The organism is Leucobacter sp. wl10 (assembly GCF_003569785.1).
Taxonomy (GTDB): domain Bacteria; phylum Actinomycetota; class Actinomycetes; order Actinomycetales; family Microbacteriaceae; genus Leucobacter.
On the sequence record NZ_KZ984006.1, the window covers coordinates 1 to 56,459 of the forward strand.

The following is a 56,459-nucleotide window of genomic DNA, read 5'->3' on the forward strand; positions in this document are numbered from 1 at the left end:
GAACCCTCACACACCGTTATTCAGACAGTCCCACGGGCGATGAGTTCTTCGGGAGAGGTCATGTGGTCATGCCGTCCAGCCGGTAGCCCATGCCGGGTTCGGTGAGCAGGTGGACGGGGTTCGCGGGGTCCGCTTCGAGCTTGCGGCGCAGTTGGGAGACGTAGAGGCGGAGGTATCCGGTGTCTTCGGCGTGTTCGGTGCCCCAGATGGCGGTGAGGACGGTCTGTCGGGTGACGAGTTTTCCGGCGTTGCGGATGAGGATCTCGATGAACTGCCATTCGGTGGGGGTGAGCCGAATCTGCTTCTGCCCGTCAGGGGTGTCGCGGACGACGCTGTGGGCGGCGAGGTCGATGGTGACGGTGCCGAGGTGCACAACGGGGGCGGCGTCTTCTTGGGGAACACGGCGGGTGAGGGCGCGGATGCGGGCGAGGAGCTCTTCGACGGCGAAGGGCTTCGTGATGTAGTCGTCAGCGCCGGCGTCGAGCGCTTCGACTTTGTCGGCGGCCCCGGGGCGGCCGGAGACGACGAGGATGGGGGCCCGCGACCAGCCGCGAATGCCTTGGATGACCTCGATGCCGTCGAGCTTGGGCATGCCGAGGTCGATGAGGAAGATATCGGGGTGGTGGTCGATAGCGGCGGTGATCGCTTCGGCGCCGTCGGCGGCGGTGAAGATCTGGTAGCCCTTGGCGGTGAGGGTGATGCGCAGGGCGCGGAGGATCTGCGGGTCGTCGTCGGCGATCAGGATTCTCATGATTGCTCCTGGCTGGTGCGTGCGGTGGGAAGAGAGATGACCATGGTGAGCCCGCCGCCGGGGGTCTCCTCGGGAGTGAGGGTGCCGCGCATCGCTTCGACGAACCCTCGGGAGAGGGCGAGACCGAGGCCTAGGCCAGTGGTGTTGTCGGTGTCGCCGAGACGTTGGAAAGGCAGGAAGATGTCGTCCAGCTTCTCGGGCGGGATGCCGGGGCCGCGGTCGACGATGCGGATCTCGAGCCGTTCACCGAACGTGCTGGTGCTGACATGGATCGGGGCGCCCGGAGGGCTGTAGCGGTGGGCGTTGGCGAGGAGGTTCACGAGGACGCGTTGGAGGAGCACCGGGTCGGCGTGCACGAGGGTGTCACCGTGATCGAGAGCGAGGGCGACATCGGTGGGCCCGAAGTGGAGTTCATCGAGGGCGGGGGCGATGGTCTCTGCTGGGTCGGTGGGGATATCGGCGATGGTGAGGACACCGGCCTGCAGTCGGCTGACGTCCAGGAGGTCGGTGACGAGGGTTGCGAGCGCGGTGAGGCTCTCATCAGCGGTGTCGAGCAGCTCCTTCTTGTCGGCCAGCACGAGTTCGGGCCCTGCTGCTTTCAGACCGCCGACGGCCGCGGCGGCGGCGGCGAGTGGACGGCGCAGGTCGTGGCTGAGAGCGGACAGGAGCGCGCCGCGCACACGGTCGGAGGCGGCAATCGGTTCGATCTGTCTCGCAGCCTCGGTGAGGTGCTCGTGTTCGAGGGCAGCGGTGAGCTGGGCGGTGACGACGCTGAGGAGGCGTTGTTCGGAGGCGGCGAGGTCGGGGCCGTGCAGTTCCAGGGTGGTGTCGTCGGTGACGCGGATACTGGTGTGGTGGTCATCGGGCACCGGTTCCCCCGACCGGGCGAGCACCTCGTCGCCCTTCATCAGGCGGACGCCGGGGATCTGGAAGGCTTCCCGGGTGCGGTCGACGAGAGCCTGGATCGCGTTGTCTCCGCGGAGCACGCTGCCGGCGATGGTTTGAATGAGTTCGGATTCGGCTGCGGAGCGGCGGGCAGCACGGGTGTAGCGGGCGGCACGGTCGACGACGAAGCTCACCAGGCCGGCAATGACGACATACAGAATGAGGGAGAGGAGATAGCGGGACTGGTGGATATGGATCGTGTAGAGCGGTTCGATGAACAGGAAGTTGAGGGTGACCCCGGACAGCACTGCGGCGAACAAGGCGGGCCAGATTCCGCCGACGAGCGCCACGATGACGACGAGGAGCTGGTAGCTGAGGACATTGGTGGTGATCGAGTCCTCGCTTCGGAACAGCGTCAGGAGCCAGGTGAGGGCGGGGCCGCCGACGAGCGCCACGACGAAGCCGAGGATTCGACGCTTGCGGGTGAGCGCCCCGGTGAGCGGGGGGAGAGTGAAGCGGCGGCCCGCGGCGGCATGGTTGACCATGTGCACGTCGATGTCTCCGGATTCGCGGACGACGGTCGCGCCGATTCCAGGTCCGGTGAACGCCGCCGTGATGCGGTCTCGCCGGCTGACGCCGAGGACGAGCTGGGTGGCGTTCACCGAGCGGGCGAACTCCACGAGCGCGGTGGGGATGTCCTCGCCGATGACCTGATGGTAGGTGCCGTTGAGCTTTTCGACGAGTGCGCGATGTTCTGCGAGGGTGGCGGGGTTTCCTGAGCGGAGCCCGTCTTGGCTCGCGATGTGGACGGCGAGCAGTTCGCCGCCGGCGGAGCGGGCGGCGATCCGCGCGCCGCGCCGCAGCAGCGTCTCGCCTTCGGGGCCGCCGGTGAGCGCGACGACGACGCGTTCGCGGGCTTCCCAGGTGCGGTCGATGCCGTGATCCTTGCGGTACCCCTTCAGTGCTTGGTCGACTTCGTCCGCCAGCCAGATCAGGGCGAGTTCGCGGAGCGCGGTGAGATTGCCGAGCCGGAAGTAGTTCGAGAGGGCTGCGTCGATGCGTTCGGCGGGGTAGACGAAACCGCCGGAGAGGCGGTCGCGGAGGGCTTGCGGGGCGAGGTCGACGACTTCGATCTGTTCGGCGCCGCGCAGGAAGCTGTCCGGGACGGTCTCGCGTTGGGGGACGCCGGTGATCTGCTCGACGACGTCGTTGAGGGATTCGATGTGCTGGATATTGAGGGTCGAGATCACGTCGATTCCCGCCGCGAGCAGCTCCTCGACGTCCTGCCAGCGTTTCTCATTGACCGATCCGGGCGCGTTGGTGTGTGCGAGTTCGTCGACGAGCGCGATCTCGGGCTTGCGGGTCAGCACCGCGGCGAGGCCCATTTCTTCGAGGGCGACCCCGCGATGCTCGACCAGCGTTCGCGGGACCGCCGGGAGCCCTTCGGTCATCGCGACGGTCGCTTCGCGGCCGTGGGTTTCCACGATCCCGATGACGACATCTTTTCCTTCGGCGAGCAGGCGTCGCCCTTCCTCCAGCATCGTGAAGGTTTTCCCGACGCCGGGGGCAGCGCCGAGCAACACCCGAAGCCGCCCCCGTTTCGGCATGATCAGCCCCCCAACTCGTCCAAGGCGATGTTCAGTTCCAGAACGTTCACCCTTGATTCTCCCAAATACCCCAGGTCCGGGCCTTGGGTGTGCGCCGCGACCAGTTGCCGCACTTGTTCTGCGGGAAGGCCGCGCGCTTCGGCAACCCGGCCGACCTGGATCGCCGCGTACGCCGGGCTGATGTGCGGGTCCAGACCCGAGGAGGACGCGGTGACCGCGTCGGCGGGCACTTCGGCCTCTCTGACGCCGTTGAACTCGGCCACCCGGGTCTTGCGCTCAGCGATCGCGGCGATGAGATCCTCGTTCTCCGGGCCGTAGTTCGACCCAGACGATGCGCCGCCGTCGTACCCGTCGCCGGCGGCGGAGGGCCGCGGCTGGAAGTACTCCGGCAGCGGGTTGCCCCCGTCGTCGATGAACGACTGGCCGATCAGCGACGAACCGACGGGGGCGCCGTCCCGGTCGGTGATGATCGAGCCGTTGGCCTGGGCGGGAAGGGCGAGCTGCCCGATCCCGGTGATGGCCAGCGTGTACCCGATTCCGAGTACCAGTGTGAGGAGCGCCATGGCGCGGGTCGCGACCCAGATGGTGCGCCCAACTCCGCGAGCTCGCGTGTTCATCATGCTCTTCCCTCCAGAGGTGTCAGAAGCCGGGGACGAGGCGGACAACGATGTCGATCAGCCAGATGCCGAGGAACGGGGTGATCACGCCGCCCAGCCCGTAGATGGTGAGGTTGCGGCCGAGCAGGCTGGAGGCGTTCCCGGGCCGGTACTTCACGCCGCGCAGGGCGAGGGGGATGAGGAAGACGATCACGATCGCGTTGAAGACGATCGCCGACAGAACCGCGGAGGCGGGCGAGTGCAGCCCCATGATGTTCAGTGCTGCGAGTTGCGGGAACACGCCCATGAACATTGCGGGGATGATCGCGAAGTACTTCGCGACGTCGTTCGCGATCGAGAACGTCGTCAGCGCGCCGCGGGTGATCAGCAACTGCTTTCCGATCCGCACGATGTCGATGAGTTTCGATGGGTCGGAATCGAGGTCGACCATGTTCCCGGCCTCCTTCGCCGCCGAGGTACCGGAGTTCATCGCCACCCCGACGTCCGCCTGCGCGAGCGCGGGGGCGTCGTTGGTTCCATCACCGGTCATCGCGACGAGGTTGCCGCCCTCCTGCTCCTTGCGGATGTAGGCGAGCTTGTCCTCGGGCGTGGCTTCGGCGAGGAAGTCGTCGACGCCGGCCTCCTTCGCGATCGCCGCGGCGGTGAGCGGGTTGTCGCCGGTGATCATGACGGTGCGGATGCCCATGGCCCGCATTTCTGCGAACTTCGCAGGCAGCCCGTCCTTGACGACATCCTTCAGATGCACCACCCCGAGGAGGCGCCCCGCGCCGGCGGCGTCCCTGGTCGCCACGATGAGAGGGGTGCCACCGGACTGGGAGATGTGTTCGACGTGCTCGTCGAGCTCGGCGACCAGCGACGACGGCAACCGTTCCCCGCCCTCTTCCAGCCAGCTCATGATGGCCGCGCCGGCACCCTTGCGGATCTGGGTGCCGTCGGGCAGGTCCAGCCCCGACATGCGGGTCTGCGCGGTGAATGGGACGATCTCACCCGCGGTGTTCCGATCGAACTCGCCGTGTTCCTGCTCGGCGAGTTCGACGATGGAGACTCCCTCCGGGGTCGGGTCCGCGAGCGAGGAGAAGGCGGCAGCACGGACGAGTTCCTGCTCGCCCACGTCGCCCAGCCGGACGAACGCGCCGGCGCGCCGGTTGCCGTAGGTGATGGTGCCGGTCTTGTCCAGCAGCAGCGTTGTGACATCGCCGGCGGCCTCGACCGCGCGCCCGGACATCGCAAGGACGTTGCGCTGCACGAGCCGGTCCATGCCGGCGATCCCGATCGCCGACAAGAGCGCGCCGATCGTGGTCGGAATCAGACACACCAGCAGGGCGACCAGCACGGTGACGCTCACCGGAGCGGCCGCGTAGGACGCGATCGGGTTCAGCGTGAGCGCGACGACGACGAAGACGATCGAGAGCGATGCGAGCAGGATGTTCAGCGCGATCTCATTCGGCGTCTTCTGTCGTGCGGCGCCCTCGACGAGGGAGATCATCCGGTCCACGAACGTCTCACCCGGTTTGGAGGCGATGCGCACCACGATCCGGTCCGACAGCACCCGGGTGCCGCCGGTGACCGCGGACCGGTCGCCTCCGGATTCGCGGACCACGGGCGCAGACTCGCCGGTGATGGCGGACTCGTCCACCGACGCGATACCCCACACGATGTCCCCGTCGCCGGGGATCAGACCGCCCGCGGTCACGACCACGACATCGCCGAGGACGAGATCCGAGGACGAGATCCGCGTGATCACGGCCCGCTCGGCGGCAGCATCCGCGGCGGGGTCGTAGCCGGTGACGCGGTTGGCCATCGTGCTGGTGCGGGTCTTGCGGAGGGTCTCCGCCTGCGCCTTGCCGCGGCCTTCCGCGACGGCCTCGGCGAGATTCGCGAACAGCACGGTCAGCCACAGCCACACCGCGATCGCCCAGGTGAACGACCACGGCACGACGGTGCCGCCGGAATCGGCGGGGCCGCCGATGAAGGGCTCGGCGATCGCGAGAATCGAGGTGAGGGCCGCGCCGACCCAGACGAGGAACATGACGGGATTGCGCCGCTGCTCCTTCGGGTTGAGTTTGCGGAACGCGCCCGGGAGCGCTGCCCGGACCTGTTCCGAGGTGAACCCGCCATTCCGTGCGGGGGTGCCCGCCGTTTTCGGGCGGGGCTCAGTGATGGTGGGCATGGTTTACATCAGCCCTTCCGCTAGCGGACCTAGCGCGAGAACGGGGAAGAAGGTCAGTGCGGTCACGAGGATCGTGACCGCGGTGAGCAGTCCGATGAACATCGGACGGTGCGTGGGGAGGGTGCCGGAGGTGGGCGGGACCTTGTCCTGCGCGGCGAGAGAGCCGGCCAGGGCGAGGACGAACACGATCGGCACGAACCGGCCCAACAGGATCGCGAGCCCCAGCGCGGTGTTCAGCCACGGGGTGTTCGCGGTGAGCCCGGCGAACGCGGAACCGTTGTTGTTCGCAGCGGATGTGAACGCGTACAGCACCTCGGACATGCCGTGGATACCGGGGTTCCAGATGGACGTGCGCTCCACCCCCTCCCGGACACCGGGGATCGCGAAGCTCAGCGCGGTGCCGGTGAGCACGAGCGTCGGCATCAGCAGGATGTAGAGCGCGGCGAGCTTGATCTCGCGCGGGCCGATCTTCTTCCCCAGGTATTCCGGAGTGCGTCCGATCAGCAGGCCCGAGATGAACACGGCGATGACCGCGAGGATCAGGATCGCGTAGATACCGGAGCCGACACCACCGGGTGTGACCTCACCGAGCATCATGTTCAGCATCGGCATCATGCCGCCCAGCGCCGTGTAGGAGTCGTGCATGGAGTTCACGGCCCCGGTGGAGGTGCCGGTGCTGGTGGTGGCGAACAGGGTCGAGCCGATGATGCCGAACCGCTGCTCCTTGCCTTCCATGGCCCCACCCGCGAGCTCCGGGGCGGTGCCCATTCCCGTGCTCTCCAGCGCGGTCAGGATGCTGAATGACGCCGCGAAGAGGATCGCCATGACCGAGAGGATCGCGTAGCCCTGACGGTTGTCGCCGACGATCCGACCGAAGACACGGGGCAGGGAGAACGGGATGACCAGCATCAGAAGGATCTCGAAGATGTTTGTCCACGCGGTCGGGTTCTCGAACGGGTGCGAGGAGTTGGCGTTGAAGAATCCGCCGCCGTTGGTGCCCAGCAGCTTGATGGCCTCCTGCGACGCGACCGGTCCGCCGGGGATGGTCTGCGTGGCGCCGGTGAGGGTGGTGACGGGAGTGAAGCCGTTGAAGTTCTGGATCACCCCGCCGATCATCAGCACGATCGCGCCGACCACGGCGATCGGCAGCAGAATGCGCAGCGTGCCACGGATCAAGTCGACCCAGAAGTTCCCGATCGTGCCGGACCGCCGGTACGCGAAACCTCGCACCAGTGCGATCGCGACCGCGATACCCACCGCGGCGGACACGAAGTTCTGCACCGCGAGACCCGCGAACTGCACGGTGTAGCCGACGGTGAGCTCCGGCGAATAGGACTGCCAGTTCGTATTGCCCACGAACGACGCCGCGGTGTTGAACGATAGGTGCTCCGAGGGGGCTCCGAGGCCGAAGGAATAGGGAAGCCACTGCTGTAGGCGTTGAAGACCGTAGACGAGCAGCAGCCCGATCGCGGAGAGCGCGAGGACGCTGCGCAGGTACGCCTGCCAGGTCTGCCCCGTCTTCGGATCGACGCCGATGACCTTGTAGATCCCGCGCTCGACCTTCCAGTCCTTGCGGGACGTGTACACCCACGCCATGTAGTCGCCGAGCGGACGGTAGAGGATGACCAGGACCGCGGCGACGGTCCCGAGCGCGAGGAGCGCATACATCCAGGCCATCAGAAGCGCTCCGGTTTCACGAGGGCGAACACGAGATACACGATCGCCGCTCCCCCGAGACCGGCGGCGAGAAGCTCGAATACGATCACAGCTTCTCCACCGCCTTCCCCAGCAGCCCGACGACGACGAACAAGGCGATCCCGCCGAACACGTAGACGATGTCAAGCACAACAAGCTCCTCACAGACATCAGCCGCAGCAGGACGACTGGCCGCACGTCCGAACCGGACGCAACTCCCGATCCAACACCCGAGTTCCGCCTCGAGACAGGCGTCCTTACGGAATCCATACGGGGAAGACGTGAATCTTGACGTCATGCCTACATCTGAGAATGAATTCGATCGACGAAGGGGCGTGAGCGAGGCGCTGGCGCTCAGGTGGTCGGACATCAACGCCGAAACCACCAAGACGGGACGCGGCGCTCACCCGACGACGAGCATCTTTCTATCGCACTTCACACGAAAACGACCCCGGCCTGGTATCTCTGCCCCAAGCCCTGAGCCATTATCATTCGCGTGCGCGAGGGGGACTTGAACTGACCCCGACCCCTCGCGCCGCGAATCCCGACCGAGCGTTCTGCCGCGTGAAATGCAACGATCAGGAAGATCGGGAGCGTGCGGCGGGAGAGGGACTCGTCGGTCATGCGCCGATTGTCGCAATGTCGCCGACGAGTTCCGGACGCGAGGTGCCTCGCTGGGAAATGAGCTCGGAAAGACGTGGAGGCGACGAGGAGGCGACGTGGACAATAGGACATCGTTTGATGTATAGTCGTCGCATTCTGACTATTGCTTCCCGAGTCGACGTCATGAACCGTCTGGGTCGTGCGATGGCCGATCCGACGCGCTCCAGAATCCTGCTGGAGCTGCTGTCGGGTCCAGGCTACCCCGCGCGACTGTCCGAATCGCTCGAGCTGAGCCGCACCAACGTGTCCAACCAGCTCGCCTGCCTGCGCGGATGCGGTGTCGTGGTCGCCACACCGGAGGGGCGTCAGACGCGCTATGAGATCGCCGACCCCCACCTGACGCGGGCGATCACGCTGTTGGTCGATGCGGTCGTCGCATACGACGACGGCGTGCCCTGCACCGACCCCGACTGCGACGTGCCGTTCTGCTGCGCCGAGGAGACCGCGGCGGAGGTGGCACGATGAGCGAGGAGTGCTGCGGCCCCGAAGAGCCCCGCAAGACCGTCACGCCGGTCAAGCGCCAACCGCTGAGCCGTCCGCTCGCCCCGAGCGACGACGCCTGCTGCGGCCCCGAACCGGTCGTCGGGGCGAGCACCCGCAGTGCCGACTCGCCCCGCCACGACGACGGCGACGCGTGCTGCGGCCCCGACGAGGCCACCCACGGCCACGACGAGGAGAAGGTGCGGCCGCCGCTGTGGCGCGACCCGGCCATGCTCCCGTCGGCGATCTCGGGCGTCGCGCTCGCGCTCGGATACCTTTTCGATTGGACCGGGCTGGGGGTCCCCGCACTCATCGTGCAGTGGATCGCCCTCCTGGTCGGCGCGTACACCTTCGTCCCCAGCGCGATCCGCCGCTTGCTGCGCGGCCGGCTCGGCGTCGGCCTGCTCATGACGATCGGAGCGGTCGGCGGTGTGGCCCTCGGCTACGTCGGCGAAGCCGCGGCCCTCGCGTTCCTGTTCTCGCTGGCGGAGTCGCTCGAGCACCGGGCAATGGACCGGGCGAAGGAGGGCCTGCGGGCCCTCCTGTCGCTGATCCCTGAGACGGTGCGAGTGTCGCGTCTCAGCGGAGACGTCACGATCCCCGCCGCCGACGTGCGAGAGCTCGACATTCTCGTAGTCGGTGCCGGCGAACGCATCGCCACCGACGGCGTCGTCGTCGAGGGACGGTCGAGCATCGATACCTCCGCGGTCACCGGGGAGTCCATCCCTGTCGAGGTGGCCCCCGGCGACGAGGTGATCGCCGGTTCGGTCAACGGCTCGGCGACGCTCCGGATCGAGGCGACCGCCGACGGCCGCGACAACTCGCTCACGCAGATCGTCGCGCTGGTCGAGCAGGCCCATGCCCGCAAGGGCGAGCGGGCTCGCATGGCCGACCGGATCGCGCGTCCGCTCGTGCCCACCGTCCTTATCCTCGCCGGGCTGGTCGTGGTGTTCGGCTTCATCGTGGGCGATCCGGGCCTGTGGCTCGAGCGCGCGCTCGTGGTGCTGGTCGCCGCGTCGCCGTGCGCCCTGGCCATCGCGGTGCCCGTCACCGTGATCAGCGCCATCGGGGCCGCGTCGAAGTTCGGCGTCATCATCAAGTCGGGCGAGGCATTCGAACAGTTCGGGACCATCCGCACGGTCGTGTTCGACAAGACCGGCACCCTGACGCGCAACGAGCCGCAGGTCGTCGACGTCGAGACGGCACCGGGACACTCCCGCGACGATGTGCTCGCCCTCGCGGCCTCACTGGAGGCGACCAGCGTGCACCCCCTCGCGGCGGCGATCACTGCTGCGGCGCCGCGCGCCGAGGCTGCGACCGACGTCGTCGAAGAGGCCGGTCACGGGCTCCACGGGCGCGTCGGCGCGGTGCGCGTGCGCGTCGGCAACGCGCGCTGGCTCGATCCCGAGATGCTGCGCGAACGCGCCGAGGCGATGGCCGGGCAGGGCATGACGGTCGTCGTCGTCGAGACGGACGGGCGGGTCGCCGGCCTCATCGGCGTGCGCGACGAGCTGCGCCCCGAGGCCGCGGAGACCATCGCCATGCTGCACGAGCGGGGCATCCGCACGGTCATGCTGACGGGCGACAACGAGCTCACCGCCCGCGCCATCGCCGCCCAGGCCGGGATCACCGATGTGCGCGCAGAGCAGCTCCCGAAGGATAAGGCCGACGCCATCGCGGCCCTGGTCGCCGAGGGTCCGACCGCCATGGTCGGCGACGGCATCAACGATGCGCCCGCGCTGGCCACCGCCACCGTCGGCATCGCGATGGGGCTCACGGGCTCCGCCGCCGCCATCGAGTCGGCCGACATCGCCTTCACCGGTCACGACCTCCGGCTGATCCCCGGTGCACTGGCCCACGCGCGCCGTGGTCGCCGCATCATGACCGTGAACATCGGGCTCGCCCTCGCGCTCATCATCGTGCTGTTCCCCATCGCGCTGTTGGGCGTGCTGGGCCTGGCCGGCGTGGTGCTGGTGCACGAGATCGCCGAGGTGATCGTCATCCTCAACGGTGTGCGGGCCGCGCGTCGGCCGGCCTCCACGCGGCTGCCCGCGACGGCCGCGACTCCCGCCCCCGCGCTGGAGCGCGTCTGACCCACGCCATCGCGCACCCGGTGTGCCGAGCCGGAACGGCCCGCCCTCAAGGGGGCGGGCCGTTCCGCGTATGGTAGAACGCCGCTGCGACGGTACTCGAACTCGACCCGCCATCCGGGCCGGTGCCGGCGGCTGGCCCGGATGGCGGCGGTGGTGTGCTTGAACCGCGTCCAGCATTTCGAGGGCGCGTTGAAGCACGGCAGCCCCAGCCAGGCCAGCCACGACGACTACACGCAGCGCCTCACGGCACTGAAAGAGCGCCAGCGGCTCATCCAAGAGCGCGGCGTGCAGATCGATCCGACCGGGCGCGTGTTCGACGCCGCCGACTATGCGGGCCGGTTCGGCTCTGCCGAGTAGCCGACAGTGCCAAGGGCAAGGGAACCGGAGCCGCGATCGAGGACGGCTTCCTCACCACCAACCCCGCGAAGCGGAAGGCGGCGAAAGCGGCGACCGCAAGCCGGATGCGGGCGGAGAAGGCGGAGCTGGTGACCTGGACGGCCGATCAGCTCGCCGCGTTCCTCGCGTGGGAACGTGACGAGAAGCAGGACGAGCTGTTCGCCCTGTGATGGCTGATCGCCAACACGGGAATGCGGCGCAGCGAAGCCCTCGCGCTCAGATGGAACGACCTCAACACCAAAACCGGCAGGATCAGCATCCGGCGAGCGGTGAACACCGAGGACTGGACGACCACCAAGACCACCAAGACGGGCAACGCCCGCGTCAGCGACGTCGACGCCGCGACCCTCAAAGCGCTCACCGCCTACAAGGTGACCCGCGCCGAACTGTCGTTCGAGCTGGCGAGGGCCGACGCCTACATCTTCGGCGACGATGACGGCGAGCTCCGTTCGCCCGACGCGATGACGAGTCGCTGGGATCGCCGCCTCAAATGGGCCGTCAAGGTCAAGAGGTTCGAGCACCTGCCCCGCGTCACCCTCAAAGGACTCCGGCACACGCACGCGACGATCCTCATGGAACTCGGCGTGCCGCCCAAAGTCGTGCAGGAACGCCTCGGGCATTCCACCATCACCACGACCATGAACATCTACAGCCACGTCACCCCGACAATGCAGAAGAACGCCGTCAGCCAGTTCGCAGGCCGCCTCGCCGGAACCTGAACCCCGCGATGGGGCGAACAAGGGTGTTTGCTCCATATCCCACCCCATGACAACGAAACAGCCCCTCACCTGGATCATGAAATCCCTGGTGATAGGCTACTTTCGTTCTGTGCGCGAGGGGGGACTTGAACTGACCTCGACCCCCTCGCGTCGCGAATCTCGGTGGAGCGTTCTGCCGCATAAAATCAGCGGTCTACGACGCATGGCCTGTGGATAACTCCACTGCGATACCCTGACCTACAAGTTGCTTAGCACTTCTGCTAGCACTTTCGACACGTCGCTAGGACAGGCAAGCGGGCAACAGCAATCGGCACACTCGTTACGTCGAATCGAGCTGATCCGCAATTCTTAGAAGGGGGCCGACGAGCCGGTCAAGATCCTCTTGCTGGATGGATCGCGTCGGCAAGCACAAGGTGACCGCCGCTATCGCGATGCCGCTTCGGTCGCGGATCGGGGCGGCGATGCACGAGAGGTTGCGCGCTGACTCCTGGGACTCGGTTGCGAACCCCTGCTGGCGCACAAGCTCGAGCTGCGTCAGCAGAACCTCCGGATCCGTGATCGTCGAACCGGTCATAGGGAAGAGCTCCCCCTCCTCGAGGAAAGCTCTCACCGTTTCGGCCTCGGAATGGGCGAGCAGAGCTTTGCCTGAAGCGGTTGCGTGCGCAGCCCGCTGACGTCCGATCTCACAGCTCAGGCGCACGGGCTGCGTCGACTCCACGAAAGCGATGAACGTGACCACGCCCTGCGAGTAGGTGCAGAGCTGAATCGTCTCGTCGTACTGGGCGACGAAGTCGGTCGCCAGTTCCATGAAGTCCGTTACGAGCTGGCTGCTGCCGAGCTGGGGCGCGTACTTGCTCACCCTCGATCCCAGCGAATAGCGCCGGGTCACGGGGTGGCGTTGCACCGCATCCTCGAGCTCGAGGGAGTTGAGGATGCGGTGCAGCGTCGATTTGGGAAGGGCCAGGGCAGAGTTGATCTCGGTCGCCGAGAGGTCGCGGTGCGCTTCGGCGAGGGCGTCGAGAACGCTCAGCGCCATCCCCACGCTCGGGGAGACCGTTCCCACTCGCGCGGATTTCACGTTCGCATCGGCTCTCACCATTCGTCCGCCTCCTCGAGTCGTGCACACGCCGCATCCCGGACCCTCTGTGTTTCTCAGATCTACTCAGGCGAGTCACCTGTTGAGGGCAACGTACTTCGTCTCAAGATACTCTTCGATCCCGAACGCTCCGCCCTCACGACCGAGGCCGGACGCTTTGATTCCGCCGAAGGGGGCTGCGGCATCGGAGACGAGGCCCCGGTTGACTCCGATCATGCCGGCTTCGAGCTCGCCGGCGGCCCAGAACGCCCGGTCGAGGCCCTGGGAGAACACGAATGCGACGAGTCCGAATGGAGTGTCGTTCGCCATCTCGATCGCCTGCTCATCGCTGTCGGCCACCGCGATGGTGGCGACCGGCCCGAAAATCTCCTCGCGCGAGATCTCGCTCCCCGGATCGACGCCGGTGAGCACGGTGGGCGGGTAGAAGCTGCCCGCACCAGCGGGCACGAAGCCCCCGACGCGCACGGTCGCGCCTCCTGCGACGGCATCGTCGACCAGTGTCGCGATACGATCCCGCTGTTTACCGTCGATGACCGGACCCACGTCCGTGCCGTCACCGCGGCCGTCACCCATACGAAGCGCTTCGACCCGCTGCACGAACGCCTCGGTGAACCGCTCGGCGACATCGCGATGCACGATGATGCGGTTCGCCGCGACGCAGGACTGGCCTCCGTTGCGGAACTTCGCGGTGATCGCCCCCTCCACGGCCGCTTCCACGTCGGCGTCGCTCAGCACGACGAAGGGTCCGTTTCCGCCCAGCTCCATCGAGCTGTTCTGCACGTGCTCGGCCGCCTGGGCGAGCAGCGTGGAGCCCACGCCCGTGGAGCCGGTGAAGGACACCTTGCGCAGCCGGGCATCAGACATCAAGCTCGACGAGATGACACTGGCACGATCGCTCGGGATCAGGTTCACGACACCGGCGGGTACTCCGGCCTCCTCGAGCGCCTCGACGAACAGCGCCATCGTGAGCGGGGTGAGCGCGGCCGGCTTGATGATGACCGGGCACCCCGCGGCGAGCGCGGCGCCGACCTTGCGGGTGCCCATCGCAAGAGGGAAGTTCCACGGGGTGATCATGAGGCTCGGACCGACCGGCTCCCGCGTGACGATGATGTTGGTCTGCCCGGCCGGGTTCTGGCCGAAGGTGCCCTCGACGTGCGCCGCCTGCTCGGAGAACCAGCGCATGAACTCGTTGCCGTAGGCGACCTCACCGAGGCTCTCGCCGAGCGGCTTGCCCATTTCGGCGGTGAGCACCGCGGCGAACTCGTCGCTGCGCGACTGGATGATCTCGAAGGTGCGGCGTAGCAGCTCTGCGCGCTCTCGGGGCGAAGTCTTGCGCCAGCTCTTCTGCGCGCGATGGGCGGCGTCCAGCGCTCGCCGCGCGTCATCGGCGTTCGCAGCGGCAACCTCGGCGATCAGGCGCTCTGTCGCCGGATCGTAGACCGGGAATGTCGCGCCGGAAGCCGAGGGCTGCCACTCGCCGTCGATGAAGAGTCCGGTGCGCACCGCTGTTCCGTCCACTGCGACGGATGAAAGATCGTTCACGGTTATGCTTCTCCTTCTGCTGTGCCGCGAGGGTCGAAGAACGGATTGTGGATCCCGTCGATGGCGGAGACGTTCTCGTGGGCGCGGTGCAAACCCTTGATGGCGCGCTCCAGTGCCTGGTAGACGGCCTCGTCGTTGCGCTCGAAGATGAGGCGCTCGTCATCCGCGGCAGGGTTCACCCACACCGCGCATACGAGCACCGATTCCTCGGCCTCCTCCCTCGAGAGCAGCCCGTCGGCGATCGCACGGGTCGCACCGCGGGCGACACCCGCCTGCACCGCGCCCCAGAGCAGATTGCCGTGGAAATCGTTCACGACCGCGGCCTTGTTGACGATGACCGTCGGGGGCACGATCGGGCGGTTCGGTTCGAGCACCGCCATGAACGGCGCGTGGCCGGCGCGGGGAGAGCCGAGGATCGAGGCCCAGATAGCCCCGAGCGCTTCGTTGGATCCGAGCATGACGTTGGTGTGCGCCGCGTTCGGGCCTAGGCTCACGAACGACTCGCCGATCCGGATCTTGCCGTCGAGTAGATTGATCACGGTTATTCCCCTCCATTCTCGGCGTCGAGCATGACGACGCCTCGGTTGAGCTTTCCGGCCTCGAGATCTTCGAAAGCCTCGTTGATCTGGGCCAGTTCGTAGTGCTTCGTGATCAGCCGATCGAGCGGGAGCCTGCCCTGTCGATAGAGCTCGGCGATGATCGGGATATCGCGGTGCGGGAGCGTCGAGCCGTAGAGGCTGCCCGTGATGACCTTCTCGTGCCGCACGAGGTCGGGGCCAGACACGGACGGACGGGCATCGGGGGCGGGCACGCCGACGCAGACGATCGTGCCGCCCTTGACCGTCGCCCGGAAGGCTGTATCGAGGATTCCCGGGGCGCCGACGCCGTCGATCGCGAAGTCCGCCCCGAAGCCGTCGGTCAGCTCGAGCACACGGGCGACCACGTCGTCCTCGCTCGAGAGCGTGTGAGTGGCTCCGAAGCCGAGAGCCTCTTCGCGCTTGTGCGCAATGGGATCGACCACGATGATCTGCGCGGCACCCGACACAACGGCGCCCATGACCGCGCTGAGTCCCACGCCACCGGCGCCGAAGATGAGCGCGGTGCTGCCCGGGGTGATCCGGGCCCGGTTCACCGCGGCGCCGTAGCCGGTGAGCACGGCGCAGCCGATGAGGGCGGCGACGTCGAACGGCACGCTCTCATCGATCCTGATCGCGCTGTTCTTCGGCACGACCGCGGCGTTCGCGAACGTCGAGATGAACGAGTACTGGTACACCTCCCGCCCGTTATGACTGAGCCGGGTGGTCCCGTCGAGCAGTGTGCCCGCGAGCAGATATGGCGACGCGGCGGAGCAGAGCACCGGGCGCCCCGCCCGGCAGTGGCGGCAGACATCGCAGCTCGGCATCCACGACAGTGCGACGTGGTCGCCCGGGGAGACGTGCGTCACGTTCTCACCCACCGAGAGCACGATACCCGCGCCTTCGTGTCCCAGCACCGCGGGCAACGGCGACGGGATGCGGCCGGTCCGGGTATGCGCGTCGGAGGCGCACACCCCCGTTGCACGGATATCGACCAGAACCTCGTCGGGTCCCGGATCCGCCAGTTCGAGTTCGGCGATCTCGAACGGGGCATTCTGTTCCTGCAGGAGGGCACCAGTAGTCTTCATCGATCCTCTTTCACATTCGTTTTTGTCGTCGGAGCCCGATCCCGGCCCGAGCCTAGGAGATCAGGCCCTTCTCCTGCAGGAACTCCTTCGCGACCTTCTCGGGATCCTGCTTGTCGCCGTCGACCTGCCAGTTCAGCTCGCGCATGGTCTCCTCATCGAGCGCGTCCTCGAGGGGCGCGAGAAGGTCTGCGATGTCGGGGTGCGCGTCGAGCACCTCGCCGCGCACGATCGGGGCGACGTAGTAGGGGGGCCAGTAGCTCTTGTCGTCGTCGAGCACCACGAGATCCTGCGCGGCGATCTGGCCGTCGGTGCGGAAGCAGACCCCGCCGTCGGCGTCACCGTTCGCGATCGCCTGGTAGCCCAGGCCGATCGCGAACGCCTGCTCCGAGGCGAACTTGAGCCCGCCGTACTTGGCGCTCAAGCCGGGCAGCCCGTCCTCGCGGGCGATGAACTCCTGAGTGAGCGCCATGCGGAGCTTGCCGTTGTTAGCCGCGAGGTCGGAGATCGACTCGATGCCGTACTCCTCCGATGCCTCCTGAGTCACAGCGAGACACCAGGTGTTGTTGATCTTGTAGGGCTCGAGCCAGCGGATGTCCCACTTCTCGGCGAAGCCCTCCTTCACCGCCGCGTAGACCTCGTCCGCGTCGAAGAGCGGCTCCTCCGCGAGCTGAGTAGTGAGGCCGGTACCGGTGTACTCCGGGTAGATGTCGACCTTGCCCGACTCCATCGCGGCGAAGACCACCTGGGTGCCGCCGAGGTTCAGCGACTCCCTGACGTCATAGCCTCCCTCTTCGAGCAGAGCCGAGAACATTTCGGCGAGCACGATGTTCTCGCTGAAGTCTTTCGAGCCGACGGTGATGGTGTCTCCGCCGGAGGATCCGCCGGAGCAGGAGGTCAGACCGGTGAGTGCCACGCCGGCCACGGCGGCGACGCTGAGGACGGCACGCAGTTTCTTACGCATATTCGTTTCCTTTTCTTGTTCGGGATACCAACGTCGTTGGCGGTATTCAGGTGGTGCGCACTCCCCTGGGTGTGACACCGCGCTCCAGCCGCGCGAGCAGTAAGTCGGCCAGGATCGCGATGATCGTCACGGGGATCGCGCCCACGAGCAGCATCGAGTCATTCATAAGGGCGACGCCCTGCAGGATCGGGTCGCCGAGCCCGCCGGAGCCGATGAAGGCTGCGAGCGTGGCGCTCGAGATGACGTAGACGGCGGCGGTGCGCAGGCCGTTGACGAACACCGGCATGGCGAGCGGCAGCTGCACCCGCGTGAAGATCTGCGAGGTGCGCAGCCCGATGCCCTTCGCCGCGTCGATCGCGGCGGGGCTCACCTCGAGGATCCCGATGCGCACATTCACCAGGATCGGCAGCACGGCGAGCGCGACCAGCGCGATCAGTGCCGTGGTGTCGCCGACCCCGAAGAAAGGGAGGCAGATCGCCAGCACGGCGAGGCTCGGCACGATGCGTCCGAGGTTCGCGAGCAGCATCACGGGGATCGAGAGCCACCGCACGTACACGGAGAGAACGCCGAGCGGCACCGCGATGACTATGGCGATGACTATGGCAACCGCCGAAATGCGCAGGTGCGCGAGCACCGTCGCCCAGAACGCGCCCGGGTTCGCCGCGACGGCCTCGAACGCTCCGATGATTGCGTCGATCATCCGTTTACCCCCATCCGCTTCTTGAGCATTCGTTCGATCAGCGCGAGGGCGAGATCGAAGACGACGCCGATGACGAACACGAGGATTGTGCCCGCAAAGATCTGCGCAAAGTCGATCTGCGCGATCCCGCGGAAGATCGGTGTGCCGAGACCGCCCGCTCCCACCCAGGCCGCGAGAGTCGCCATGCCGATGATGGAAACGCCCGCGACGCGGATGCCGCCCGCGAAGTACGGCAGTGCCAGCGGCAGCCGGACTCGCCAGAGGATCTGGCTGCCGTTCAGCCCGATCCCCCTCGCCGCGTCGAGCAGCTCGGGCGGCGTCGAGGCGAGCCCCATCAGCACGTTGCGCATGATGACGAGCAGCGAGTAGAGCACCAGCGCGATCACTACGGTCTCGATCCCGAGGCCCGTGACGGGAATGAGCACCGCGAGTAACGCGAGGCTGGGAATGGTGTAGAGGATCCCGGCGGTGGTCAGCGCGAAGTTTTCGAGCTTCGGGCGGCCGAGCAGAAGGAAGCCGAGGGGAAAGCCGATAAGGATCGAGGCGATGAGCGCGATCAGGCTCATCCAGGCGTGCTCGGCGGTGAGCTCGAGCAAAGTGTCCCAGTTGTACTCGAAGTAGTCAAGGATGTCAGCGAACGACATTGACGACCTCTGTGTTCTTATTGGTGTTCTGCGCCACATAGCGCAGGAACTCGCGTGTGGTGATCCGCCCGAGTACCCGGCCGCCCTCCTCGATCGCGATGGTCGAGTCGGTCGAGTTCGCCGCGACCTTGACCAGGCCCTTGCGCAGGCTGAGCGAGCCGTCGAGCCGCATCTCGTCGTCGGCGGGATCGGTCGTCGGGGCGAGATCCAGCGCGTCTGCGACGGTAAGTAGGTCCAGGCGACGCAGACGGACCTCGTCGTCGAGGAAGTCGGCGACGACCTTGTGCGCGGGTGCGTTAATGAGCTCGTGCGGCGTGCCGACCTGCAGCAGCTCGCCCCGGTCCATCACGGCAACGCGGTCGCCGAGCAGGAAGGCCTCGGAGATATCGTGCGTGACGATGACGACGGTCTTCTGCAGGCGCTTCTGCAGTTCGCGCACCTCGAGCTGCAGCTGCTTCCGCAACAGCGCGTCGATGGCTCCGAAGGGCTCGTCCATGAGGATGACCGGGGGATCGAGCATGAGCGAACGCGCCACACCAGCACGCTGCTGCTGCCCTCCCGACAACTGCCGGGGGAAGCGATCGCGATACAGAGCCGGCTCCAGGCCGACCGTGTCGAGCAGTTCTTCGACGCGCGACTCGATTTGCTGCTTGGGCTGCTTCATCAACTTCGCCACGAAACCGATGTTCTCGCCGATGGTGAGGTGCGGCATGAGCCCGACGCTCTGGATCACGTAGCCGATCTTGCGTCGCAACTCCACGGGATCCACGCCCTTGACGGACTCGCCGTCCATGAGGATGTCACCCGATGTCGGCTCGATGAGCCTGTTGATCATACGCAGCGTCGTCGACTTGCCGCACCCGCTGCCCCCGATGAGAGCGATAAACTCCCCGGTCGCCACAGTGAGGTTCACGTCTCGAACCGAGAAGTGGTCCACCCCCGGATACTGCTTCGAAACACTCTTCAGTTCGATTGACACAAAGATTCCTCCATTGGAACTTGGTTCTATATGCGGCCTTAGAAAGAATCTCACGGAGTGCGGAATATTTCAAGACTGTTTCGAGATATGCACTTTTGGATCAGGAACGCATGGCATCTCTGCGCTGAAGTTCTCACGTCATTCAACAACTGACACCCCCTGCCTTGTGTCCATGGACTCCAAGACGTCGCGACCCAATCAGGATTGACGCAACCGCTCTCCGAAAGCGACATCTTGCGTTCTTCCACAAGCGCGCAGAACCCCTGGCGACTCTTTGTCTCGAGAGGATCAGCACCGTGCATCTACTTAAAGCGAATACACGGGATGTGCTGAGTTCCCTTCTGGATGTTCTTCTGAATGTGTTCTTCTGAATGAACGTATGCTACCCTGGTAGATACTTCAGTTTCCGTGTTAGAAACAGCGGGTGGTGAGTGTCATGCATGGCGGCGTGATCCTGTTCCGGGGCTCCGGGGCTGACGCGCGCCGCTATGTCGAGGCTGACCGTGCCCGCGCGGATGACTACTACCTCGGTGCGGATGCCTCCGTGGCCGAGTTCACGGCTCTCGATGGTGAGGGGAACGTGACCGCGGCGCTGGGCCTTGATCCTGCGGCGTATGCGGCGTGGGTGGACTGGGTGAACCCGGTCACGGGCGAGTCGATGGGCACGCCCCGTCTGCCAGGCGAGGCACGGCAGGGGTCGCCCCGGTTCGCGGAGATGGTCGTGAACGCTCCGAAGTCGCTCTCGATCGCCGCAGCCCTGCACCCGGAGGTCTCCGACGTGCTCGACCGGGCGCAGCAGGACGCGGTGGCGGAGATTCAGCGGTGGCTCGCCGAGCACTCCGTGACCCGGGTCGGGCCGCGCGGCAAACAAGAGGTCGTGCCCGTCCAGCAGTTGCAGACCGTGGCGGTGTCGCATCGCACGTCACGAGCGGGTGATCCGCACCGGCATATCCATTTCCAGATCGGCACCCGCGTATGGGCCGCCGGGAAGTGGCGTGCCTTGGATACCGCGGCGTTGTTCCGGCAGCAGGGTGCGATCCGTGCTCTCGGCACCGCCGTGATCGCCGCGCACCCGGAGCTTGCTTCGGTGTTGGATCGGCACGGCCTGACCCTCGACCCGGTGACGGGCGAGGTGGTCGAGCTCGAGCGGTTCAACAGTGTGATGAGCAAACGCGGTGAGCAAGTCCGCAAGCATCTTGAACGCTTCGAAGCGGAGTGGGAGGCCGCGCATCCGGGCGAGACGATGGGGCCGGTCGTCTCCGCCCGTCTCGCCGCGAAAGCGTGGGCGCACGAGCGGCCCGCGAAGAAGCCCACCACCCTGCACGAAGAACACGCCTGGGAGGCGGAGCTACGGGAGGCCGGCTACGACCCGGACACCTTGCGCCGGCCTACGGTTCGTGCGCCGGCGTCGCTCGATGACCTGTCGGTGCAGACTGTGGCGAGTCGGGCGCTGGATCGGTGCGCCGCGGGCGGGTCGGCGTGGACGCGGCACACGGTGCAGGAGCACGCGACCCGGATCATGACCGAGCACGGCGTGCGAGCCACGCCTGCCGAGATTCGCGAGTTCGTGCACGTCGCGACCGCGTTGGCGAAGGAGGATTGCTTCTCGATCCTCCCGCCCGGCGCACCGACCCCGGAGCATGTCGCGCATCTGACGAGCCTGCGCGTCGTGCAGGCTGAGACACAGTTGCGCGGCCTTCTCACCGCGCGGGTGCCGAGGCGGGAGCCGGAGCATCCGGACGTGCGCGAGGCAACGCAGGCACGAGGCCTCGATGCCGGGCAGGAGCGTGCCGCCGCCGCGGTCGCCTCCCCTGATCCGCTCGTGATTGTGGAGGGCGCCGCGGGTGCGGGGAAGACCACAATGCTCGGCGCCGCCATCCATGTCGCCGCGCAGCACGGGCAGGCGTCGCGGGTGGTTGCGCCGACGTTGCGCGCCGCGCAGGTCGCGCAACACGAACTCGGTATCCCCGCAACGAGCGCCCAAGCGCTCGTGCACGCGCACGGGTGGCGCTGGAACGAGGACGGCGTATGGACGCGCCTGACCCCCGGCGATACCGACCCCGAGACGGGCCGCACCTACCACGGCCCCAGCCAGGCGACACGGCTGTCGCGGGGCGAGCGGGTGATCGTGGACGAGGCCGGGATGCTCGACCAAGACACCGCCCTCGCCCTCCTGACCGTCTGCGATGAGGCGGGGGCGACCGTCGCGCTGGTCGGGGATCGTGCGCAGCTCGCGGCGGTCGGGCGCGGCGGCGTACTCGACCTCGCCGCACACATCAGGGGGCGCGTCTTCGATATGGCTGAAGTGCACCGCTTCACCAACCCCGAATACGCCGACCTCACCCTGCGCATGCGCGACGGCCGCGACCCCGGCACCGTGTTCGACCAGCTCACCGCGTTCGGCTTGATCCGCCTGCACGAAAGCGGCGAGGATGCGCGCGAGCACATCGCCCAGCAGCGGCAGGACGGCGAAGCCGTCACCGTGAGCACGAATGACGAAGCCCGCACCCTCAATGCCTACATCCGGGCCGAACGAGTCACACGCGGGGAGGTCGACGACGCGCGAACCGTGTACGGGAACGACGGCCTCCCCATCGGCGCAGGCGACCTGATCCAGACCCGGAAGAACAACGCCGCGGTAGGAGTGGCGAACCGGCAGCAGTGGATCGTGCAGCACGTCGAACCGGGCGGGGCGCTCTCCGTGCGCGAGGCGGGCGGCGGGCGGAAGCGGCAGCGCACCGTGCATCTCCCGGCCGAGTACGTGGCCGAGCACGCGCACCTGTCCTATGCCGCGACCGCCTACGGCGTGCAGGGCGCGACCGTGACGGCCTCGCACACGCTCCTCACCGACGCGACCAGCGCCGCGGGCGTCTATGTCGGCATGACCCGTGGACGAGAGACCAACACGCTGCACGTCGTCGCGGAGAGCGCTGCGGATGCGCGGGCGCAGTTCGTGGCGGCGATGGAACGCGACCGCGCTGACCGCGGCCTGGCCGATGCCACCCAGCGCGCCACCGAAGCCGTCACCGGCCTCACTGCAGAGGGGCCGGTGAAGTTCGTTGCCGATGAGGTGGCTGCGCTCCTCCAGCGGGCGGAGAAGGCGGAGGCGCAGGCCGCACGCTGGGAGCAGGCCCGCACCGCCCTCGCCGACCTGCACGAGCAGGAGACGGCCGTGCGCGAGCAGGCTCGCGCGGCCGAGGCGGCAGCGAAGCAGCGCGCCGAGCAGGTGCGGGCCGAGGTTGCCGCCCCGATTGTTGCGGCGGCGGGCGCGGCGCTGAGCCACTGGCAGGATGCCGATGCCGCCGAACACGTCGCCGGTGAGCAGGTGCGGGCGGCATCGTGGTTCGGGAAGCGCCGCGCCCGCACCGACCACGAAACCGCGCAGGCGCGCGCCCGGCAGGCGCGGCAGCGACTCACGGACGGCTGGGGCGGCCCGCCGAGATGGAACGAGCGCGCCCAGGCGTGGGTGGATCGCGTCACGAGGCCGGTGATCGACGCCGATCCGCGCGTGACCGAAGCCGAGCAGGAGCACCGGGCCGCGCGTGATGCGCTGGTCACGAGGCCGGAACGAGCGCAGACGATGCGGCTGGCCGCGCTCGGCCGCGTGTTCGGCGCGGAAACCGTGCTCCGCAACCAGTACGCCTACCTGTCGGCGAACCCCGCACAGCAAGCCGCACGCGCGGCACAGACCGCGAAGCGCGCCCGCGCCGAAGCCGACCTGCTGCGCTCTCTCACACCCGACGAGGCCCTGGTGCGGATCGAGCAGACCCGCGCCGAACATGCCGCACGCGACGCACAGCGCGCGGAGCGGGAACGCGCCGTGTCGCACGACTACGAGCAGCACCGAAGCATGCCCCAGCACAACGGCCCAGCGCGTGGCCTGTGACGCAGCATGAATGAACTGCCGCGGGCGCGTCGCGCCCTTGCCCTCGGCGCAGTGGCTCAGGCGTCAGCGGCTCACGTGTCCCACCGATGTTCTGGGGTCGCTGAGGTGCGCGGGGTGCCGCTTCGGCACGCCCTCCGCCGTCACGCCCCCGCGGAATCCGTCTCGGCGAAGAGGGCGAGGAACTTCTCGCGCGGGATCACGACCCGCCTGCCGAGCTTGACCGAGGGGATCGTGCCGTCATTGATGCTCGTGGTGATCGTGCGGGGATCGACCCCGAGCGCTTCGGCGGCCTCTTTGCGGGTGATGACCAGGCTGCGCCGTTTGCGGAGGTCGTCCAGGTCGAGAGTGCTCTGCCGCATCATCACACCATCCGTTCTAGTCACGCGCGCGAGAAGAGGTGCATCCCAAAGTAAAACGAAGGGGCTTGCGTTGTCAAGTAGCGCGCTGTAGATTTCTTGCATGGAAACAGAACGGGTGCGGGGCAACCCCGCAGGAATCACGAACACGCACGTCGCGCACAACATCCGCGCTGCCCGCCAAGCGATCGGTATGGACTTGCGCACCCTCTCGGACGGGATTGCCGCCACCGGGCGGAAACTCTCACCGTCGGGGATCAGCAAACTCGAATCCGGGGATCGCCGGGTCGACGTGGACGACCTCACCGTCATCGCCTACCTGCTGCGCACCACCCCCGCAGCCCTCCTCACCCCGCCAGACGGGCAGACAGCCCTCACAGGGGTTCCGGAGGGGTTCGAGCCTGAGGAGATCGACCGGTGGATGCGCGGGGAACTCGTGCTCACCGACGAGGGGCTGTTCAACTACTGGCAGCAGGAATGGGTGATCTGCACCGACCGCATCCACCACCTCGAAACCACCCTCGCCGGAATGACCGCCCCCGGCAAGGACGATCCCGAGAAGCCGAGCGCGCACCCGAAGACCATCGCCGCCTACCAAGAACGCCTGGACGCCGCGCGAGCGCGGGCGCGAGTGATCCGGGAGCGGGGCGTGCAGCTCGACCCGGAGGGGCGTGTGTTCAATGCCGCCGACTACATCGACAACTACGCCCAGACCCACCAGCCCGGCACGACCACAGCGAGGAGCACCCTGTCATGACCATCAAGACCCCGCCCGACACCGACGGGAACAGCGGGGGTGAGAAGCAGCAGCGGCGTTCGCGTTCCCGGCAGCCCGGCTCGATCCAGGAGTATCAGACCGACAAGGGCAAGCGGTGGCGGTTCCAGATCTACGTTCCGAAAGACCCCGAGTACCCCGAGATGGGGATGCGGCGTCTCACTCGATCCGGGTTCACGAGTACCGATGACGCCAACGACGCCTTGCAGGAGGCGTTGAAGCAGCGGAAGCAGAACGAGAAGTTCGGCAGCAAGGTGCCGACCGTGGGCGCGTACGCGGACGAGTGGGCAGCCGGGCTCAAGCTCGCGGCGTCCACGATCAAGGGGTACAAGAAGATCATCCGCAACCACATCCGCCCGCAGCTCGGCGCGATCCGGCTCGACAAGCTCACCGCCACCCGGATCGCCCGCCACTACCGCGACCTCGAAGACCACGGCCGCAACGACGAGTACGGCAAAGGCAAGCCCTTGTCTGCGAACTCGGTGCACAAGGTGCATGTCGTGTTGGGTGCGATCCTCGATGCCGCGATCGACGACGGGCACCTGACGGTGAACCCGGCGAAGAAGAAGCGCACCGTCAAGCCGCCGACCACGAGCGAGGTGCGGGCGCAGAAGCCCGAGATCGTCACCTGGACGGCCGAGCAGTTGCAGACCTTCCTCACCTGGAACCGCGACGACCGCGAAGACGAGCTCTTCCCCTTGTGGCGTCTCATCGCCTATACCGGCATGAGGCGCAGCGAAGCCCTCGCGTTGAAGTGGAGCGACGTCAACACCAAGGCGATGCGGGTCAGTATCCGCCGCGCGGTCGACACCGACGACTGGACGAAGACCAAGCCCCCGAAGACCGGCAATGCCCGCGTGATCGACGTAGACGAGGAAACGTTGAAGGTGCTCGCCTCGTACAAGGTCGCCCGCGCGGAACTCTCGTTCACGCTCGCGAAGGCCGACGCCTACATCTTCGGCGACGACGACGGGAAGCTGCGCTCACCTGACGCGATGACGAGCCGGTGGGATCGCCGTATGAACTGGCTCACGAAGAAGTACGACACCATGCACCGCGTCACGATCAAAGGGCTGCGTCACACCCACGCGACCCTGCTGCTGGAAATGGGCGTACACCCCAAGGTCGTACAAGAGCGCCTGGGGCACTCAACGATCACGACGACGATGAACATCTACTCCCACGTCACCCCGACCATGCAGAGGTCGGCCGTAGACCGCTTCGCCGCCCACCTCGGCAAGGCTTAGCACCTTTTCTAGCACTTCCAACGCAAACGACCCCCGACCCGGGAAGTGTTATCCCAGGTCAGGGGCCCTTTCATTCGCGTGCGCGAGGGGGGACTTGAACCCCCACGCCCTTGCGGGCACTGGCACCTGAAGCCAGCGCGTCTGCCAATTCCGCCACTCGCGCGAGTCGTGTCCGGAGCTGCTCCGCTCGGACAACTCCCCAAGCTTATCAGCAGCGGGGCGCTCCCACCAAAGCCGGTTAAACTGCTGGCTAAACTAGGCCGCATCGGCAGGTGGATTCCGGGTGCCGATGCGAGCAGCAGCTGATGCAAAGGACCGAGGGAGAGGAAAGGGGCGGCGCATGGGCATTCTCGACAGCGTCGAGCGCGGGCTCGAGCGCGCCGTCAACGGCGCATTCGCCCGCACGTTCCGCTCGGGTGTGCAGCCCGTCGAGATCGCCTCGGCCCTGAAGCGCGAGCTCGACATCGGAGCCGTGATCGTCGATCGCGATCGGGTGCTCGCCCCCAACCGCTTCACCGCGCGCGTGGCGCCGAAGGACGCCGATCGTCTGCAGACGCTCGGCGACACGCTGGAGCAGGAGCTGCGCGGCGTCGTCGTCAAGCACGCGAAGCGCCAGAGCTACCAACTGCTGGGTGATCCGGATGTCGAGATCCGATCCGACGCCTCGCTCACCCCCGGCGTGCTCGAGATCGACGCCTCGCGCGTCGAGGGCTCGGTGGACTGGGTCGCGGTCATCGACGTCGAGGGCGCGCGCCACGAGCTGCGCCGCGGCACCACCACGGTGGGGCGCGGCAGCGACTGCGGCATCCGCATCACCGACAACGCGGCCTCCCGCAAGCACCTCGAGATCATCTGGGACGGGTCGGCCGGCATCGCCCGCGACCTGGGCTCGACCAACGGCTCCAAGATCGACGGGCAGCGCTTCCGCGAGGCCGCGCTCGCCCCCGGCATCGTCATCACGATCGGGCAGACGGCGCTCCGCTTCCAGCTCGTTCCGGGGCGCGGCCGCCCCGCTCCGGCGCGCCGTTCGCAGACGCCCCCGTCCCCCGCCGCACCATCGACGCGCGCCCACCCTGCGCAGACCTCGAAGCCCGACGAGGCTCCGAGCATCGATCAGGACTTCTGGAGGGGGCTGTGAGCGAACTCACCCTGCTCATCCTGCGCATCGGATTTCTTCTGCTGCTCTGGTTCTTCATCTTCGCCATCGTGTACGCGCTGCGCAGCGACCTCTTCGGCGCCCCGGTGCGGCGCCTGCGCACTGACGGCAACGACCCGCAGGAGGGATCGCAGCCGCAGCCGGCCGGCCAGGTGTCGGCCGTGGTCTCCGCGCCGAGCGGTCCCGCCGCCGCGAGCGCCCCACCCCAACCGCGGCCGGGCCCGGCGATCACCCCGAGCGGCGGCGCGCTCCCCTCGGCCGGCGGATCCGGAGCCGCCCGGCACCTCGTGATCACCTCCGGCGTCGCGAACGGCACGTCGATCCAGCTCGATGAAGACATCATTACGATCGGCCGCAGCAGCGACTCGACCCTCGTCATCGTCGACGACTACACCTCCACCTACCACGCCCGCCTCGCCCGAAGCGGCGAGCAGTGGGTTCTCACCGACCTCGACTCGACCAACGGCACGCGCGTCGACGGCGAGCGAATCTCGCAACCGGTCCCGGTTCCGCCATTCACGCCCGTCACCATCGGCACGACGACCTTCGAGCTGAGGCCCTGAGCGTGCGGGTCAAGTACGACAGCGCCATCGGCTCCCACGTCGGCATGGTGCGCTCGAACAACCAGGATTCGGGCTTCGCCGGCGACCACCTCTTCCTCGTCGCCGACGGCATGGGGGGCCATGCGGGAGGCGACGTCGCCTCGGCGATCGCCGCACGGGAGATGTCGGCGCTCGATCTGCCCCCCACGGGGGGCCCCGAGGCGACGACCAACACGCTGCGCACGGCGATCCTCGACACGAACGCCAAGCTGCGCTCCGCCGTGAAGGATCGGCCCGAGCTCGCGGGCCTGGGCACCACCTTCACCGGCTTCATCCCAGTCGGGGACAAGCTCGCACTCGCGCACATCGGCGACTCGCGACTGTATCTGCTTCGCGACAACCACCTGCAGCAGACCACGAAGGACCACACCTTCGTGCAGCGCCTGGTCGACAGCGGCAAGATCACCGAGGAGGAGGCGAAGACCCACCCGCGGCGCTCGGTGCTGATGCGCGTGCTGGGCGACGTCGACGCGTCGCCCCAGGTCGACACCGACGTGCTCGATACGCGGCCCGGCGACGTCTGGCTGCTCTGCTCCGACGGTCTCTGCGGGTACGTCGAGGATCACGATATCGAGAAGATCCTGCGCCGCCGCACTTCGCTGCAGGGCGCCGTCGACGCGCTCATCGACAAGAGCCTCGCGCACGGCGCCCCCGACAACGTCACGGTCGTGCTCGTCGAGACCGAGGAGGCGCCGCAGACCGACCCCAATGCCACCAGTGAGCTGCCCGAATCGAACCGCCGCTTCGCAGGCTCGGCGGCCACCTCCGCCGACCTGCGCGACGGCGACACCACGACGGCCCGCACCCGCCTCATGGGCCGCCGCCGCCTGGTGCGCCGCCCGCCCGTGGTCGCCGAGAGCCAGTTCGAGCCCCGCGTCGACGAGTACCTCGCCGAGCTCATTGCCGAGACGAGACGCCGCAACCGCCGCCGCCGCCTGCTGTGGGCGCTCGGTGTGGTGGCCGTGCTGCTCGCGCTCGGCGGCGCGCTGCTCTTCGGCTACCAGTGGACGCAGAGCCGCTACTTCGTGGGCACCGACGGCGAGACCGTGATCATCTACCGCGGCGTGCAGCAGAACCTCGGCTCGATCACGCTGTACTCGGTCGCCGAGGACACCGAGATCCCGCTCTCCGAGCTCGACGGGCTCGAGCAGCGCCAGGTGGAGCGCACGCTCGGCGCGGGCTCGCTCGAGGAGGCGCGCGAGATCGTACTGCGGCTGGGGGTGAACGATGAGTAGCCGTCAGGCCGGCCAGCCGCGCGCCTTCGAGAAGACCCGCACCAGCGAGACCGTGCTGCAGCGCATCACCGCGCTCCGCGCTCCCCGCAAGCTGCTGGGCCTCGAGCTGTCGCTGCTGCTCTTCGCGATCGCCGTCGGCATCGCGGCGGTCGTCATCATCGATCTGACCGTGACCGGCAAGCCCACCACGACGCTTCTGCCGATGGGGGCGGCGTTCATCGTGGCGATCCTCGGGCTGCACATCACGATCCGGCGGATCGCGCCCGATGCCGATCCGCTCATCATGCCGATCGCGACCATGCTGAACGTGGTCGGCATCGCCATGATCTACCGCATCTCTCTGGACGACGACGACGCGGATCCGGTGCGGCAGCTGCTGTGGTCGACGATCGCGGTCGTCGCGGCGATCGTCGTGCTCCTGGTGATCCGCAAGCACATGGTGCTGTTCCGGTACACCTACCTGACCGGTCTCGGCGCGGTGATCCTGCTCCTGCTGCCGATGCTGCCCGGGATCGGCAGCACCATCAACGGCGCACGGGTCTGGATCCGCATCGGCGAGTTCTCCTTCCAGCCGGGCGAGATCGCGAAGATCCTGCTCGCGATCTTCTTCGCCGGCTACCTGGTGCGCAACCGGGACTCGCTGGCCATGGTGGGCAAGAAGGTGCTCGGAATCCGCTTCCCCCGCGCGCGGGATCTCGGTCCGCTGCTGGTCTTCTGGCTGGCCGCGATGTCGGTGCTCGTGTTCCAGCGCGACCTCGGCACGTCGCTGCTGTACTTCGGCCTGTTCCTGTCGATGCTGTACCTCGCGACGGGGCGCATCGGCTGGATCGTCCTGGGCGTCGGGCTGTTCCTCGTCGGCGGCCTCGTAGCGAGTCAGACCCTCGGGTACGTCAAAAGCCGCTTCGTGAACTGGCTCGACCCGTTCGCCGACGCGCACGGCTCCAGCTACCAGATGGTGCAGGGGCTGTTCGGCCTGGCCAACGGAGGTATGACGGGCACCGGGCTCGGTCAGGGCTATCCCGCTGACACGCCGCTGTCGTTCAGCGACTACATCATCCCGAGCCTCGGCGAGGAGCTGGGCCTCATCGGCCTGTTCGTGATCCTCGCCGCCTACCTGCTGCTCGTGGGCCGCGGCCTGCGCATCGGCTTCGCGGGCCAGGACGACTTCGGCAAGCTGCTCGCCTCGGGCCTCGCCTTCACGATCGCGCTGCAGGTGTTCATCGTGGTCGGCGGCGTGACCCGCGTCATCCCGCTCACCGGTCTCACCGCGCCGTTTCTCGCGGCCGGCGGCTCCTCGCTCGTATCGAACTGGATCATCATCGCGCTGCTGATCCTGCTCTCGGGCTCGGTGCGCAACCGACCGAAGCTGGTGATCCGCTCATGAACAAGCAGCTGAAGTTCCTCTCCCGCACCGTGTTCGCCATGTTCCTGGTGCTGTTCTTCGCCGTCACCATGATCCAGTTCGTGTCGGCCGACGACCTGCGCGCCAACGAGCTGAACGGCCGCACGGTGAAGAACGGCTACAAGGTCGAGCGGGGCTCGATCCTGGTCGATGGGAATCCCGTCGCCTTCTCGACGCCGACGGGCGACTCGTTCCGCTTCGTGCGCCAGTACTCCGACGGGCAGCTCTACGCCCCCATCACGGGCTACTTCTCGCACACGCAGGGTATGACCGGACTCGAGTCGGCGATGAACCCGGCCCTCTCGGGCGTCGGCAACGCTCAGTTCTTCACGCGGATCATGAACACGCTCAACGGCGTCGCACCGCAGGGCAGCTCCGTGCAGACCACGATCGATCCCGCGGCGCAGTCCGCGGCGGCGGCGGCCATGGCCGAGGGCGGCTTCGAGGGCGCGGTCGTGGCGGTCCAGCCGAAGACCGGCAAGATCCTCGCGCTCGTCTCGACGCCGAGCTTCGACCCCAACCTGCTCTCGACGAACAGCGACGCCGAGATCATCGCCAACTACCGGCAGCTCGACGAGGATCCCACGCGGCCGCTGCAGAACCGCGCCATCGCGGGAGACCTCTACCCGCCGGGCTCCGTCTACAAGCTCGTCACGGCCGCGGCGGCGATCGAGGCCGGCAAGGCGACCCCGTCCACCGCGTTCGAGAACCCCGCCCAGCTCACCCTGCCGCAGTCGTCGTCGGTGATGCAGAACGCGTCGCGCACCACCTGCGGGTCGGGGGCGAAGGCCACGCTCGAACAGGCGCTCGTGCTGTCGTGCAACATCCCGATCGCCGAGATGGCGATGGGCATGGAGCGCAACGTGGTCCCCGACATGGCTCGCTCATTCGGGTTCGACCGGGAGCTCTCGATCCCGCTCCAGGTCACCCCGAGCGCCTCGCCGGTCCCCGAGGACCGAGCGCAGACCGCGCTCTCCTCGATCGGCCAGCTCGACGTGCGCGTCACGCCGCTCCAGGTCGCGATGGTCTCGGCCGGCATCGCCAACGGCGGCAGCGTCATGAAGCCCTACCTCGTCGAGCGGGTCATCACGCCCGACCTGCGGGTCGAGAAGGAGTACACCCCTGAAGAGTTCTCGAAGCCCGTCTCGGAGAAAACGGCGAATGCGGTGGCTGGCATGATGGAGCAGGGCGTCTCCAGTCCCGAGGGCCTCGCTCAGAAGGCGGGCATCGAGGGGGTGCGGGTCGCCGGAAAGACGGGCACCGCCGAGAACGGCCGCGGAGAGGACGGCAACGACCTCCCCTACACGCTGTGGTTCACCGGTTTCGCCCCGGTGGACGACCCGCAGGTGGCGGTCGCCGTGGTAATCGCTAACGGCGGGGGCGAGGCCTACGGATTTCAGGGTGGTTCGTTCGACCTCCCCACGGCAGTCGGAAAACGAGTAATGGAAGCGGTGTTGAACGGATGAGGCCAGCGGCAGGGATCACATTCGGCGGACGCTACGAGCTCAGCTCGAGGATCGCCGTCGGAGGCATGGGCGAGGTGTGGAAGGCGACCGACAGCATCATCGGCCGCACCGTCGCCATCAAGATCCTCAAGGACGAGTACATGGGGGACCCGGGCTTCCTCGAGCGCTTCCGCGCCGAGGCCCGCCACGCCGCACTCGTCAATCACGAGGGCATCGCGAACGTCTTCGACTACGGCGAGGAGCAGGGTTCCGCGTACATCGTCATGGAGCTCGTGCCCGGCGAGCCGCTCTCGGCGATCATCGAGCGCGAGGGGCGCCTGCCCGCCAATCGCGTGCTCGGGATCGTGGCCCAGACCGCGACCTCGCTGCAGGCCGCCCACGACGCCGGCCTCGTGCACCGCGACATCAAGCCCGGCAACCTGCTCATCACGCCCGAGGGCAGGGTGAAGATCACCGACTTCGGCATCGCGCGGATCGCCGACCAGGTGCCGCTCACCGCGACCGGGCAGGTCATGGGCACGGTGCAGTACCTCGCGCCCGAGCAGGCGAGCGGGCACACCGCGACCGCCGCGACCGACATCTACTCGCTCGGCGTCGTGGCCTACGAGTGCCTCGCCGGCAAGCGTCCGTTCACCGGCGAGTCGCAGGTGGCCATCGCGATGGCGCAGATCAACGACACGCCGCCCGATCTGCCGGGCGACGTACCGGAGCCGGTGCGCAATCTCGTGATGGCCTGCCTCGCGAAGGACGCCGCCGGGCGGCCGCAGACCGCCGCGAAGCTGGCCCAGGCCGCGACCGCGCTGCACCGGGGCGACGTGGCGCTGGCCGCGAGCTACGTGCCGCAGGTGCTCGGAGACCCCCAGCCGGCCACGACCGTCATGCCGCAGCAGACCCGGCTGATGGACGCTGCCACCACGGCGCTGCCGCGGACCACGGCGCTGCCGGGTCTGACCGACGCCGCGATCGCCGACGATGAGGCCCCGAGCCCCGCCGCCGAGCCCGAGAAGAAGAAGCGCAACCCCTGGACCTGGCCGCTCATCACGCTGCTGATACTGCTCGTCATCATCGGCGGGGGCACCGCCTACGCCCTGCTCAGCGGCGGGAACGACCGCAGGCCCGCCGAGACGACGACCACCACGACCACGACCCCGCCGCCGACCACCACCACGCCGCCGCCCACTCAGACCCCGACCACTGGCCAGATCGACTCGGCGCAGATCGTGGGCAAGAGCTACGACGAGGCGGTCGTCTACCTGCAGCAGCTCGGCTTCACCAACATCGCGCCCCCGCAGAACGGCGCCCAGGTGGCCGACGACCAGGTGGGCGCCGTCTCGGACGTCAACCCGAAGGGCGCGCGCGTGCCGTTCGACCAGCAGATCGTGCTCACGGTGAACGTGGCGTTCGGCACCATCGCCGACCCGCCCGCCCCGACGGGGCCCGCGACGGTGAACGTGGGCGACAACTTCGCCATCCAGGGCTTCGCCTCCTCCTGCCCCACCGGCCTGCAGCTCGGGGGCTACGAGGTGCAGATCAGCGACACGACGATCGCGCGCCTGACGGGGCCCGCATCGCGGAGCGGCGCTCAGATTCAGGCGCTGAAGGCGGGCACCGTCACCATCACTTACAGCTACACCTGTGACGGCGCCCAGCCGCGCGCTTCCAATCCGTCGGGCGCCCTCGAGGTCACCGTCAACGAGGCAGGCTCGGGAAGCGGGCCCGAGAACGGTGGCGGCGGGGGCGGAAACAACCCCGGCAATCGCAGCGGCAACTGACCGCGGCGGGATCGCTCAGCAACGGTCCCGATAAACTTGGAGGCAACCATGAGCACGGAAGAGGTGACCATGCCCGATACCACCGATGGCGACGGCGAGCAGCGCATCCTCGCCGGACGCTACGCCATCGGCGAGTTCGTCGGTCAGGGCGGCATGGCGACCGTGTACCGTGGCACCGACACGAAGCTCGGGCGACAGGTGGCCATCAAGGTGATGAAGGCCGACTTGGCGGGCGACGAGGAGTTCCGCTCCCGCTTCCGCCAGGAGGCGCAGTCGGCCTCACGCATGGCGCACCCCACGGTGGTGCGCGTGTTCGACGCGGGCGACGACCTCATCCAGACGGCCGAGGGGCCCAAGCGGCTGCCGTTCATCGTCATGGAGTACATCGAGGGCACCAATCTCCGTCAGCTGGTCGCCGAGGGCCGGCTGTCGCAGTCCGAGGCCTGCCGCGTGGTCGACTCCGTGCTCACCGCGCTCGAGTACTCGCACCGCGCCGGCATCGTGCACCGCGACATCAAGCCGGCCAATATCATGATCACCAAGACCGGCCAGGTCAAGGTGATGGACTTCGGCATCGCGCGCGCCGTCTCCGAGACCTCTTCGACGCTGCAGCAGACCACCGCGATCCTGGGCACCGCCGCATACTTCTCTCCCGAGCAGGCCAAGGGCGAGTCCATCGACGCGCGCACCGATCTCTACTCGACGGCCGTGCTGCTGTACGAGCTGCTCACGGGCGACGTGCCGTTCCGCGGAGACACCGCCGTGGCGGTCGCCTACCAGCACGTGAGCGAGCGGCCCAAGCCGCCGAGCGACCGCAACCCCGACGTGCCCCCGGAGCTCGATCGCGTGGTGCTTTACGGCATGGCGAAGGATCGCTCCAAGCGCTTCCAGTCCGCCTCCGAGTTCCGAGACGCGCTGCGCGTCGCCGCCAGCGGCAAGATGCCGAAGCTCGCGGTGCAGCAGCAGGACACCGTGCTGTTCTCCGGCGGCGAGGAGGTCTCCGAGTCGGACCTCGCGCTGCGCCAGCTCTCGGAGGGCGGGGGCGCAGCTCGCACCCAGAGCCGCCCGCCGGTCATGTGGACCTGGGCGGCGATCCTCACCGTCGGCGCCGTGATCGTCGCGGTGGTCTTCTGGCTCGTCACGCTCGCCCCTCAGCAGTTCATCCCCGACAACTCGCGCGAGGTGCCCCAGCTCGTCGACCTGGAGCGCGCCGAGGCGATGGAGCTGCTGCAGAAGAAGGGGCTCGTCCCCCTGACGGTCGAGCAGACGAGCGATACCGTGGCCGCCGACCGCGTCATATCGAGCGACCCCGAGAAGGGCACGGTGCTCACGGTCGGCGACTCCATCACGCTGTACATCTCCACCGGCCCGGAGCGGGCGAAGGTGCCCGAGGTCGAGAACATGTCGCTCGAGGACTACAAGCAGGCGCTCGCCGACCTCGGGCTCGCCGTCGGGCTCGAGACCAGCGTCAACGATCCCGTGCTGCCGGCGGGACGCGTGCTCGAGGTGATCCCCGAGCCCGGCACCGAGCTGGCCTCCGGCGCGAGCGTCGAGGTGAAGGTCGCGAGCGGCAAGGTGATGGTGCCCGATGTTCTGGGCGCGCCGCTGGAGGTGGCCCGATCCAAGCTCGACAGCCTCAATCTCGAGGTCACGGAGACGCCCGACAGCTGCCCGGCGCAGCCGAACTTCCCCGTCACGTGGCAGTCCCTCGCGGGAGAGCAGGCGCAGGGCTCGGCGCTCGAGATCAAGTACTGCTCCTCCTGACGGTGACCCGGGAAGGCCTCCGTCAGCCCTTGATCAGGGGAGACAGCGAGGCGGCCACCTGCGCCGCGTTGGGCAGGCCGACCACGGTCAGCCAGTTGCCCAGCTGACGATAGCCGCCCTCCGTGAGCACCGACTCCGGGTGGTACTGCACGCCGTAGATGGGCAGCTCCCGGTGCCGAAGGGCCATGACGATCCCGCTCGCCGTCTCGGCGGTGATCACGAGCGCGTCGGGCACCGTGTCCCGCACGACGGCGAGGGAGTGATAGCGAGTCGCGTCGAACTCGGGCGCGACGCCCTCGAAGAACGGGTCGCCGGCGTGGTGCACCCGCGACACCTTGCCGTGCATCAGCTCGTCTGCGTGGGTGACGGTCGCTCCGAGCGCCTCGGCGATCGCCTGGTGCCCGAGGCACACGCCCAGCAGCGGCACGCCCGAGCGCAGGGCGATGCCCACCATCGGGATCGAGATGCCCGCATCGGCCGGCGTTCCCGGGCCCGGTGAGATGAGCACCCCGTCATACTCGGTAACCAGGTGCTCGAGTTCGCCGGTGCTCACCTCGTCGTTGCGGATCACCCGCGTCGACGCGCCGAGCTGCTGCAGATAGCCGTTCAGCGTGTATACGAAGCTGTCGTAGTTGTCGATGACCAGAATGCTCGTCATGATCCGACCGTCGCCTCCTCAGCCTGGAAGTACAGGGCAGCCCACGGGTAGACATAGGCGATGAGCACGTAGACCAGCACCGCCGCCGCGAGCAGCAGCACGATCACCCGCAGCCAGGCCGGCCCCGGGAAGAATCGCCAGAGCAGCGAGAACATCAGCTTTGGTCCCCTCTGGGCGCCTGCGTGCCCTCCATGGTGGGATTGAGTTCGAGCAGCTCCGCCGGCGGCCCCTCGCTGCGCGGCTGGAAGCCCTCGAACACGGAGTAGGCGATAGCGCGCTCGTCGCTGCCCGCCTGCTTCGGGTGGCACGTGGTGAGCGTGAGGATCTGGTCCTCGCCGGGGGCGCCCTCGAGCCGGGGGAACGGGTTGAGCACGTCGGTCTCGTCGGGAAGCACGTACTCGATGGAGCGGAAGCGGTAGGTGTACCAGCCGTCGGCGGTCTCGACGAACAGCGGATCGCCCACGCGCAGGTTCATCACCTCGCGGAACGCGTTGATGAGCGGACCGGATCGGTGCCCGGCGAGCGCGAAGTTGCCCGGTTCGCCCGGCAGCTGCGTGTACTCGTAGCGGCCGATGCCCTTCTCGTCGACATTGAGCACGGTCGACCAATCGGTGGTCTCGGCGATGCGGTTCGCATACGTGGTGCCGAAGGCGGGGGCGTACAGCACCGCGAACGGCTCTCCGGCCGCGGGCTTCGCCGTGACGGGGACCGTTCCCTCCTGCACGGGCGCGGCCGCGGCGTCCCACCGAGCGGAGTCACCGGCCGAGAGCTCGGTCTGCTTCGCCGTCACGGTGAGGCCGGTGTGCCAGGGCTGCCAGACGATGTAGCCGAGCACGCCCAGCCCCCCGAGCAGCAGCAGCTCGCCGATCACCGTGAGCGGGCTCAGGCGAGCCCGCCTGCGCCGGCCGCGCACTCCGCGAGACTCCTTCACCCTCACATTGTATGCCGCGCAGGCTGAGGCCCAGCCGGAACCCCGGGAGACCCGGTAGACTCTTGGCCATGGCAGCAGCTGGGAAGAATGTAAGCAAGCGCAAGTCGGGCGAGCTCGCGCAGGAGCGGGCCGAGGCCGCCTCCGCTCGGAAGGACGCACCCAACCCGGTGTGGTTCAAGCCGGTCATGTTCGGCTTCATGCTGCTCGGCCTCGTGTGGATCGTGCTCTACTACATCACAAGCGCGACGCCCCTTCCGCTTCCCGTCCCCGCGCTCGGTCAGGCCAACATCTTCGTGGGCTTCGGCCTCGTGCTCGTGGGCTTCCTCATGACGCCCTGGTGGAAGTAGGCGGACTCCCCGCTCAGCCCGGGCTGCGGGAGCGTACCGAATCACACCGGTGTAATTCCTCCCCAGACGGGGATAAGTCTGTGGATAACCGCCGCGTCGCGCACTGGGCGAAATCCCCGATCGAGCTGCCATCTGCTCGCCGAACCGGCACGTGCGCGCAAACGGAGGAGGCAGCGGCCGCCCCGCCCCGATCCTCCCGCGGTGCGGGCTAGAAGATCGCCGGCAGCTGCACGAAGTAGGCGAAGCCGAGCGCGGCGAGCACCGCCCCCAACCCCACGAGGCCCACGATCCGCACCGTCCTGCGCTTCGGGCCCCGCGTCGCGAGCAGCAGCCACATCGTGACCGCGCCGACGATCAGCCCGCCGAGGTGCGCCTGCCACGAGATGTTGGCTCCCGGGATGAGCCCGATACCGAAGTTGATCGCGATGAGCACGGCGAGCGAGGTGACGTTCACCCGGGCCGCCCTGAACGCGACGAGCGTGGCCGCGAGCACGCCGAAGATCGCCCCCGACGCCCCCACCGTGGGCACGATGAGCGTCGACGGATCGGCGTACGCCCAGAACATGACGCCCAGCGAGCCGCCGACGCCGGCGAAGAGGTACAGCACCAGGAAGGTCCAACGACCGATCATCCGCTCGAGGTTGCGCCCGAACAGCCACAGCGCGTACATGTTGAACAGGATGTGGAACAGGAAGCCCGTCGAGTGGGTGAACATCGACGTGAGCATGCGCCACGGCTCGAAGCCGGCGCCCTCGGGCAGCAGCGAGCCCGGCAGCGAATAGAGCGGCGCGTACCAGAGGCTGCGCGTGACCTCATCGGCGCCGAAGAAGCTGCTGAGCAACTGCGCGGCGAAGACGATGCCGCAGAGGATCATGACGCCGTAGGTGACGGGGGTGTCGAGCGCCGCGACACGGCGCCCCGTCACGCGCGCGGATCGCGCCGCGCGCTGCGCCGTGCCCGGTTGCGCCTGCCTGACGCACTCGGGGCAGAGCACGCCGACGGCCGACACCACCTGGCACTCCGGGCAGATGGTGCGGCCGCAACGCTGGCACAGCGTGAAGCTGTGCACGCCCGGGTGGCGGTAGCAGACGTCTTCGGGCCCGTACTCCACGCGCTCGCCGAACGCCGGCCCCGATCCGCTCGCCACCTCGGGACCTACGCCTCGACGACGTCGACGCCGGAGATCACCACGTCGTCGACGGGCCGGTCCATCGCCCCAGTCTGCACGGCGGAGATCGCGTCGACGACTGCCTTCGAGGCGTCGTCGGCGACCGCGCCGAAGATCGTGTGCTTGCCGTTGAGCCAGTCGGGGGCGGTCGTGGTGATGAAGAACTGCGAGCCGTTGGTGCCGGCGAGGCGACCCGTCATGTCGGGGCGCTTGCCCGCGTTGGCCATCGCGAGCTGGTAGGGCTCGTCGAACACCAGCTCGGGGTGGATCTCGTCGTCGAAGGTGTAACCGGGGCCGCCGGTACCGGTGCCGGTGGGGTCGCCGCCCTGGATCATGAAGTTCGGGATGATGCGGTGGAAGATGACCCCGTCGTAGAAGCCCTTCTGCGCGAGGTCGACGAAGTTCTTGACCGTCTTGGGCGCGTGATCGCCGAAGAGATTGAGCACGATGTCGCCCTGGTTGGTGTGGATGGTGGCTACCGAGGTGTGAATGGTCATGGGCACTAGTGTAGGCCGGACCCCCGACGCGATCGCTGTGCGCGCGGCCGACCGGATACTACCAGGCTGAGAATCACTTGCAACGGGGGGCGCTCGGTCGCCGCTACGGGGGCGGTTCGGTGTAGCGTGGTGGTACGAGCGATGCCGCTCAGTGCATAGTCTCGCCGAGCTAGGAGGACAGGTATGAAACTCTCACGCAAGCGCCGCCGCGAACTCCGTCGACTGCGGAACGACGCGCAGGAGCTGCTCGATCAGCAGCGCGTGGTGCTCGGTCACGCCGGGAATGTGCTGCACGAGGCCGGTCGCCAGGCACGCCGCCTGAGCGACGAGCACGTGGCGCCTCGCGTCGACGAGACCCTCGAGGCCGTGCGCCCCGGCGTCGAACGGGGAGTGGCCACGGCCCGTCGGGCGGCCGACAACGTGCGGCGCTTCACCGCGCCGTTCGTAGCCAGCGCTCTGGCGCGCACCATCCGCACGCTCGACGAGCTCGACAACCACGACGCGGCCAAGCAGGTGCGCGGCTTCGGCGAGCGCACGGGTTACCTGAAGTCGAAGAAGAAGGGCGTGGGCGGCGTCATCGCGCTGGGCCTCGGGCTCGCGGCCGCTGCGGGAGTCGGCTACGCCCTCTGGCAGGCCTTCCGCACCGACGACGAGCTCTGGGTCTCACCGGAGAGCTGACAGCTCGCGGCATGCCCCGGATCCCCGCCCGTCGACTCGCGAGACGGGCGGGGATTCCCCGTTGCGGCTCGGCGGCGCCGGCGGCCCGGCACGGCGCTACTTCCGGGGTCTTCCGGATTTGCCACCCTGCTTGCCCGCCTGGCGTGCGGGAGCACGGCGACCGTTCATGCCCGCCATGCGCATCCCGGTCTGCACGAGGGAGAGGGTGCGCAGGGAGCGGATCTCGCGGATCGAGACCCACCGGGCCTCGTCCGATGAGCCGTCCACCTCGTGCCGCAACGGGCCATCCTTGACGGTGGCGCGGTAGACGATCCGGATCGTGTGCAGTTCGGGATCGGAGCCCTCGGGCACCTCCTCGCGCACCATGATTCTCGAGTCGATTCCGAGCAGCTTGCCGACGCGCGCCTCGAGTCCGGTCTCCTCGCGCACCTCGCGCACCACCGCCTCGCGGGGATCCTCACCGCTCTCGATGCCCCCGCCCGGCAGCGTCCACCCGTGCAGGTGGCCGCGGCGCCAGTGCGTGAGCAGGATCCTGCCCCGCCGCTCGACCACCGCATACGCGGCCACCCTCAGATCCATGCTATGAGCCTAGCCTGTCGCGCTAGGCACCCCGTCCACTCGCGGCTGGGCCTTCGATGCACCCTGCAGCACGACCACGCGCGACGCCTGCCAGCCCAGCACCCACCGCTCCAGTCGCGCGTACGCCTCCCGCCGCGCCCCCTCCCCCGAGAGGAACACGTCGTGCAGGGCGCCGTCGATCCGCTCCACCGTGACCGAGGATCCGAGCTTGAGCGCGGCCTTCGCCACCTCGTCCACGTCGAGCACGGTGTCGGCTCTCGTCAGCTCCTCGCTCCATCTCCGGGGGACCGCCGAGCGAGCCGAGAGCAGCACCGCGGCGGGCGCGTCGATGCGCAGGCCGCGATTGACTCGAGCGTGACCGTCGAGGATGGCCCGCATCCACCCGCTGAGGATGGCGTTCGTCCGGTCCGGGCGCCACGCCGGATCGATGAGCGCGAGCTCGTCCGCCGGCCCCACCTCCCGCTGCGCCCGGCTGTAGAAGCCGTAGTCGAGCTGCGGCCCTACATCGCGCGGGTTGAGACGAGCCGTGAGGTTGACGAGGGGTGCGAGCAGTTGCCGCCCCGCGCTGGCGAGCTGGAACTCGAGCCAGGGGCTGTTGAGCACCAGAGCGTCGAAGCGGCCGGGGTTCTGCGAGGCCCACAGGCTCAGCACCAGGCCACCGGTCGAGTGCCCCAGCAGCAGGAGGCGCCGGGGGCCCGCCGGTCGGTCCTCCTCCACGGCGGCGAGCGCGAGCTCGATCTCCCGGTGATAGTCGTCGAGGTTCTCGATGTACCCCGCCGTCTGCCCCTTCCGCAGGCTGCGACCGTACTTGCGCAGATCGAGGGCGAAGAAGCGGGCACCGCGCTCGGTCCAGAAGCCGGCGAGCCGCCGCTGGAAGAAGTAGTCCGACCAGCCGTGCAGGTACAGCACGTCGACGTTCTCGAGCGGACGCTCCCACCCGAGCAGGCGATCGAAGAGCGGCCGCCTCGAGGGCAGCGAGCGCACGAGCGTTGCGACGAGCGGCCCCTCCTCGTCGGCGCCGAGATCGAGGTCGGCGCGCTCGAATCCGGCTCCGAGAATGTCATCCCGCCACGCCGTCATACCGCCAGTCTACGGCCGGGCCGGAGCGGCGGCCGTCCGCTCGAAGGCCCGCAGATCGCCCGCCCCCGGCCCGTCCTCACGGTTCGAGAGCCCCCGATCGGGGCGGCGACGCGAGACCTCAGCGCAGCACGACGTCGGCCGCCGTCGACCGCACGCGGACCTTGCGATCGGAGCCCTGGTTCTCGACGAGGCCGTTGTCGACCTCCCCGAGCGCATCGCGCAGGTCGACCCGATACTCCGCCTCCGGCAGTTGCGCGGTCAGCCCGGCCATCTCCGCGACCGCCTCGATGCTCCGCGGGGGGTCGCCCGTGAACGTCACGGTCGCGTCGCCGGTCTGCACGTCGAGCGCGGCCTCCTCCACGTCGGCGAGTTCGACCTTCGCCTTCCCCAGCTGCGTCTTCAGGTCGAGGGAGCGCGCGGCGCCGACGAAGCGGACGCTGCCCGCCTGCATCTCGAGACCGAGCGCGTCGAAGCGCCCCTCGCCCTGCAGCGCACCGGCGGCTATCGAGAGGTCGGCGCTGAGCCGACCGCTCTCACCGAGGCTCCGCGGCAGGGTGAGGGTGACGTCGCCCGACCCGTTGCGTCCGCAGCTGAACAGGCAGCCGCCCACCGAGGGGAGCTGCGGCTGGCTGATGACGAGGGCGCCGTCCTCGCGGTACATCGACCACTGCCCGTCGTAGCCGTTCTGTCTCACCGAGAGAGCGGCCTCTTCGACGTCGCCGAGCGCGAGGGTGAACGAGGTGGCCGCGGCGTCGACGCGAATGCTCTCGAGGCCCTCCAGGTTCGGCTCGTACAGCTCGTAGTCGGCGCCGGACGACGCGGTGCCGACGCCCCCGCCGTACTCGTAGTTCTCCGATGCCTCGGGAGCCAGAGCCTCCGCGGTCGTCGAGATGCCGATGGCGAGCAGCGCCAGCCCGCCGGCAACGGCCGTCGCGGTGACGATCGCCGTCGCGGCCGCCCGTCCGGGCCCGGATGCTGAGGTGGTCATGAGTGCGTTCCCGTCTGTGAGGTGCGGTCGTTGGGGCCGGATCCCGTCGCCGGGATCCCGCCCGTGCTCTCGAGGTGCGCGATGGCGGCCAGCACGCGTCGGTTGCCGTCGTCCGGCTCGAGGCGGAGCTTCTGGAAGATGGCGGTGATGTGCTTCTCGACGCTCGCCTCGGAGAGGAAGAGGAGCGACGCGATGGCCTGGTTGGAGCGTCCCTCGGCGAGCGCAGCGAGCACGATGCGCTCGCGGTCGGTCAGCGCTCGCATGCGGTCGTCGCGTCCGCGCCTCGTGAGCAGCTGCGCCACCACCTCCGGATCGAGCACGGTGGCGCCGGCCGCGATCCGCTCGATCGAATCGACGAACTCGCCCACGTCGGCCACCCGATCCTTCAGCAGATACCCGAAGGCGCCGCCCTGCGCCGCGATGAGCTCGCTCGCGTAGCGCTCCTCGACGTACTGCGAGAGCACGAGCAGCGGAAGACCGGGCCGAGCGCGGCGCATCTCGAGCGCCGCCCGGATGCCCTCGTCGGTGTGGCTCGGCGGCAGGCGCACGTCGAGGATGCAGAGTTCGGGATCGGCCTCGACCGCTCGCCTCAGCAGCTCGTCGGCGTCCGGGAGCGCGGCGACCACCTCATGGCCGGCGTGCTCGAGCAGGCGCACGAGTCCCTCCCGCAGCAGCACGGAGTCCTCGCAGATCAGGATGCGCACGGCACGCTCACCTCCAGCGCGGTCGGCCCGCCGTGCGGGCTGTCGAGTCTCGTGGTGCCCCCGGCCGCGAGCACGCGGTTCATCACTCCGTCGAGGCCGCCGCCGGGCGCGACCTGCGCGCCGCCGATGCCGTTGTCCTCGACCCTGGCCCACAGCGCGCCGTCATCCCTCACGCGCGCGACCACGCGGCACTCGCTCGCTCGCGAGTGCTTGGCGGCGTTGGTGAGCGACTCGGCGATGGCGAAGTAGACGGCGGCCTCGGCGTCCCGGCCGCAGCGCCGCTGCAGGCGCACGTCGAGCTGCACCGGGATGTGGGATCTCGCGGCGAGCGCCGAGAGGGCGGCGTCGAGACCGCGGTCGTCGAGCACCGAGGCGTAGATGCCCCGCGCGAGCTGCCGCAGCTCTGTGATGGCCGCCTTCGTCGAGGTGTGGGCCTCGGCGATGAGCGCCTTGGCGGCGTCGGGATCGGCGTCGATCTGCTGCTGCGCGAGGCCGAGCGTCATGGCCACCGACACGAGGCGCGGCTGCACGCCGTCGTGCAGATCCCGCTCGATGCGGGTGCGCTCGACGTCGGCGGCCCGCACCGCGCCCTCGCGCTGCCGTGCCGAGACCTGCGCTCGCTCGCTCAGCTCCGCCTCGTTCGCGCCGGCGCCGATGATCGCCACGGACACGAGACGATGCAGGAGCGCAAGGCCCACGACCCCGACCACGCTGAGCAGCGCTCCGACGATCTCGGGCTGCCACCAGACCGAGAACGACGTGAAGACCGAGATGACGGATCGTACGAACCACTGCACGAGGCCCAGCAGGCCGACGCCCATGAGGCTCGCGATCCCGAAGTTGGCGAGCGCGCGCCACATGCGGCCGTCGACCGACTGGCGGCCGACCGACCGCAGCCACGCCTTGAAACCCGGTCCGGTCGGGTCGCTCCAGGCGGGAGGCGAGACGTCGAGACGGTACAGCCCGCTGACGCGATGCGTCTCGAACCATGAGATGCCGTAGAGCGCGTAGACGAGCCCCACCAGCACCACGGCGCCGAGACCCAGGATGAGGAGCAGGCCGATGCCGGTGCCGAGCGCCGCGAAGAGGAACGCGATGATGGTGAAGCCGATCACGCCGAGTGCGGCGAGGTGCAGGATCGTGAGCGCGATGCGGAACGGGGGCCGCGAGCCGTTCTGCGGCTGTACGGGTGCCGTCGGCAGGGGAACGGGAGCGGCGGTCGCCGCGGGGTCGGCGGGCGCCGCGGCCGCCGCGGCGGCGGTCGGAGCGCCCGGCGCGGCGCCGTCCTCTATTGAACTGATCATGTCTCTACGCTAGGCCGTGCGCTCCGCCGACGGCACCGAGCCAGCCGGAAGCGCCGTTACGGGTTTCCCTATCGGCTCGCGACGATCGGGATCGGCGCCCTCGGGGGTAGCGGGTGCGCGAGCGGGAGTTCCCCGCGCGGTCACCGTTGCAGCGACGCCGAGGGAAGCTCGAACCAGCGCAGACGCTCGAAATCACTGCTGAGACGCTCGTCGGAGGTGAGCACGGTCTCGGCCTCGGCCGGATCATGCAGCGACTCGAACAGCGCTCTCGCCTCGACGAGATAGTCGGCGAGCACCGACTCGGGCGCCCGGTCATCGTGCCGCGGCGGCACAAGCGCGTCGCCGCCGGCGAAGCTCAGCTGATCCAGCCGCAGCGGCGGCTCGACGAGGCCGCCCTCGTGCCGCCACAGCCCGGTGGCGGGCGAGAACCGGTACTGCGGAAGGAGCTTATGACCGTGATCGGCGACCATCGAGACCGCGTCGACGATGTACTGGCACACGACGTCGCTGATGAAGTAGTTGAAGCTCACTCGCACCCAGCCCGGTTTGATGCCCTCGCACCCCCGCACGATCTCCCGCTCGAACTCGTGCGAGCGCTCCAGGTCTATGCCCAGGAGACGGTGCCCGTAGGGCCCCGCGCACGAGCATCCCCCGCGCGCCTGGATACCGAAGAGGTCGTTCAGCATGGCGACGACGGCGTTGTGATGCAGGTACCGTCCGCCGGGACGAGTAACGACGAACGAGACGATCGACAACCGATCGACGGTGGGGCTGCCCAGCACCCGAAGCGCCGGATGCTCGCCCCACGAGCGCATCGCCCGTTCGAGGTGGGCCCGCTCCCGCCGGCGAATGGTGTCGACCCCGACCGCGTCCTTGAGCGCGAAGATGAGCCCCGCTCGGATCGACTCGACGATAGCGGGCGTGCCCGCCTCCTCGCGATGGGCGGGATCGGCGATGTACCTGTGCTCAGAGGGATTGACGTACGCGACCGTTCCGCCGCCCACGGCGTCGGGCACCCCGTTCGACAGCAGCACCCGCTTCACGACGAGCACGCCGGGGGTTCCCGGGCCGCCGACGAACTTGTGCGGCGAAAGGAACACCGCGTCCGCCCGTGAAGCGTCGATGTCGACGTAGGGCCCCGCGGCGGCGTAGTCCCAGAAGGCGAGCGCGCCGTGCTCGTGCAGAAGCTCGGTGATCCCCGCGGTGTCGGTGAGGATGCCCGTGACGTTGCTCGCGGCGCTGAAGGATCCGATCTTGAGCGAGCGATCCGCATAGCGTTCGAGCTCCGCCGCGAGGTGGTCGGTGTCGACACGGCCGTCCGTCCGCTCGCGGATCGTCACGACATCGGCGATGGACTCCCGCCACGGCAGCTCGTTGCTGTGGTGCTCGTACGGCCCGATGAAGACCACGGGGCGGCGCTCTTCGGGGATCCGTGCGGGCGATCCGAGCCGTCGCTCCAGTCCGGCCGGCAGGCGCAGCCCGAGGATCCCGATGATCTTGTTGATCGCCGCGGTGGCGCCGCTGCCCGTGAAGATCACCACCGTGTCGTCGGTTCCCTTCACCGCGCGATGGATCACGGCCCGAGCGTCCTCCCGCAGGCGCGTGGTCTGCAGACCGGTTCCGCTCGACTCCGAATGCGTGTTCGCATAGCGGGGCAGCACCTCGTCGCGCACGAAGTCCTCGATGAACGCGAGCGCTCGACCGCTCGCCGTGTAGTCGGCATAGGTGACCCGGCGCGGCCCGAACGGCCCGCCCACAACCCGATCATCACCGATAACGGAATCGCGAATGCGCGCGAGCAACGCATTCCCGGCGGCCGCGGAGCCGCCCACGACGGCCTCGCCCCCGTTTTCACCCCTCATGAACACCCCTCGACCTTCCCCTCCGGCAGCAGCACGTCACGCGACGATCGCGAAGCGGTCCTCTCCAACGATTCTGAAGCGCGTGACCTCTCAGGTCGAGCGAGAGTTCATGAAGGCAGGTCAAACAATCCCTTATGCGAGACCGGGAGAAGAGAGTCGGTGCCGGGTCGGCGGCGAGCTGGCGAGGTCAGCCGGTGGCGATCGGGAGCCCGGTCGCCTCTGCGGCCTGTTCCCGGGAGCCGAGGTTGGACACGTTCATGATGCCGGCTCGGCGCATGAGCGCCATCGCCTGACCGGAACGATTGCCGGAGCGGCAGTAGAGGAGGTACTCCGCGTCGGGATCGAGGTGCGGGATCACGGCTTCGAACTCCCCGGCGTTGAAGTCGACCATCCGTGCCCCCTGCAGGTGCCCGTCAGCATATTCTTCGGGCGTGCGGGCGTCGATGAGGATCGCGCCGTCGTCGGGCGTGAAGGAGTCCTTGCGGTTCGATGCCGGGGCGGCGGCGAGCAGGGCGGCGGCCGCGACGAGCCCGAGCGGTAGTGCGGAAATGCGGGAGAGTGTCATCAGTGGTCCTTAATCTTCAACGGTCGCTGGATCTATTCGAGAGGAGGCCGGGAACTTGCGGGATGAGGGCGATCCTGCCCGTGACGGGAGCGGCTCTCGAGTCACTGACGCAGTGCCCGCTTCGGCCTGCGAGCCTGACGCCGATGAGAGAGCCGCCGATGGCCGCGCCGCGCCGCGTCAGAACGCCGCTCGGCTCGTGCGTGCGATTGATCTCCTCTCGTCCACGCGGAACGGCGCCGAAGCCTCCGCGGAGCGCTAGAGCGTCTCGACGACGGGGTCGTTCCCCGGCAAGGCTACCCAGGCGAGATAGCTGCCGTCGAGCTCGGCGACATCGTAGCCCGCCCGGCGGAGCGCGCTGGCGGCGACCGAGTTGCGAACGCCGCTCCGGCAGTAGGCGACGATGGTTCCGGCGCCCTTCTCCGGCAGTTCCTGCTGCCGCCACAGCACTCGGCCTCCCGACATCTGCACGGCTCCGGGCAGGTGCCCTTCGGCGTACTCCGTCTTGTTGCGCACGTCGAGCAGCAGCGCGGAGTCGAAACCGTCGAGATCCTCGGGTCCGATCAGCTTCGGCTGCTCCAGATCCAGCCCTTCGAGTGAGGCGATGAAACCCCTCGCGCCGTCGATGCCGACCCTCACGAGGTGGTCGCGCAGCTCTTCGGCTTCTTCGCGTGATTCGGAGAGGAGCACGAGCGGCCGGTGCTCGACCTCGGGGTCGTAGACCCAGGCGCCGTAACTGGCGGCCTTCGCGACGCCGGGGATGTTGAGCGAGCGGGCGACCGTGCCCCGGTGCACCGCGCGATGGTCTCGCGTGTCGACGAGAATGACGCTGTCGCTCTCGAGCGCTGAGGACAACTCGTCCGCGGAGTACTCGACCAGCTCGGGCGGCTCGCCGATGAGGGTGGGACCGGCCCGGTTCTGCCTCTTCATGCGCCCGAAGTAGGCGTGCGCGTCGGGCTGGCCGGAGAGCAGTTCGTTGCAGAACCCCTGCTCGTCGTCATTCGCGAGGTATTCGCCCCACCAGGAGAAGCTGCGCTCGTAGCCGACGGTGGAGGCCGGGACCGCGCCGAGCGCCCGGCCGCAGGCCGAGCCGGAGCCGTGCGCCGGGAGCACCTGAACGTAGTCGGGTACCGTGAGAAAGCGGTCTCGGAGACTCGCGTACAGATCTTTCGCCCCCTGGAAGCGGGTGTCGACACCGCCCGCGGCCTCGTCGAGGAGGTCGGGGCGGCCGAGGTCGCCGACGAACACGAAGTCGCCGGTGAGCATGAAACCGGGCTCGTCGGCCTGCGCGCCATCGGTGACGAGGAAGGACAGGTGCTCGGGCGTGTGGCCCGGGGTGTGAGAGGCCTCGATGCCGATGTCGCCGAGCTGGATCCGGTGCCCGTGCCTCATGCGCACGGCGGGGCCCGCCGGGCCGTCGTCGAAGTCCGGCCCGTAGGTCCAGCCGGGACCGCCCTCGCCGGAGATGTAGATCTGCGCTCCGGTGCGGGCCGCGAGCTCTCGGGAGCCCGAGAGATAGTCGGCGTGGATGTGTGTCTCGGTGACCGCGGTGATGGTCATCCCGTTTCTCTCGGCGATCTCGAGGTAGACGTCGAGGTCTCGGCGGGGGTCGACCACGATGGCTTCGCCGCTCGCCTGGCAGCCGATGAAATAGCTCGCCTGGGAGAGGTCCTCGTCGTAGATGCGTTCGAGCAGCATTGAGGTGCGTCCTTTCGATCCACGCCCTGGATTGGCGCTGAGGGGTTCAGCGGCCGAGGAGGCGCGCGAAGAATCCGCTCCGCTCCGCCTTGGCCGCATCGATCTGTGCCTGGGTGTGCCGACCGTCGCACCACTCGGAGGCCGGCACGCTCGCCTTCACCACGGCGACGTGCTGGCCGCAACCGGCCCACGTGGTTCTCCCGCAGGTGCGGCACTTCACGGGTCGACACATCTGCGACCTCCGATCTCTCGTTCGCCTTCCGCAAAAAATACCCCCAGGAGTATTATTAGCAATATACCCTCGAGGGTACGAGGGGTGTCAACCCCGGCTTCGGAAAGGGATAGTCATGAGCGCTGCGAACTCCGAGGGGACCAAGATCTTCGGCCACGACCCCGAGGCGAAACGCAAGGTGGTCAACCGTCTGCGCAGGGCTCGGGGCCAGCTCTCCGCGGTGATCGACGCGGTGGAGAACGAGGCGCACTGCAGGGATGTCGTGCAGCAACTGGCCGCCGTGTCGAAGGCGCTGGACCGCGCGGGGTTCCTCGTCATCTCCTCATCTCTGAAGGAGTGCCTCGAGAACCCCGACGCCGAGGGCGCCCCGCAGCCGGACGAGCTCGAGAGGCTGTTCCTGTCACTGGCCTAGACCCACCTGGTGGGGCGGGTCCGGATCCTCGACGTCAGGTGCAGCGGGCGCGCGCCGATGGTCGCGAGCCGGAGCCCGGTCGGGATCGGATGTGCCCCGGACGACCCGAACGAGCAGCGCTAGTGCTCGTCGACGACGTCCCTCTGCTCCGCGTAGGCGCTGCGCAGATGCACCGCCTCCGTCTTCGCGCCGGTGCGCCTGCGTTTGCGGGCGGAAGCGGCCAGGTTGAGCACCTCGACGAAGATGGCGAACGCCATCGGCCCGTAGATCAGCGCCTTCTCGATGTAGACGCCGAAGCCGTCGGCGATGAGAAACGCGCCGATGAGCACGAGGAACGCGAGCGCGAGCATCTTCACCGTCGGGTGACGGTTCACGAACGCGAAGATGTGCTTCGACGCGAAGAGCATGATGCCGAAGGAGAGCACCACGACGGTGATGATGACGAGCAGGTTGTCCGTCATGCCGACCGCTGTGATGACCGAGTCGAGCGAGAACACGAGGTCGAGCACGAGGATCTGCGCGAGCACGGCGCCGAAGGTCGCCCGGACCGCCGAACCGCTCTCCTGCTCCTCGGCGCCCTCGAGCCGGTGGTGGATCTCGGTGACGGCCTTGTACAGCAGGAACAGCCCGCCCGCGATGAGGATGAGGTCGCGGCCTGAGAAGCCGATCCCGAGCACCTCGAAGAGCTCCTCGTTGAGCGTGATGATCCACCCGGCGAACAGCACCAGCAGCACTCGCATGAACATCGCCAGTGTGAGGCCGAGGGTGCGGGCCTTCGCCTGCTGATGCTCCGGGAGCCTCCCCGCGAGGATCGAGATGAAGATGACGTTGTCGACTCCGAGCACGACCTCCAGCACGAACAGCGTGAGGAACACGGCCACGAGGTCGGGGGTGAACTCCAGTGCGAACTCCATGACGACTAGCTTGCCGTACCGCCAGCGCGATGTTGCCGTGATAAAGCTGCGAATCGATTCCGCCCCGCGGGACGCCGTCAGGTCTGCTGAGCTGCCGCGTGCGGGTTATCCTCGTGCTCGATTCCGTGATGCTCCTTGCCGCGACCGAAGCTGAGCAGACGAAGAGCGTTGGCGACCACGACCAGCGTGGAGCCCTCGTGGATGAGCACGACCGCTCCGATGTTGAGACCGAAGAAGGTCATCACGATGAGGAAGGCCACCACGAGCAGACTCGCGGCGAGATTCTGCGCGATGATCCTGCTGGTCGCGCGGCTCAGCCGAACCGCGAACGGGACCCTGCCGAGATCATCGCTCATCAGCGCGATGTCGCAGGTTTCGAGAGCCACCGTGGATCCGGCCGCGCCCATGGCGATGCCGACATCGGCGCGAGCCATGGCCGGCGCGTCGTTCACGCCGTCGCCGACCATGGCGATCGGCTCGTAGCGCTCCCGGAGCTGACCGATCTGGGTCACCTTGTCCTCGGGGAGCAGATCCCCGAGGGCGGTATCGACCCCGACCTCCCGTCCGACGGCATCGGCGACTTGCTGATTATCGCCGGAGATCATGACGGTCTGCCCGATTCCCGTGTCGCGGAGTGCGGACACGACCTGGGTCGACTCGCCTCGCGCGGCGTCCATGACGCCCACCAGGCCGAGGAATCGACCCGCGTACCGCACGATCATGACGGTCTGCCCGGAATTCCGGGTCTGTTCGTAGGCGGCCTGGAGTTGCTCGGGGAGGGCGAGATCCTGTTCCTGGAACATCCGGAGGTTGCCGACCTCGGCCATCTCGCCCTCGACGTTGGCCCGCACACCACGGCCGGTCACGGAGTTGAGATCGGTCGCGGTCAGCCTCTCCTGCTCGGGCACCTGCCCGGAAAGGTCGCGCACGATGGCGTCGGCCAGGGGGTGATCGCTGAGCGCCTCCACGGCGAGCAGTATCGGGACGAGCCTCGAGCCCGCGTCCTCCGCGACCGGGCTCACGGAGGTGACCGCGGGCATTCCCCAGGTGAGCGTTCCAGTCTTATCGAAGGCCACGGCCTTCACCTTGCCGAGCGTCTCCAGGGGCGCTCCGCCCTTGACGAGCACACCGGCGCGCGCGGCGCGCGCCACTCCGGCGAGCACGGCGGCCGGCGTGGCGATCGCCAGCGCGCACGGGCTCGCCGCCACCAGAACGGTCATAGCGAGGTAGAAGGCGGCGTTGAACGGGCTGGCAAGGCCGAGCCACGAGACGAGCAGCGTCACCAGAACGCCGATGATGACTGCGGGAACGTACCACCGCTGGAACCGGTCGATGAACAACTGCGTCGGCGACTTGGACTGGTCGGCGTTGCGCACGAGCTCGACGACCCGGCTGAGGGTGGAATCGGCGGCCGTGGCCGTCACCACCACCTCGAGCGCTCCGGCGCCGTTGACCGTACCGGCGAAGACCTTGTTGGCCGCGGGCAGTCCCGCGAGGTTCCGCAACGCCCGCTCGGGATCGTCGACCGGCTCCTTCTCGACCGGGATGGACTCCCCCGTGACAGCCGATTGGTCGATCGCCGAGCGACCCGTGACCACGAAGCCGTCAGAGGGCACCCGGGAGTTGGGCCGGATGACGATGATGTCGCCCACGGCGAGATCCTCGACGGGCACCTCGACCGGGTCGGCATCGCCGCGCCGCACGAGCGCGGTGCGGGGCGCGAGCTCGGCGAGTGCCTCGATGGACTTGCTCGCGCGGCTCATCGCGTACTCCTCGAGCGCGTGCCCGAGGCTGAACAGGAAGAGCAGGACGGCGCCCTCGGCCCATCGCCCGATCAGAGCCGCGCCGAACGCGGCCACCAGCATCAGGAAGTCGACCTCGAACTTGCCCTGCCGGGTGGATCTGACGGCCGTGCGGATGGTGAAGAAGCCGCCGAAGAAGTAGGTGGCGAGGAAGAAGATCAGGGGAACCCCGACCATGGGCAGATCGAAGACGAGCTCCGCCAGCATCCCGGCGCCGTAGGTCACCCCGGCCAGGATGGCGAACCAGAGCTCCATCCGGGATGAGCCGTGGTCGTGCTCGGTGCTGGATTCGCCAGGCTTCGCCGTCCCGTTCCTTGGTGAGGAGGTCATACCGCACACCATACATGGAGATGCTTGATTCTCGTCTGTTGCGGAATCTGGGCCCGGTCTCGCGAGCAGCGTTCCACCGGGGTCGCGACCGCAGCCATCGCCGCCTCCCTCATCGAGGCCCGCTCCAGCCCCGCGCGGCGACCGGCATCGCGTCTCGCGCCTACTGCGCAGACGGCCCCGGAGCCGCTGCCATGTGGTCGATCAGCCGAGTCCGGGCGTTCTCGAGATGCTCCACGAGAAGCCGCGAGGCCTGCTCTCCGTCACGACCGCCGATCGCGTCAAGAATCGCGGCGTGCTCGGCCGAGATGCGTGTCGCGTCGAGCAGCCCGGCGCCCTGCACCTGGGACATGCACATGCCGACCTCGTCGATGAGAACGTCGTACGCGAGCCTTGTGCGCTCGCTTCCCCGCGCATTCACGAGTGAGCGGTGAAACGTCAGATCGGGGCCGATCACCTCGACCGCGGCAGAACCGCGAAGATCGCGAATCTCACGGTTCGCGCGGACGGCCCCGTCGGGAACCTTCGCGTCGAGCGCGAGTTCACGGACGACCTGCGACTCGATGAGTGCGCGAGTGCGGTAGATATCGCTCACATCATCGGGGGTCAGTTTCACCACTCGGGCCGTCTTATGCGCCGAGCGCGTGAGCAGTCTCACTCCAACGAGCGCGTCGAGTGCCGAGCGAGCGGTCGGCCGCGAGACCTCGTAGCGCTGGGCGACCTCGACCTCTCGTAGCGCCGTGCCCGGAACGAGTTCGCCATCGAGAATGCGGGTGCGGAGATCCGTGACCAATGCATCCACGATCGATACGACATTCCGTCGCAGGTTCATGTCCGCCCCCGTCCCGAGCTATTCCCGCCCCCATTCTAATCGGGATTGCGATATTGTTAGGTTCGTATTCTTGTCAGACAGAATTGCGGGGTGTGGAACGTCATGCAGGCCACCAGCGAGCTTCCGGGCGGGATCACAGCGGCGATCACCGATGCAGCGCGAATCCTCACCCGACCGATCGATCGGCACGCGTACGGGAGCGACGCTTCCCACTACGACCTCACCCCGAAGGCGGTGGTGGTCGTCGAGAACGCCGACGAGGCGGGGGCCCTCATGCGTGCCGCGAGCAGCGCGGGTGAGTCGGTCACCTTCCGCTCAGGGGGCACCAGCCTCTCCGGCCAAGGCGTCACCGACGGCATCCTGGCGGACACGCGCCGTTCGTTTCGCAAGATCACGGTCCTTGACGGAGGTTCGCGCGTGCGGGTGGAGCCCGGTGCCACCGTTCGGCAGGTCAACGCCCGCCTTGCACGATTCGGGTACCGCCTCGGCCCCGACCCCGCAAGCGAGGCGGCCTGCACGATCGGCGGTGTGATCGCAAACAATTCGAGCGGCATGGCCTGCGGCACCGCGGAGAACACCTATCGAACTCTCGAGTCAGCGGTGCTCGTGCTGCCGAGCGGCACGATCCTCGACACCGCGGACCCGCAGGCCGATCAGTTGCTCGCCGACCGCGAGCCCGATCTGGTCGCCGGCCTCTTGTCGCTCTCGCGCAGAGTGACGACGAACGCCCGCTCCCGGGAGATCATCGAACGGCACTTCTCCCTGAAGAACACACTGGGGTACGGGATCAACTCCTTCCTCGATCACAGCACCCCGAGCCAGCTGCTGCTCCATCTCGTCATCGGCTCAGAGGGCACACTCGCGTTCGTAGCGGAAGCGACCTTCCGCACCGTCAGAGCGAGCTCGCACATGACGACGACGCTGGCGCTCTTTCCGTCGGTCGATGCCGCAACCGACGGCCTTCCGGCTCTGGTGGAATCCGGTGCGGCCACGCTGGAACTCATGGATGCCGCGTCACTCGCCGTCGGGCAGAAGCTCCCCGGGGTGCCATCGTCCCTCCTCGGGTTCGAGGTCGACTCGCAGGCGGCCCTGCTGGTCGAGTACCAGGCCGCCTCGCAGGCGGAACTCGACGAGCGGGCCATCCGCGGGCAAGCCGCGATCGACTCGCTGGGCCTCCTGACGCCGGCGCGGCTCTCACGCGATCCTGCAGAGCGCGCAGCAGCTTGGAAGTTCAGGAAGGGCCTGTACGCCTCGGTCGCCGGCGCAAGACCGAGCGGCACCACCGCGCTCCTCGAAGACATCGCTGTGCCGGTCGAACGCCTCGCTGCGACCTGCGTTCAGCTGCAGGAGCTGTTCGCCGAGTTCGGGTACCGGGACTCGGTCATCTTCGGGCACGCGAAGGACGGCAACATCCACTTCATGCTGACCGACCGCTTCGAGGGCGACGAGTCGGTCGGTCGACTCGCCGATTTCACCGACCGAATGGTCGATGTCGTGCTCGCTGCCGAGGGGAATCTGAAGGCCGAGCACGGAACGGGTCGCGCCATGGCCCCGTACGTGCGACGACAGTACGGCGATGAGCTGTACAGCGTCATGCTGGCGCTCAAGCGACTGTGCGACCCCGCGGGCGTGCTCAACCCGGGCGTGATCATCGAAGAGGATCGCACCGCGCACCTCAAGAACATCAAGCTCACCCCGACGGTCGAAGAGGAGGTCGACCGCTGCGTCGAATGCGGCTACTGCGAGCCGGTCTGCCCGAGTCGTGATCTGACGCTCACCCCTCGGCAGCGCATCACCGTGCGGCGCGCGCACGCCAAGGCCGTGGCTGCCGGAGACGACGCCCTGGCCGAGAGCCTCGAACGCGATTACGAGTACGACGGCAAGCAGACCTGCGCAGTGGACGGCATGTGCCAGACGGCCTGCCCGGTGCAGATCAACACCGGTCTCCTCGTCAAACGCCTCCGCCGAGAAGATGCGAGCCCCGTCGCTTCCGCCGCGTGGAGGGCCGCGGCAGCAGGCTGGGGCACCGTGACTCGCGTCGGATCAGGCGCGCTGACACTGGCGTCGAAGCTGCCGACGGGTCTGGTCGCCGGCGCGACCGAGGCCGCCCGCGCCGTGCTCGGATCGGAGGCTGTTCCCCGCTATTCCGGAGAACTCCCCGGCGGCGGCAAGAACCGGCGGCGCCTCGCAGGCCACCTGGGGCGGCCAGGCGTCGCGCCGAAGGCAATCTACATCCCGGCGTGCGTGAATAGCATGTTCGGCGCCGAATCGGGCGACGGCGGTGTCGCCGACGCCTTCGCCGCACTGCTCGATCGGGCCGGCGTCGGCGTGGTCGTGCCCGAAGGGGTCGAAGAGCTGTGCTGCGGCACGCCGTGGGCCTCCAAGGGCTTCGCATCGGGCGCTCGACGGATGGCCGAGCGCGTGCGGGAATCGCTCGCGGCTATCGGCGGCACGCAGCCGCTCCCGATTCTGAGCGACGCGAGCAGCTGCACCGAGGGCTTTGCCCGACAGCTCGAGGAGCGGGGGTACGAAGTCGAGGACTTGGTCGCTTTCACCGTTCGAGAGCTCCTCCCGCGGCTGAACCCCGCGCAGGTATCTCAGACGCTCGCGCTTCACCCGACCTGCTCTTCCACCCAGATGGGAGTGAACGACGACCTGAAGCGCATCGGCGAGGCCGTTGCCTCGGCGGTGTTCGTCCCCGACAGCTGGGGGTGCTGCGCTTACGCGGGCGACCGCGGCATGCTGCACCCCGAGCTGACGGCCTCCGCCACCGCGACGCAGGCGGCCGAGGTCATCGCGGCGAACGCCGATCGTCACGCGTCGTGCAACCGCACCTGCGAACTGGGAATGACTCGCGCCACGAATCGACCGTACCGCCACGTGCTCGAGCTGCTCGAGGAGGCCACGCGCTGAGGCGGCCAGCATGGTGCGCCGCACGAAGCCGGCGGCGCACCACCCGTTCTTACCGCAGCGCTGAAGCGGCGCGCTTCACGCCGAGTTCGGGGCTCGTGAGCACCGGCACGCCGACGGGCGCGGTCGCAGCGGCCGAGGCCATCGAGGCCTGCGCCAGCACGATGGAGTCCACGTTCTCGGCCTGGGCGGCAATCGCCGCTCCGACAAGCTCGTCGTGCCGCGCACGATCCCCGGAGACCACGGCCTCGAAGGCCCCGTGCACGAGCACCTCGGCGATGTCCACCGTGCGGCCGGCCAGCTCTGCACGCTCGCGCAGCAGCGCGACGGTCGGGGCGAGGGTGGTGGGCAGCGTCGCGATGACCGCCACGCGCGCAGACGAGTTCACCGCCTCGTCGGCCATCGCCTCGTCGATGCGCAGCACGGGAATGCCGACGTCAGCGGCGACGTCGGCGGCATAGCCCGAGATGGAGGAGCAGGAGAACATCACGGCCTCGGATCCGGCCCGTTTCGCGGCAGATGCCAGGTTGCCGAGCCGTGCCCGAATATCGGCGGGGTTCGCGCCGGCGCGCAGATCACCGACGATCGCACTGTCGAGCAGGTGATGGATCTCGACGCCGGGGAGGTGCTCCGCGGCCAGTCCGTCGATCGT

Annotated in this window: 52 protein-coding genes and 1 tRNA gene (1 of these 53 running past the window's edge); 18 read left to right on the forward strand and 35 right to left on the reverse strand. The window is 68.3% G+C overall.

The genetic code is table 11. The features are described 5' to 3' along the window. Positions 1-58: 58 nt before the first annotated feature. From D1J51_RS14560 to D1J51_RS14590, 7 genes are read right to left on the reverse strand one after another with little or no spacing between them, the layout of a single operon-like run. Positions 59-751, reverse strand: a complete 693-nt coding sequence (locus D1J51_RS14560; RefSeq protein ID WP_119076391.1) for a response regulator — start codon at positions 749-751, stop codon at positions 59-61. Then, a complete protein-coding gene (locus D1J51_RS14565; RefSeq protein ID WP_119076393.1) occupies positions 748-3,243 on the reverse strand; it encodes an ATP-binding protein in 2,496 nt (831 codons plus the stop codon). Before D1J51_RS14565 ends, D1J51_RS14560 begins: the two co-directional genes overlap by 4 nt. Before the next feature lie 2 nt (positions 3,244-3,245). Beyond that, entirely contained in the window at positions 3,246-3,860 is a 615-nt protein-coding gene (gene kdpC, locus D1J51_RS14570) for a potassium-transporting ATPase subunit KdpC (protein ID WP_119076497.1), read from the reverse strand. A 22-nt stretch (positions 3,861-3,882) separates the two neighbouring features. Then, on the reverse strand, positions 3,883-6,030 hold the full coding sequence (gene kdpB / locus D1J51_RS14575; protein WP_119076395.1) for a potassium-transporting ATPase subunit KdpB: 2,148 nt from the start codon (positions 6,028-6,030) through the stop codon (positions 3,883-3,885). A 3-nt stretch (positions 6,031-6,033) separates the two neighbouring features. After that, on the reverse strand, positions 6,034-7,707 hold the full coding sequence (kdpA, locus tag D1J51_RS14580; RefSeq protein ID WP_119076397.1) for a potassium-transporting ATPase subunit KdpA: 1,674 nt from the start codon (positions 7,705-7,707) through the stop codon (positions 6,034-6,036). Further along, positions 7,707-7,796 carry a potassium-transporting ATPase subunit F gene (locus D1J51_RS14585; RefSeq protein ID WP_119076399.1) on the reverse strand — a complete coding sequence of 30 codons (90 nt, stop codon included), beginning with the start codon at positions 7,794-7,796 and terminating at the stop codon, positions 7,707-7,709. Before D1J51_RS14585 ends, kdpA begins: the two co-directional genes overlap by 1 nt. Then, on the reverse strand, positions 7,793-8,023 hold the full coding sequence (locus tag D1J51_RS14590) for a hypothetical protein (RefSeq protein ID WP_119076401.1): 231 nt from the start codon (positions 8,021-8,023) through the stop codon (positions 7,793-7,795). The genes D1J51_RS14585 and D1J51_RS14590 overlap by 4 nt, the downstream gene beginning before the upstream one ends. A 458-nt stretch (positions 8,024-8,481) precedes the next feature. On the opposite strand from D1J51_RS14590, the gene D1J51_RS14600 reads away from it, so the two are divergent. The 4 genes from D1J51_RS14600 (at position 8,482) to D1J51_RS14615 (ending at position 12,076) form a co-directional block, all read left to right on the forward strand. Further along, positions 8,482-8,853, forward strand: coding sequence for a Cd(II)/Pb(II)-sensing metalloregulatory transcriptional regulator CmtR (locus D1J51_RS14600; protein ID WP_119076499.1), 372 nt, complete (start codon positions 8,482-8,484; stop codon positions 8,851-8,853). Beyond that, entirely contained in the window at positions 8,850-10,961 is a 2,112-nt protein-coding gene (locus tag D1J51_RS14605; RefSeq protein WP_371414094.1) for a heavy metal translocating P-type ATPase, read from the forward strand. Before D1J51_RS14600 ends, D1J51_RS14605 begins: the two co-directional genes overlap by 4 nt. A gap of 141 nt (positions 10,962-11,102) precedes the next feature. After that, complete coding sequence (locus tag D1J51_RS14610) at positions 11,103-11,318, forward strand: hypothetical protein (RefSeq protein WP_119076405.1); 216 nt, start codon at positions 11,103-11,105, stop codon at positions 11,316-11,318. 215 nt (positions 11,319-11,533) lie between these two features. Next, on the forward strand, positions 11,534-12,076 hold the full coding sequence (locus tag D1J51_RS14615; protein WP_256386024.1) for a tyrosine-type recombinase/integrase: 543 nt from the start codon (positions 11,534-11,536) through the stop codon (positions 12,074-12,076). Positions 12,077-12,395: 319 nt separating this feature from the next. Here D1J51_RS14615 and D1J51_RS14620 read toward each other — a convergent pair whose 3' ends face one another. The 8 genes from D1J51_RS14620 to D1J51_RS14655 form a co-directional block, all read right to left on the reverse strand. Next, complete coding sequence (locus D1J51_RS14620) at positions 12,396-13,175, reverse strand: IclR family transcriptional regulator (RefSeq protein ID WP_119076409.1); 780 nt, start codon at positions 13,173-13,175, stop codon at positions 12,396-12,398. Positions 13,176-13,247: 72 nt separating this feature from the next. After that, positions 13,248-14,714: an NAD-dependent succinate-semialdehyde dehydrogenase gene (locus tag D1J51_RS14625; protein ID WP_240423325.1), complete on the reverse strand. Its 1,467-nt coding sequence runs from the start codon at positions 14,712-14,714 to the stop codon at positions 13,248-13,250. Positions 14,715-14,716: 2 nt separating this feature from the next. Continuing rightward, the gene (locus D1J51_RS14630; RefSeq protein ID WP_162903866.1) at positions 14,717-15,253 is read right to left on the reverse strand and encodes a formaldehyde-activating enzyme; all 537 of its coding nucleotides are present in this window, start codon (positions 15,251-15,253) and stop codon (positions 14,717-14,719) included. Between the two features lie 2 nt (positions 15,254-15,255). Then, positions 15,256-16,377: a zinc-binding dehydrogenase gene (locus D1J51_RS14635; protein WP_119076415.1), complete on the reverse strand. Its 1,122-nt coding sequence runs from the start codon at positions 16,375-16,377 to the stop codon at positions 15,256-15,258. A 52-nt stretch (positions 16,378-16,429) separates the two neighbouring features. Continuing rightward, entirely contained in the window at positions 16,430-17,338 is a 909-nt protein-coding gene (locus tag D1J51_RS14640; protein ID WP_119076417.1) for an ABC transporter substrate-binding protein, read from the reverse strand. A gap of 46 nt (positions 17,339-17,384) precedes the next feature. Then, positions 17,385-18,038: an ABC transporter permease gene (locus D1J51_RS14645; protein WP_119076419.1), complete on the reverse strand. Its 654-nt coding sequence runs from the start codon at positions 18,036-18,038 to the stop codon at positions 17,385-17,387. After that, a complete protein-coding gene (locus tag D1J51_RS14650) occupies positions 18,035-18,682 on the reverse strand; it encodes an ABC transporter permease (RefSeq protein WP_162903867.1) in 648 nt (215 codons plus the stop codon). Before D1J51_RS14650 ends, D1J51_RS14645 begins: the two co-directional genes overlap by 4 nt. Continuing rightward, the gene (locus tag D1J51_RS14655; protein ID WP_240423327.1) at positions 18,669-19,661 is read right to left on the reverse strand and encodes an ABC transporter ATP-binding protein; all 993 of its coding nucleotides are present in this window, start codon (positions 19,659-19,661) and stop codon (positions 18,669-18,671) included. Before D1J51_RS14655 ends, D1J51_RS14650 begins: the two co-directional genes overlap by 14 nt. 436 nt (positions 19,662-20,097) lie before the next feature. Here D1J51_RS14655 and mobF point away from each other — a divergent pair, with 436 nt between their 5' ends. Beyond that, a complete protein-coding gene (gene mobF, locus D1J51_RS14660) occupies positions 20,098-23,547 on the forward strand; it encodes a MobF family relaxase (protein WP_119076423.1) in 3,450 nt (1,149 codons plus the stop codon). 140 nt (positions 23,548-23,687) lie between these two features. Here the strand turns inward: mobF and D1J51_RS14665 are convergent, their stop codons facing one another. Next, complete coding sequence (locus D1J51_RS14665; protein ID WP_205547933.1) at positions 23,688-23,909, reverse strand: helix-turn-helix domain-containing protein; 222 nt, start codon at positions 23,907-23,909, stop codon at positions 23,688-23,690. A 97-nt stretch (positions 23,910-24,006) separates the two neighbouring features. On the opposite strand from D1J51_RS14665, the gene D1J51_RS14670 reads away from it, so the two are divergent. Further along, complete coding sequence (locus D1J51_RS14670) at positions 24,007-24,660, forward strand: helix-turn-helix domain-containing protein (protein WP_162903868.1); 654 nt, start codon at positions 24,007-24,009, stop codon at positions 24,658-24,660. Further along, positions 24,657-25,925 (forward strand): tyrosine-type recombinase/integrase, encoded by a 1,269-nt coding sequence (locus tag D1J51_RS14675; protein WP_119076428.1) that lies wholly within the window; start codon positions 24,657-24,659, stop codon positions 25,923-25,925. Before D1J51_RS14670 ends, D1J51_RS14675 begins: the two co-directional genes overlap by 4 nt. Positions 25,926-26,004: 79 nt before the next feature. On the opposite strand, the gene D1J51_RS14680 is transcribed toward D1J51_RS14675, so the two are convergent. Further along, positions 26,005-26,088, reverse strand: a tRNA-Leu gene (locus D1J51_RS14680). Between the two features lie 177 nt (positions 26,089-26,265). Here D1J51_RS14680 and D1J51_RS14685 point away from each other — a divergent pair. Genes D1J51_RS14685 through pknB form a run of 7 tightly spaced genes read left to right on the forward strand, consistent with a single transcriptional unit; the run spans position 26,266 to position 35,322 of the window. Then, complete coding sequence (locus D1J51_RS14685; RefSeq protein ID WP_119076430.1) at positions 26,266-27,063, forward strand: FhaA domain-containing protein; 798 nt, start codon at positions 26,266-26,268, stop codon at positions 27,061-27,063. Beyond that, complete coding sequence (locus D1J51_RS14690) at positions 27,060-27,644, forward strand: FHA domain-containing protein FhaB/FipA (RefSeq protein WP_119076432.1); 585 nt, start codon at positions 27,060-27,062, stop codon at positions 27,642-27,644. Before D1J51_RS14685 ends, D1J51_RS14690 begins: the two co-directional genes overlap by 4 nt. A gap of 2 nt (positions 27,645-27,646) precedes the next feature. Further along, positions 27,647-28,918, forward strand: a complete 1,272-nt coding sequence (locus D1J51_RS14695; protein ID WP_205547935.1) for a PP2C family protein-serine/threonine phosphatase — start codon at positions 27,647-27,649, stop codon at positions 28,916-28,918. Further along, positions 28,911-30,302 (forward strand): FtsW/RodA/SpoVE family cell cycle protein, encoded by a 1,392-nt coding sequence (locus D1J51_RS14700; RefSeq protein ID WP_119076434.1) that lies wholly within the window; start codon positions 28,911-28,913, stop codon positions 30,300-30,302. The genes D1J51_RS14695 and D1J51_RS14700 overlap by 8 nt, the downstream gene beginning before the upstream one ends. Next, positions 30,299-31,786 (forward strand): peptidoglycan D,D-transpeptidase FtsI family protein, encoded by a 1,488-nt coding sequence (locus D1J51_RS14705; RefSeq protein ID WP_119076436.1) that lies wholly within the window; start codon positions 30,299-30,301, stop codon positions 31,784-31,786. The genes D1J51_RS14700 and D1J51_RS14705 overlap by 4 nt, the downstream gene beginning before the upstream one ends. Beyond that, entirely contained in the window at positions 31,783-33,558 is a 1,776-nt protein-coding gene (locus D1J51_RS14710) for a protein kinase domain-containing protein (protein ID WP_119076438.1), read from the forward strand. Before D1J51_RS14705 ends, D1J51_RS14710 begins: the two co-directional genes overlap by 4 nt. A gap of 48 nt (positions 33,559-33,606) precedes the next feature. After that, positions 33,607-35,322: a Stk1 family PASTA domain-containing Ser/Thr kinase gene (gene pknB, locus D1J51_RS14715; protein ID WP_119076440.1), complete on the forward strand. Its 1,716-nt coding sequence runs from the start codon at positions 33,607-33,609 to the stop codon at positions 35,320-35,322. A gap of 22 nt (positions 35,323-35,344) precedes the next feature. Here pknB and D1J51_RS14720 read toward each other — a convergent pair whose 3' ends face one another. From D1J51_RS14720 to D1J51_RS14725, 3 genes are read right to left on the reverse strand one after another with little or no spacing between them, the layout of a single operon-like run. Continuing rightward, positions 35,345-35,980, reverse strand: a complete 636-nt coding sequence (locus D1J51_RS14720; protein ID WP_119076442.1) for an anthranilate synthase component II — start codon at positions 35,978-35,980, stop codon at positions 35,345-35,347. After that, positions 35,977-36,135: a hypothetical protein gene (locus D1J51_RS18030; RefSeq protein WP_162903869.1), complete on the reverse strand. Its 159-nt coding sequence runs from the start codon at positions 36,133-36,135 to the stop codon at positions 35,977-35,979. Before D1J51_RS18030 ends, D1J51_RS14720 begins: the two co-directional genes overlap by 4 nt. Further along, positions 36,135-36,911 carry a class E sortase gene (locus D1J51_RS14725; protein ID WP_240423329.1) on the reverse strand — a complete coding sequence of 259 codons (777 nt, stop codon included), beginning with the start codon at positions 36,909-36,911 and terminating at the stop codon, positions 36,135-36,137. The genes D1J51_RS18030 and D1J51_RS14725 overlap by 1 nt, the downstream gene beginning before the upstream one ends. Before the next feature lie 68 nt (positions 36,912-36,979). Between D1J51_RS14725 and D1J51_RS14730 the strand changes: the two genes are divergently transcribed. Further along, on the forward strand, positions 36,980-37,258 hold the full coding sequence (locus D1J51_RS14730; RefSeq protein WP_119076444.1) for a cell division protein CrgA: 279 nt from the start codon (positions 36,980-36,982) through the stop codon (positions 37,256-37,258). 208 nt (positions 37,259-37,466) lie between these two features. On the opposite strand, the gene D1J51_RS14735 is transcribed toward D1J51_RS14730, so the two are convergent. After that, positions 37,467-38,405: a rhomboid family intramembrane serine protease gene (locus D1J51_RS14735; RefSeq protein WP_119076446.1), complete on the reverse strand. Its 939-nt coding sequence runs from the start codon at positions 38,403-38,405 to the stop codon at positions 37,467-37,469. An 8-nt stretch (positions 38,406-38,413) separates the two neighbouring features. Then, entirely contained in the window at positions 38,414-38,923 is a 510-nt protein-coding gene (locus D1J51_RS14740) for a peptidylprolyl isomerase (protein ID WP_119076448.1), read from the reverse strand. A gap of 183 nt (positions 38,924-39,106) precedes the next feature. Here D1J51_RS14740 and D1J51_RS14745 point away from each other — a divergent pair, with 183 nt between their 5' ends. Continuing rightward, positions 39,107-39,601, forward strand: coding sequence for a DNA/RNA helicase (locus D1J51_RS14745; RefSeq protein WP_119076450.1), 495 nt, complete (start codon positions 39,107-39,109; stop codon positions 39,599-39,601). Between the two features lie 96 nt (positions 39,602-39,697). Here D1J51_RS14745 and D1J51_RS14750 read toward each other — a convergent pair whose 3' ends face one another. The 9 genes from D1J51_RS14750 to D1J51_RS18480 form a co-directional block, all read right to left on the reverse strand. Next, on the reverse strand, positions 39,698-40,180 hold the full coding sequence (locus tag D1J51_RS14750; protein ID WP_119076452.1) for an NUDIX hydrolase: 483 nt from the start codon (positions 40,178-40,180) through the stop codon (positions 39,698-39,700). A gap of 9 nt (positions 40,181-40,189) precedes the next feature. Next, positions 40,190-41,260, reverse strand: coding sequence for an alpha/beta hydrolase (locus D1J51_RS14755; RefSeq protein WP_119076454.1), 1,071 nt, complete (start codon positions 41,258-41,260; stop codon positions 40,190-40,192). 118 nt (positions 41,261-41,378) lie between these two features. Beyond that, positions 41,379-42,248 carry a hypothetical protein gene (locus tag D1J51_RS14760; protein ID WP_119076456.1) on the reverse strand — a complete coding sequence of 290 codons (870 nt, stop codon included), beginning with the start codon at positions 42,246-42,248 and terminating at the stop codon, positions 41,379-41,381. Next, positions 42,245-42,952 carry a response regulator transcription factor gene (locus tag D1J51_RS14765; RefSeq protein WP_119076458.1) on the reverse strand — a complete coding sequence of 236 codons (708 nt, stop codon included), beginning with the start codon at positions 42,950-42,952 and terminating at the stop codon, positions 42,245-42,247. The genes D1J51_RS14760 and D1J51_RS14765 overlap by 4 nt, the downstream gene beginning before the upstream one ends. Further along, positions 42,940-44,256 carry a sensor histidine kinase gene (locus tag D1J51_RS14770; protein ID WP_119076460.1) on the reverse strand — a complete coding sequence of 439 codons (1,317 nt, stop codon included), beginning with the start codon at positions 44,254-44,256 and terminating at the stop codon, positions 42,940-42,942. The genes D1J51_RS14765 and D1J51_RS14770 overlap by 13 nt, the downstream gene beginning before the upstream one ends. Before the next feature lie 140 nt (positions 44,257-44,396). Then, on the reverse strand, positions 44,397-46,118 hold the full coding sequence (locus D1J51_RS14775) for an aminotransferase class V-fold PLP-dependent enzyme (RefSeq protein WP_119076510.1): 1,722 nt from the start codon (positions 46,116-46,118) through the stop codon (positions 44,397-44,399). Between the two features lie 187 nt (positions 46,119-46,305). After that, positions 46,306-46,683 (reverse strand): rhodanese-like domain-containing protein, encoded by a 378-nt coding sequence (locus D1J51_RS14780; RefSeq protein WP_119076462.1) that lies wholly within the window; start codon positions 46,681-46,683, stop codon positions 46,306-46,308. A gap of 255 nt (positions 46,684-46,938) precedes the next feature. Continuing rightward, on the reverse strand, positions 46,939-48,378 hold the full coding sequence (locus tag D1J51_RS14785; RefSeq protein WP_119076464.1) for an MBL fold metallo-hydrolase: 1,440 nt from the start codon (positions 48,376-48,378) through the stop codon (positions 46,939-46,941). A gap of 46 nt (positions 48,379-48,424) precedes the next feature. Continuing rightward, a complete protein-coding gene (locus D1J51_RS18480; RefSeq protein WP_119076466.1) occupies positions 48,425-48,610 on the reverse strand; it encodes a hypothetical protein in 186 nt (61 codons plus the stop codon). A gap of 115 nt (positions 48,611-48,725) precedes the next feature. On the opposite strand from D1J51_RS18480, the gene D1J51_RS14795 reads away from it, so the two are divergent. Continuing rightward, positions 48,726-49,022: a metal-sensitive transcriptional regulator gene (locus D1J51_RS14795; RefSeq protein WP_119076468.1), complete on the forward strand. Its 297-nt coding sequence runs from the start codon at positions 48,726-48,728 to the stop codon at positions 49,020-49,022. A gap of 119 nt (positions 49,023-49,141) precedes the next feature. On the opposite strand, the gene D1J51_RS14800 is transcribed toward D1J51_RS14795, so the two are convergent. From D1J51_RS14800 to D1J51_RS14810, 3 genes are all read right to left on the reverse strand, one after another. Further along, a complete protein-coding gene (locus D1J51_RS14800) occupies positions 49,142-49,936 on the reverse strand; it encodes a TerC family protein (protein ID WP_119076470.1) in 795 nt (264 codons plus the stop codon). Positions 49,937-50,013: 77 nt separating this feature from the next. Continuing rightward, complete coding sequence (locus D1J51_RS14805; RefSeq protein WP_205547943.1) at positions 50,014-52,068, reverse strand: heavy metal translocating P-type ATPase; 2,055 nt, start codon at positions 52,066-52,068, stop codon at positions 50,014-50,016. A 160-nt stretch (positions 52,069-52,228) separates the two neighbouring features. Then, positions 52,229-52,897: a GntR family transcriptional regulator gene (locus D1J51_RS14810; protein WP_119076475.1), complete on the reverse strand. Its 669-nt coding sequence runs from the start codon at positions 52,895-52,897 to the stop codon at positions 52,229-52,231. 90 nt (positions 52,898-52,987) lie between these two features. Between D1J51_RS14810 and D1J51_RS14815 the strand changes: the two genes are divergently transcribed. Continuing rightward, entirely contained in the window at positions 52,988-55,810 is a 2,823-nt protein-coding gene (locus D1J51_RS14815; RefSeq protein ID WP_371414095.1) for an FAD-binding and (Fe-S)-binding domain-containing protein, read from the forward strand. Between the two features lie 49 nt (positions 55,811-55,859). On the opposite strand, the gene D1J51_RS14820 is transcribed toward D1J51_RS14815, so the two are convergent. Further along, on the reverse strand, positions 55,860-56,459 hold the 3' portion of the coding sequence (locus D1J51_RS14820; RefSeq protein ID WP_119076478.1) for an aspartate/glutamate racemase family protein. It continues 45 nt past the right edge of the window; 600 of the gene's 645 nt are visible here — the last part of the coding sequence; its start codon lies off the right edge, out of view; it ends in the stop codon at positions 55,860-55,862.

Bases quoted from the DNA above. Each gene is read 5' to 3' on its own strand.
- mobF (WP_119076423.1), top strand. From the start codon at position 20,098: ATGCATGGCGGCGTGATCCTGTTCCGGGGCTCCGGGGCTGACGCGCGC.
- D1J51_RS14605 (WP_371414094.1), top strand. From the start codon at position 8,850: ATGAGCGAGGAGTGCTGCGGCCCCGAAGAGCCCCGCAAGACCGTCACG.
- D1J51_RS14565 (WP_119076393.1), bottom strand. From the start codon at position 3,243: ATGCCGAAACGGGGGCGGCTTCGGGTGTTGCTCGGCGCTGCCCCCGGC.
- D1J51_RS14670 (WP_162903868.1), top strand. From the start codon at position 24,007: ATGGAAACAGAACGGGTGCGGGGCAACCCCGCAGGAATCACGAACACG.
- D1J51_RS18480 (WP_119076466.1), bottom strand. From the start codon at position 48,610: ATGTGTCGACCCGTGAAGTGCCGCACCTGCGGGAGAACCACGTGGGCC.
- D1J51_RS14705 (WP_119076436.1), top strand. From the start codon at position 30,299: ATGAACAAGCAGCTGAAGTTCCTCTCCCGCACCGTGTTCGCCATGTTC.
- D1J51_RS14755 (WP_119076454.1), bottom strand. From the start codon at position 41,260: ATGACGGCGTGGCGGGATGACATTCTCGGAGCCGGATTCGAGCGCGCC.
- D1J51_RS14810 (WP_119076475.1), bottom strand. From the start codon at position 52,897: ATGAACCTGCGACGGAATGTCGTATCGATCGTGGATGCATTGGTCACG.
- D1J51_RS14620 (WP_119076409.1), bottom strand. From the start codon at position 13,175: ATGGTGAGAGCCGATGCGAACGTGAAATCCGCGCGAGTGGGAACGGTC.
- D1J51_RS14560 (WP_119076391.1), bottom strand. From the start codon at position 751: ATGAGAATCCTGATCGCCGACGACGACCCGCAGATCCTCCGCGCCCTG.
- D1J51_RS14805 (WP_205547943.1), bottom strand. From the start codon at position 52,068: ATGACCTCCTCACCAAGGAACGGGACGGCGAAGCCTGGCGAATCCAGC.
- D1J51_RS14635 (WP_119076415.1), bottom strand. From the start codon at position 16,377: ATGAAGACTACTGGTGCCCTCCTGCAGGAACAGAATGCCCCGTTCGAG.
- D1J51_RS14590 (WP_119076401.1), bottom strand. From the start codon at position 8,023: ATGACGTCAAGATTCACGTCTTCCCCGTATGGATTCCGTAAGGACGCC.
- D1J51_RS14800 (WP_119076470.1), bottom strand. From the start codon at position 49,936: ATGGAGTTCGCACTGGAGTTCACCCCCGACCTCGTGGCCGTGTTCCTC.
- D1J51_RS14665 (WP_205547933.1), bottom strand. From the start codon at position 23,909: ATGATGCGGCAGAGCACTCTCGACCTGGACGACCTCCGCAAACGGCGC.
- D1J51_RS14745 (WP_119076450.1), top strand. From the start codon at position 39,107: ATGAAACTCTCACGCAAGCGCCGCCGCGAACTCCGTCGACTGCGGAAC.
- D1J51_RS14720 (WP_119076442.1), bottom strand. From the start codon at position 35,980: ATGACGAGCATTCTGGTCATCGACAACTACGACAGCTTCGTATACACG.
- kdpA (WP_119076397.1), bottom strand. From the start codon at position 7,707: ATGGCCTGGATGTATGCGCTCCTCGCGCTCGGGACCGTCGCCGCGGTC.
- D1J51_RS18030 (WP_162903869.1), bottom strand. From the start codon at position 36,135: ATGTTCTCGCTGCTCTGGCGATTCTTCCCGGGGCCGGCCTGGCTGCGG.
- D1J51_RS14710 (WP_119076438.1), top strand. From the start codon at position 31,783: ATGAGGCCAGCGGCAGGGATCACATTCGGCGGACGCTACGAGCTCAGC.
- D1J51_RS14685 (WP_119076430.1), top strand. From the start codon at position 26,266: ATGGGCATTCTCGACAGCGTCGAGCGCGGGCTCGAGCGCGCCGTCAAC.
- D1J51_RS14700 (WP_119076434.1), top strand. From the start codon at position 28,911: ATGAGTAGCCGTCAGGCCGGCCAGCCGCGCGCCTTCGAGAAGACCCGC.
- D1J51_RS14645 (WP_119076419.1), bottom strand. From the start codon at position 18,038: ATGATCGACGCAATCATCGGAGCGTTCGAGGCCGTCGCGGCGAACCCG.
- D1J51_RS14775 (WP_119076510.1), bottom strand. From the start codon at position 46,118: ATGAGGGGTGAAAACGGGGGCGAGGCCGTCGTGGGCGGCTCCGCGGCC.
- D1J51_RS14795 (WP_119076468.1), top strand. From the start codon at position 48,726: ATGAGCGCTGCGAACTCCGAGGGGACCAAGATCTTCGGCCACGACCCC.
- D1J51_RS14760 (WP_119076456.1), bottom strand. From the start codon at position 42,248: ATGACCACCTCAGCATCCGGGCCCGGACGGGCGGCCGCGACGGCGATC.
- kdpC (WP_119076497.1), bottom strand. From the start codon at position 3,860: ATGAACACGCGAGCTCGCGGAGTTGGGCGCACCATCTGGGTCGCGACC.
- D1J51_RS14675 (WP_119076428.1), top strand. From the start codon at position 24,657: ATGACCATCAAGACCCCGCCCGACACCGACGGGAACAGCGGGGGTGAG.
- D1J51_RS14730 (WP_119076444.1), top strand. From the start codon at position 36,980: ATGGCAGCAGCTGGGAAGAATGTAAGCAAGCGCAAGTCGGGCGAGCTC.
- D1J51_RS14740 (WP_119076448.1), bottom strand. From the start codon at position 38,923: ATGACCATTCACACCTCGGTAGCCACCATCCACACCAACCAGGGCGAC.
- D1J51_RS14650 (WP_162903867.1), bottom strand. From the start codon at position 18,682: ATGTCGTTCGCTGACATCCTTGACTACTTCGAGTACAACTGGGACACT.
- D1J51_RS14750 (WP_119076452.1), bottom strand. From the start codon at position 40,180: ATGGATCTGAGGGTGGCCGCGTATGCGGTGGTCGAGCGGCGGGGCAGG.
- kdpB (WP_119076395.1), bottom strand. From the start codon at position 6,030: ATGCCCACCATCACTGAGCCCCGCCCGAAAACGGCGGGCACCCCCGCA.
- D1J51_RS14610 (WP_119076405.1), top strand. From the start codon at position 11,103: ATGGCGGCGGTGGTGTGCTTGAACCGCGTCCAGCATTTCGAGGGCGCG.
- D1J51_RS14780 (WP_119076462.1), bottom strand. From the start codon at position 46,683: ATGACACTCTCCCGCATTTCCGCACTACCGCTCGGGCTCGTCGCGGCC.
- pknB (WP_119076440.1), top strand. From the start codon at position 33,607: ATGAGCACGGAAGAGGTGACCATGCCCGATACCACCGATGGCGACGGC.
- D1J51_RS14640 (WP_119076417.1), bottom strand. From the start codon at position 17,338: ATGCGTAAGAAACTGCGTGCCGTCCTCAGCGTCGCCGCCGTGGCCGGC.
- D1J51_RS14785 (WP_119076464.1), bottom strand. From the start codon at position 48,378: ATGCTGCTCGAACGCATCTACGACGAGGACCTCTCCCAGGCGAGCTAT.
- D1J51_RS14770 (WP_119076460.1), bottom strand. From the start codon at position 44,256: ATGATCAGTTCAATAGAGGACGGCGCCGCGCCGGGCGCTCCGACCGCC.